Origin of the sequence: Sandarakinorhabdus sp., from assembly GCF_051860625.1 — a bacterium.
In the GTDB taxonomy this organism is placed as follows: domain Bacteria; phylum Pseudomonadota; class Alphaproteobacteria; order Sphingomonadales; family Sphingomonadaceae; genus Sandarakinorhabdus.
Window position 1 is genome coordinate 110491 of sequence record NZ_JBHYDQ010000002.1, and the last position, 56493, is coordinate 166983.

The 56493-nt window shown below is 64.5% G+C and carries 57 protein-coding genes, 1 tRNA gene and 1 pseudogene (2 of these 59 cut by a window edge); 44 read left to right on the forward strand and 15 right to left on the reverse strand.

Annotated elements, in window-relative coordinates; all coding sequences use genetic code 11:
- Positions 1-494, reverse strand: the 5' portion of a protein-coding gene (locus ACTIEZ_RS03050; protein ID WP_439545177.1) for an acyl-CoA thioesterase. 421 nt of this gene lie to the left of the window's left edge; only the first 494 of its 915 coding nucleotides appear in the window; the start codon lies at positions 492-494; the stop codon falls past the left edge of the window.
- Positions 495-599: 105 nt separating this feature from the next.
- On the opposite strand from ACTIEZ_RS03050, the gene ACTIEZ_RS03055 reads away from it, so the two are divergent.
- Positions 600-676, forward strand: a tRNA-Asp gene (locus ACTIEZ_RS03055).
- 173 nt (positions 677-849) lie between these two features.
- Here the strand turns inward: ACTIEZ_RS03055 and ACTIEZ_RS03060 are convergent.
- The 5 genes and pseudogenes from ACTIEZ_RS03060 to ACTIEZ_RS03080 all read right to left on the reverse strand — a co-directional run.
- A pseudogene (locus ACTIEZ_RS03060) lies at positions 850-1542 on the reverse strand (sterol desaturase family protein); the annotation flags it as partial.
- Positions 1512-1826, reverse strand: coding sequence for a chorismate mutase (locus ACTIEZ_RS03065; protein WP_439545178.1), 315 nt, complete (start codon positions 1824-1826; stop codon positions 1512-1514). The gene ACTIEZ_RS03065 and the pseudogene ACTIEZ_RS03060, both read right to left, overlap by 31 nt.
- Positions 1823-2062, reverse strand: a complete 240-nt coding sequence (locus ACTIEZ_RS03070) for a DUF2842 domain-containing protein (protein WP_439545179.1) — start codon at positions 2060-2062, stop codon at positions 1823-1825. The genes ACTIEZ_RS03065 and ACTIEZ_RS03070 overlap by 4 nt, the downstream gene beginning before the upstream one ends.
- Positions 2063-2072: 10 nt before the next feature.
- Positions 2073-2633 carry a 5-formyltetrahydrofolate cyclo-ligase gene (locus ACTIEZ_RS03075; RefSeq protein ID WP_439545180.1) on the reverse strand — a complete coding sequence of 187 codons (561 nt, stop codon included), beginning with the start codon at positions 2631-2633 and terminating at the stop codon, positions 2073-2075.
- Between the two features lie 257 nt (positions 2634-2890).
- Complete coding sequence (locus tag ACTIEZ_RS03080; RefSeq protein WP_439545181.1) at positions 2891-3199, reverse strand: cell division protein ZapA; 309 nt, start codon at positions 3197-3199, stop codon at positions 2891-2893.
- Here ACTIEZ_RS03080 and ACTIEZ_RS03085 point away from each other — a divergent pair.
- From ACTIEZ_RS03085 to gyrA, 20 genes are all read left to right on the forward strand, one after another.
- The gene (locus ACTIEZ_RS03085) at positions 3164-3421 is read left to right on the forward strand and encodes a hypothetical protein (protein ID WP_439545182.1); all 258 of its coding nucleotides are present in this window, start codon (positions 3164-3166) and stop codon (positions 3419-3421) included. The genes ACTIEZ_RS03080 and ACTIEZ_RS03085 overlap by 36 nt on opposite strands.
- 179 nt (positions 3422-3600) lie before the next feature.
- Entirely contained in the window at positions 3601-5565 is a 1965-nt protein-coding gene (gene tkt, locus ACTIEZ_RS03090) for a transketolase (RefSeq protein WP_439545183.1), read from the forward strand.
- 32 nt (positions 5566-5597) lie between these two features.
- Entirely contained in the window at positions 5598-6605 is a 1008-nt protein-coding gene (gene gap / locus ACTIEZ_RS03095) for a type I glyceraldehyde-3-phosphate dehydrogenase (protein WP_439545184.1), read from the forward strand.
- The gene (locus ACTIEZ_RS03100) at positions 6606-7802 is read left to right on the forward strand and encodes a phosphoglycerate kinase (protein ID WP_439545185.1); all 1197 of its coding nucleotides are present in this window, start codon (positions 6606-6608) and stop codon (positions 7800-7802) included.
- A gap of 52 nt (positions 7803-7854) precedes the next feature.
- Complete coding sequence (locus ACTIEZ_RS03105) at positions 7855-8097, forward strand: ribbon-helix-helix protein, CopG family (RefSeq protein WP_439545186.1); 243 nt, start codon at positions 7855-7857, stop codon at positions 8095-8097.
- Positions 8097-8423 (forward strand): type II toxin-antitoxin system PemK/MazF family toxin, encoded by a 327-nt coding sequence (locus tag ACTIEZ_RS03110; protein ID WP_439545187.1) that lies wholly within the window; start codon positions 8097-8099, stop codon positions 8421-8423. Before ACTIEZ_RS03105 ends, ACTIEZ_RS03110 begins: the two co-directional genes overlap by 1 nt.
- A 14-nt stretch (positions 8424-8437) precedes the next feature.
- Positions 8438-9352, forward strand: coding sequence for a class I fructose-bisphosphate aldolase (locus ACTIEZ_RS03115; protein ID WP_439545188.1), 915 nt, complete (start codon positions 8438-8440; stop codon positions 9350-9352).
- Positions 9349-10032: a thiamine phosphate synthase gene (thiE, locus tag ACTIEZ_RS03120; RefSeq protein WP_439545189.1), complete on the forward strand. Its 684-nt coding sequence runs from the start codon at positions 9349-9351 to the stop codon at positions 10030-10032. Before ACTIEZ_RS03115 ends, thiE begins: the two co-directional genes overlap by 4 nt.
- 88 nt (positions 10033-10120) lie before the next feature.
- Positions 10121-10978, forward strand: coding sequence for a DUF5694 domain-containing protein (locus ACTIEZ_RS03125; protein WP_439545190.1), 858 nt, complete (start codon positions 10121-10123; stop codon positions 10976-10978).
- 115 nt (positions 10979-11093) lie between these two features.
- Positions 11094-11891, forward strand: a complete 798-nt coding sequence (locus ACTIEZ_RS03130) for an inositol monophosphatase family protein (RefSeq protein ID WP_439545191.1) — start codon at positions 11094-11096, stop codon at positions 11889-11891.
- Between the two features lie 111 nt (positions 11892-12002).
- Complete coding sequence (ndhC, locus tag ACTIEZ_RS03135; RefSeq protein WP_439545192.1) at positions 12003-12380, forward strand: NADH-quinone oxidoreductase subunit A; 378 nt, start codon at positions 12003-12005, stop codon at positions 12378-12380.
- Between the two features lie 17 nt (positions 12381-12397).
- Positions 12398-12931: a NuoB/complex I 20 kDa subunit family protein gene (locus ACTIEZ_RS03140; protein ID WP_439545362.1), complete on the forward strand. Its 534-nt coding sequence runs from the start codon at positions 12398-12400 to the stop codon at positions 12929-12931.
- 48 nt (positions 12932-12979) lie between these two features.
- Positions 12980-13582 carry an NADH-quinone oxidoreductase subunit C gene (locus tag ACTIEZ_RS03145; RefSeq protein ID WP_439545193.1) on the forward strand — a complete coding sequence of 201 codons (603 nt, stop codon included), beginning with the start codon at positions 12980-12982 and terminating at the stop codon, positions 13580-13582.
- Positions 13579-14823 carry an NADH-quinone oxidoreductase subunit D gene (locus ACTIEZ_RS03150; protein ID WP_439545194.1) on the forward strand — a complete coding sequence of 415 codons (1245 nt, stop codon included), beginning with the start codon at positions 13579-13581 and terminating at the stop codon, positions 14821-14823. The genes ACTIEZ_RS03145 and ACTIEZ_RS03150 overlap by 4 nt, the downstream gene beginning before the upstream one ends.
- Positions 14820-15419 (forward strand): NADH-quinone oxidoreductase subunit NuoE, encoded by a 600-nt coding sequence (gene nuoE, locus ACTIEZ_RS03155; RefSeq protein WP_439545195.1) that lies wholly within the window; start codon positions 14820-14822, stop codon positions 15417-15419. Before ACTIEZ_RS03150 ends, nuoE begins: the two co-directional genes overlap by 4 nt.
- Complete coding sequence (locus ACTIEZ_RS03160) at positions 15412-15648, forward strand: hypothetical protein (protein ID WP_439545196.1); 237 nt, start codon at positions 15412-15414, stop codon at positions 15646-15648. Before nuoE ends, ACTIEZ_RS03160 begins: the two co-directional genes overlap by 8 nt.
- A 2-nt stretch (positions 15649-15650) precedes the next feature.
- Positions 15651-16958: an NADH-quinone oxidoreductase subunit NuoF gene (gene nuoF / locus ACTIEZ_RS03165; RefSeq protein WP_439545197.1), complete on the forward strand. Its 1308-nt coding sequence runs from the start codon at positions 15651-15653 to the stop codon at positions 16956-16958.
- Between the two features lie 3 nt (positions 16959-16961).
- Positions 16962-17351, forward strand: a complete 390-nt coding sequence (locus tag ACTIEZ_RS03170) for a clan AA aspartic protease (protein WP_439545198.1) — start codon at positions 16962-16964, stop codon at positions 17349-17351.
- 14 nt (positions 17352-17365) lie between these two features.
- Positions 17366-17971 (forward strand): hypothetical protein, encoded by a 606-nt coding sequence (locus tag ACTIEZ_RS03175; RefSeq protein ID WP_439545199.1) that lies wholly within the window; start codon positions 17366-17368, stop codon positions 17969-17971.
- A 112-nt stretch (positions 17972-18083) separates the two neighbouring features.
- Positions 18084-20762 (forward strand): DNA gyrase subunit A, encoded by a 2679-nt coding sequence (gyrA, locus tag ACTIEZ_RS03180; protein ID WP_439545200.1) that lies wholly within the window; start codon positions 18084-18086, stop codon positions 20760-20762.
- Here the strand turns inward: gyrA and ACTIEZ_RS03185 are convergent.
- Entirely contained in the window at positions 20759-21448 is a 690-nt protein-coding gene (locus ACTIEZ_RS03185) for a lysoplasmalogenase family protein (protein ID WP_439545201.1), read from the reverse strand. The two genes, gyrA and ACTIEZ_RS03185, sit on opposite strands and share 4 nt — an antisense overlap.
- A 166-nt stretch (positions 21449-21614) precedes the next feature.
- Here ACTIEZ_RS03185 and ACTIEZ_RS03190 point away from each other — a divergent pair, with 166 nt between their 5' ends.
- The 4 genes from ACTIEZ_RS03190 to ACTIEZ_RS03205 all read left to right on the forward strand — a co-directional run bounded on the left by ACTIEZ_RS03190 (position 21615) and on the right by ACTIEZ_RS03205 (position 26143).
- Positions 21615-22853 (forward strand): tetratricopeptide repeat protein, encoded by a 1239-nt coding sequence (locus tag ACTIEZ_RS03190; RefSeq protein WP_439545202.1) that lies wholly within the window; start codon positions 21615-21617, stop codon positions 22851-22853.
- A 117-nt stretch (positions 22854-22970) separates the two neighbouring features.
- A complete protein-coding gene (gene guaB, locus ACTIEZ_RS03195; protein ID WP_439545203.1) occupies positions 22971-24464 on the forward strand; it encodes an IMP dehydrogenase in 1494 nt (497 codons plus the stop codon).
- 7 nt (positions 24465-24471) lie between these two features.
- Positions 24472-25620 carry an RsmB/NOP family class I SAM-dependent RNA methyltransferase gene (locus ACTIEZ_RS03200; protein WP_439545204.1) on the forward strand — a complete coding sequence of 383 codons (1149 nt, stop codon included), beginning with the start codon at positions 24472-24474 and terminating at the stop codon, positions 25618-25620.
- A 25-nt stretch (positions 25621-25645) separates the two neighbouring features.
- On the forward strand, positions 25646-26143 hold the full coding sequence (locus ACTIEZ_RS03205; protein ID WP_439545205.1) for a tetratricopeptide repeat protein: 498 nt from the start codon (positions 25646-25648) through the stop codon (positions 26141-26143).
- A 71-nt stretch (positions 26144-26214) separates the two neighbouring features.
- On the opposite strand, the gene rsmA is transcribed toward ACTIEZ_RS03205, so the two are convergent.
- From rsmA to ACTIEZ_RS03225, 4 genes are all read right to left on the reverse strand, one after another.
- Positions 26215-27039, reverse strand: coding sequence for a 16S rRNA (adenine(1518)-N(6)/adenine(1519)-N(6))-dimethyltransferase RsmA (gene rsmA, locus ACTIEZ_RS03210; protein ID WP_439545206.1), 825 nt, complete (start codon positions 27037-27039; stop codon positions 26215-26217).
- The gene (gene pdxA, locus ACTIEZ_RS03215; protein WP_439545207.1) at positions 27039-28049 is read right to left on the reverse strand and encodes a 4-hydroxythreonine-4-phosphate dehydrogenase PdxA; all 1011 of its coding nucleotides are present in this window, start codon (positions 28047-28049) and stop codon (positions 27039-27041) included. The genes rsmA and pdxA overlap by 1 nt, the downstream gene beginning before the upstream one ends.
- A 5-nt stretch (positions 28050-28054) precedes the next feature.
- Positions 28055-29401 carry a peptidylprolyl isomerase gene (locus ACTIEZ_RS03220; protein ID WP_439545208.1) on the reverse strand — a complete coding sequence of 449 codons (1347 nt, stop codon included), beginning with the start codon at positions 29399-29401 and terminating at the stop codon, positions 28055-28057.
- A gap of 217 nt (positions 29402-29618) precedes the next feature.
- Positions 29619-31919, reverse strand: coding sequence for an LPS-assembly protein LptD (locus ACTIEZ_RS03225; protein WP_439545209.1), 2301 nt, complete (start codon positions 31917-31919; stop codon positions 29619-29621).
- Positions 31920-32037: 118 nt separating this feature from the next.
- Between ACTIEZ_RS03225 and ACTIEZ_RS03230 the strand changes: the two genes are divergently transcribed.
- The 4 genes from ACTIEZ_RS03230 (at position 32038) to ACTIEZ_RS03245 (ending at position 35016) form a co-directional block, all read left to right on the forward strand.
- The gene (locus ACTIEZ_RS03230) at positions 32038-33513 is read left to right on the forward strand and encodes a leucyl aminopeptidase (RefSeq protein ID WP_439545363.1); all 1476 of its coding nucleotides are present in this window, start codon (positions 32038-32040) and stop codon (positions 33511-33513) included.
- Positions 33514-33588: 75 nt separating this feature from the next.
- Positions 33589-34011, forward strand: a complete 423-nt coding sequence (ndk, locus tag ACTIEZ_RS03235; RefSeq protein WP_439545210.1) for a nucleoside-diphosphate kinase — start codon at positions 33589-33591, stop codon at positions 34009-34011.
- A gap of 429 nt (positions 34012-34440) precedes the next feature.
- On the forward strand, positions 34441-34698 hold the full coding sequence (locus tag ACTIEZ_RS03240; RefSeq protein ID WP_439545211.1) for a ribbon-helix-helix domain-containing protein: 258 nt from the start codon (positions 34441-34443) through the stop codon (positions 34696-34698).
- Between the two features lie 3 nt (positions 34699-34701).
- Positions 34702-35016 (forward strand): type II toxin-antitoxin system RelE/ParE family toxin, encoded by a 315-nt coding sequence (locus ACTIEZ_RS03245; protein ID WP_439545212.1) that lies wholly within the window; start codon positions 34702-34704, stop codon positions 35014-35016.
- 1 nt (position 35017) lies between these two features.
- On the opposite strand, the gene purN is transcribed toward ACTIEZ_RS03245, so the two are convergent.
- Entirely contained in the window at positions 35018-35956 is a 939-nt protein-coding gene (gene purN / locus ACTIEZ_RS03250) for a phosphoribosylglycinamide formyltransferase (protein WP_439545213.1), read from the reverse strand.
- Positions 35949-37037, reverse strand: coding sequence for a phosphoribosylformylglycinamidine cyclo-ligase (gene purM / locus ACTIEZ_RS03255; protein ID WP_439545214.1), 1089 nt, complete (start codon positions 37035-37037; stop codon positions 35949-35951). Before purM ends, purN begins: the two co-directional genes overlap by 8 nt.
- A gap of 93 nt (positions 37038-37130) precedes the next feature.
- On the opposite strand from purM, the gene ACTIEZ_RS03260 reads away from it, so the two are divergent.
- The 4 genes from ACTIEZ_RS03260 (at position 37131) to ACTIEZ_RS03275 (ending at position 42814) form a co-directional block, all read left to right on the forward strand.
- A complete protein-coding gene (locus ACTIEZ_RS03260) occupies positions 37131-38417 on the forward strand; it encodes a heavy-metal-associated domain-containing protein (protein WP_439545215.1) in 1287 nt (428 codons plus the stop codon).
- A complete protein-coding gene (locus ACTIEZ_RS03265; RefSeq protein WP_439545216.1) occupies positions 38414-39040 on the forward strand; it encodes an HdaA/DnaA family protein in 627 nt (208 codons plus the stop codon). The genes ACTIEZ_RS03260 and ACTIEZ_RS03265 overlap by 4 nt, the downstream gene beginning before the upstream one ends.
- Positions 39041-39105: 65 nt before the next feature.
- Positions 39106-41286, forward strand: a complete 2181-nt coding sequence (locus ACTIEZ_RS03270) for an RNA degradosome polyphosphate kinase (RefSeq protein WP_439545217.1) — start codon at positions 39106-39108, stop codon at positions 41284-41286.
- On the forward strand, positions 41243-42814 hold the full coding sequence (locus tag ACTIEZ_RS03275) for a Ppx/GppA phosphatase family protein (RefSeq protein WP_439545218.1): 1572 nt from the start codon (positions 41243-41245) through the stop codon (positions 42812-42814). Before ACTIEZ_RS03270 ends, ACTIEZ_RS03275 begins: the two co-directional genes overlap by 44 nt.
- On the opposite strand, the gene rnd is transcribed toward ACTIEZ_RS03275, so the two are convergent.
- Entirely contained in the window at positions 42811-43977 is a 1167-nt protein-coding gene (rnd, locus tag ACTIEZ_RS03280; protein WP_439545219.1) for a ribonuclease D, read from the reverse strand. The genes ACTIEZ_RS03275 and rnd overlap by 4 nt on opposite strands.
- Before the next feature lie 101 nt (positions 43978-44078).
- Here rnd and aspS point away from each other — a divergent pair, with 101 nt between their 5' ends.
- The 3 genes from aspS (at position 44079) to ACTIEZ_RS03295 (ending at position 47424) form a co-directional block, all read left to right on the forward strand.
- Positions 44079-45860 carry an aspartate--tRNA ligase gene (gene aspS / locus ACTIEZ_RS03285; protein WP_439545220.1) on the forward strand — a complete coding sequence of 594 codons (1782 nt, stop codon included), beginning with the start codon at positions 44079-44081 and terminating at the stop codon, positions 45858-45860.
- A 312-nt stretch (positions 45861-46172) separates the two neighbouring features.
- Positions 46173-46619, forward strand: coding sequence for a hypothetical protein (locus ACTIEZ_RS03290; RefSeq protein ID WP_439545221.1), 447 nt, complete (start codon positions 46173-46175; stop codon positions 46617-46619).
- 16 nt (positions 46620-46635) lie between these two features.
- On the forward strand, positions 46636-47424 hold the full coding sequence (locus ACTIEZ_RS03295) for a polyphosphate kinase 2 family protein (protein ID WP_439545222.1): 789 nt from the start codon (positions 46636-46638) through the stop codon (positions 47422-47424).
- On the opposite strand, the gene ACTIEZ_RS03300 is transcribed toward ACTIEZ_RS03295, so the two are convergent.
- Positions 47421-49517, reverse strand: a complete 2097-nt coding sequence (locus ACTIEZ_RS03300) for a transglycosylase SLT domain-containing protein (RefSeq protein WP_439545223.1) — start codon at positions 49515-49517, stop codon at positions 47421-47423. The genes ACTIEZ_RS03295 and ACTIEZ_RS03300 overlap by 4 nt on opposite strands.
- Before the next feature lie 76 nt (positions 49518-49593).
- Here ACTIEZ_RS03300 and dapA point away from each other — a divergent pair, with 76 nt between their 5' ends.
- The 8 genes from dapA to alaS form a co-directional block, all read left to right on the forward strand.
- Positions 49594-50466 (forward strand): 4-hydroxy-tetrahydrodipicolinate synthase, encoded by an 873-nt coding sequence (dapA, locus tag ACTIEZ_RS03305; protein WP_439545364.1) that lies wholly within the window; start codon positions 49594-49596, stop codon positions 50464-50466.
- Entirely contained in the window at positions 50466-50945 is a 480-nt protein-coding gene (gene smpB / locus ACTIEZ_RS03310; protein ID WP_439545224.1) for an SsrA-binding protein SmpB, read from the forward strand. Before dapA ends, smpB begins: the two co-directional genes overlap by 1 nt.
- A complete protein-coding gene (locus tag ACTIEZ_RS03315) occupies positions 50945-51598 on the forward strand; it encodes a sulfite oxidase-like oxidoreductase (RefSeq protein ID WP_439545225.1) in 654 nt (217 codons plus the stop codon). Before smpB ends, ACTIEZ_RS03315 begins: the two co-directional genes overlap by 1 nt.
- A gap of 34 nt (positions 51599-51632) precedes the next feature.
- Entirely contained in the window at positions 51633-53180 is a 1548-nt protein-coding gene (locus tag ACTIEZ_RS03320; protein WP_439545226.1) for an ATP-binding protein, read from the forward strand.
- Between the two features lie 131 nt (positions 53181-53311).
- Positions 53312-54346 carry a recombinase RecA gene (recA, locus tag ACTIEZ_RS03325; RefSeq protein ID WP_439545365.1) on the forward strand — a complete coding sequence of 345 codons (1035 nt, stop codon included), beginning with the start codon at positions 53312-53314 and terminating at the stop codon, positions 54344-54346.
- 78 nt (positions 54347-54424) lie between these two features.
- Positions 54425-55318 carry a class I SAM-dependent methyltransferase gene (locus tag ACTIEZ_RS03330; protein WP_439545227.1) on the forward strand — a complete coding sequence of 298 codons (894 nt, stop codon included), beginning with the start codon at positions 54425-54427 and terminating at the stop codon, positions 55316-55318.
- Positions 55294-55752 carry a GNAT family N-acetyltransferase gene (locus tag ACTIEZ_RS03335; protein WP_439545228.1) on the forward strand — a complete coding sequence of 153 codons (459 nt, stop codon included), beginning with the start codon at positions 55294-55296 and terminating at the stop codon, positions 55750-55752. Before ACTIEZ_RS03330 ends, ACTIEZ_RS03335 begins: the two co-directional genes overlap by 25 nt.
- A gap of 46 nt (positions 55753-55798) precedes the next feature.
- On the forward strand, positions 55799-56493 hold the start of the coding sequence (alaS, locus tag ACTIEZ_RS03340; RefSeq protein WP_439545229.1) for an alanine--tRNA ligase. The gene runs 1951 nt beyond the window's last position; only the first 695 of its 2646 coding nucleotides appear in the window; it begins with the start codon at positions 55799-55801; its stop codon lies off the right edge, out of view.

Here is a 56493-nt window from a genome sequence, read left to right on the forward strand (position 1 = left end):
CGGCGCAGCCACAGGGTTTTCCATGGCTCCGGCGCGTGCGGGGCGTTGCGGCGTGACCAGTCCGAATCGCTTTCCAGCGTGTCCGGGTGGGGCACGTCGGAGGGCGGGGCGACATCATGTTCCAGGCCTTGTTCCTGCACCTGAAAACTGGCCGCCATGTTGAAGATCGGCCGGCCTTTCTGGATGGCGATGATGCGCCGCGTGGTGAAACCGGCGCCGTCGCGGTCGCGCTCCACCTTGTAGACGATGGGCAGGGCGGGATCGCCGGGGCGGATGAAATAGCTGTGCAGGCTGTGGCACAGGCGGCCTTCGGGGACCGTCTGGCTGGCGGCCATCAGCGCCTGGGCGACGACCTGGCCGCCATAGACGCGCATCCAGCCTTCGTTGGTGGATTGGCCGCGAAACAGATCGGTTTCCACCTCCTCAAGCTGCAGTAGGGCCAGCAGGCTGGCGACGGCGCGTTCAGGGTTCGGCGAAGGGAGGGCGTCGTTCATGTCCATGCGCCCCCTTAGCCGAAACTGGCCCACGGGCAATATGGGCAGCACATGCGGCTTGACACCGGCGCCGCCCCCCCATATTGCCGCGCTTCCACAGCGCAAGCGGGTGTAGCTCAGTTGGTTAGAGCGTCGGCCTGTCACGCCGAAGGTCGCGGGTTCGAGCCCCGTCACTCGCGCCACTGGTTTCAGTGGCCTCCCCCGCCGCCGCTGTGGAAAGCGCCTCAATATCGGACTGAAGCGGTTGCAGCAGCAGCCGGTCGAGCATTTGATCGCGCTCGGTGCGCCAGCCGGGTTGACCGATCTGCATGGCGGTGTGGCCGGCCTGGGGCTGATCCTGCCAGGTGCCGAACCAGCGATCCCAAAGCGACAGGTTGAAGCCAAAATTATGCTGTTGTTCGGCTGCTTGGGTTGAATGATGCACCCGGTGCAGGTCGGGCGTGACCACCAGCCGGCGCAGCAGCGCGTCGACGCGTGTGGGCAGGGCGACATTGCCGTGGTTGAACATGGCCATGGCATTCAGGATGATTTCGAACAACAGCACGGCCAGCGGCGGCGCGCCGAGCGCCACCACCAGCGCCAGCTTGAACGCCATCGAAGCCAGGATTTCCAACGGGTGGAAGCGCAGCGCGGTCGTGACATCGAAATCGGGATCGGCGTGGTGGACGCGGTGCAGGCGCCACAGGGCCGGTACGGCGTGGAGCAGGCGGTGCTGCCAATAAATGGCCAGATCGAGCAGGATGATGCTGACAGGCACCGTCAGCAGCGCGGGCAGGGGAGTGAGGTTGAACAGGCCAAGCCCGCGTTGTTGCGCCCACAGCGCCGCGCCGACGGCCAGCACGGGCACGGCAAGGCGCAGGGCCAAGGTGCCGACGATCAGCAGTGCGCCATTGTTGAGGCGGCGGGACAGTCGGCCCGCCGCCGGGGTGCGGCGCGGGGCGATCTGTTCCCACAGCAGCATCGCCGCCAGCACGCCTGCAAAGACGCTGAGGCGGATGGCGGGTTCGCCGGTGAACATCACACGCGCTGGGCGTGCAGCGCATCCCATTGCACGAGTTCATGGGCGATGGAGGTTTCCACCAGCAGTTCCCACAGCGCTTCGGCCAGACCAGCGGGCAGGCCGGCGGCGGCGGCGGCGGCGCTGGCGTTGGCGATCACCTGGGCCTTGCGGGCTTCGTCACGCACTTCGTTGCGGCCGGCCTTGATGCGCGCGGCGGCATCCATATAGCCGAAGCGGCGCGACAGCAGCGCCACCAGTTCGAGATCGAGCGCGTCGACGCCGGCGCGCACCTCCGCCATCGTCTGACATTCGCTGGCGAGCAGCATGTTCATTTCACCCTCCAGCGGCCGGTGTTCATCCACAGGAACAGCGGCTTCAGCGGCGCCACCCAGGCGAGGCCGGCGACCAGATAGAAGGCGACCTGCACGAACTGTGACGTGCCGGCGATCTGGTCCGACAGCACCGAGATGATCAGCGCATAGACAGCGATGTAGAAGATCATGCCGATCATGCCGACAGGCTTGCGCCAGGTCGGTTCGGGCGGGATGCGGTGCGGGGCAATGTCCATGCGCGCGGCTTTAGCGGGATTTGCGGCAATCGACCAGCCGCACCGGTGTCGCGACCATGTCCAGCGGCATGTCCCAGCGATCGGCGGGCAGGGTGGGGGCGATCTGACATTCCCAGGCAAGGCCGATGGCGAGCAGCTTGGGGTTGCCGGCCCTGAGTTTGGCCAGGGCACGATCATAATAGCCGCGGCCCTGGCCGAGCCGCACGCCGGCCAGCGTGACAGCGATCAGCGGGACGAGGAGCAGATCGGGTTGGGCGCGCGGTGCGGTGGCGGCGGGTTCGGGGATGCCCTGAAAGCCGGGTTTCATCTCGGCCCAGTTGGCGATGTGGAAGCTGATATCGGGGCCGGCGACGCGCGGGAAGGCATGAACCCCAAGCCGCTTCTCGATCCACATCGGGTCGATCTCGTCACCGACAGCGGCATAGCTGCCGGCCATGCTGATGCCGGGCAGCAACGGGGCGACCTGGCTGGCCAGCGCCTGTTCCTGAGCCTCCCGCGCGGCCTTGTCGAGGCTGGCGACATAAGCGCGGCGGGCGGTGCGGTAGTGGCGGCGCAGATCGGTCTTGGTCAACGCTTCTGGCTTTCGGGGGAGGTTGGCGGGACCACCATGGGCCGTTGGACTTGAAGATCCTCTGACGCCAGTAACGTCAGGTGGGAGCCAGGTGTGACAGACCAGGGTCCATCCAGAGCCAGCCCCCGATAGGATGATTATCGCCTCAGGGATGCTTGCTTGCGCGTACCGGGCAGTGCCCGCCACCACTGGATATAGGCGCTTGGCGGCGAGTCCTCAAGGGTGGGTGTCGGCTGCGGCTTCAGGATGAATGGCGCTCAAGTGCTGCTCAATGCTTCCAACCGCTCGACGATGCGGGTGAGGCGGGCGAGATCGGGCGTTGGCATGGCGGGCGCTTCTGCCGCAGCAACCGCCGCACCGCCGCTGCGCGCCTCGGCCAGTTCGTCCGCCAGCATCAGCGCCACCATGACCAGCGTCTGCGCTTCGGACATCACGCCCAGTGCCTTGGTCAGCCGGGCGGCGCGTGCAGCGAGTTCCTCGCCCAGCCGTTCGATGCGGATTTCATCGCCGTCGCGGGCCGCGATTCGATAATGGTGGGCACCCACCGTGATGGCGACCTGGGCCATGGTTCAGCCCTCCGCCGCCAGCAGATCATCGAGCGCGGCGACCGTTTCGGCTGCAGCGGCTTCGATGCGGGCCAGGCGGGCGCGTTCGGCGGCGCGCTCTGTCGCTTCGGCGGCGCGGCGGGCCTCGATGGCGGTAAGCGCCGCCTCGGCGCGGGCGATCAGTTGGTCCAGATCGGAAATTGTCGGCGTCCTTCGGATGTTCAGCAGCTTGGGCGTTGGTGATAAGGCGCAGTGTCAAGCGCGGCAAGCGGGGTATTGGGCAAGATGTGGCACATCGTTTACGCAAAAGGTTGACGTGAGCTTGGCGCATCGGCCAAAGCCACGCCAAGCAGACATGAATCTCTACCGGCGCGCTGTCCCTTGATCGAGAGCGGTGGCGCCGGGCATCAGGAACGGCCTCAATGACCGAGCTATCGCGCGCCGCCAACGCCATCAGGGCGCTTGCCATGGATGCCGTGGAGGCGGCAAATTCAGGCCACCCCGGCATGCCGATGGGCATGGCCGATGTTGCCACCATGTTGTTTGCCAAGCATCTGAAATTTGATCCCGCCGCGCCAAAGTGGCCGGACCGCGATCGCTTCGTGCTGTCGGCCGGCCATGGTTCGATGCTGATCTATGCGCTGCTGCACCTGACCGGCTATGCCCGGCCGACCATCGAAGACATCCGCAATTTCCGCCAGTTGCACTCACCCTGCGCCGGCCACCCGGAAAACACCGAGCTGGAGGGTGTGGAGTGCACCACCGGGCCGCTGGGTCAGGGGCTGGCGATGGCGGTGGGCATGGCCATGGCCGAGCGCCATCTGAATGCGCAGTTCGGCGATGATCTGGTCGATCATCGCACCTGGGTGATCGCTGGCGATGGCTGTTTGATGGAGGGGATTTCCCAGGAAGCGATTTCGCTGGCCGGGCATCTGCAGCTTGGCCATCTCAATGTGATCTGGGACGATAACCGCATCAGCATCGATGGCCCGGTGAGCCTGGCGAGCAGCGAGGATATGGCAGCGCGCTTCACCGCGGCGGGCTGGCATGTCGTGGTGTGCGATGGCCATGATTTCACCAGTATCGATGCGGCGCTGTACAAGGCGGCGGCCGATCCGCGCCCCAGCCTGATCGCGGCGCGCACCACCATCGGCATGGGCGCGCCCACCAAGGCGGGCACCAGCGGCGTGCATGGCAGCGCGCTGGGGGCCAAAGAGATCGAAGGCGCCAAGGCAGCGCTGGGCTGGGACCATGGCCCGTTCGAGATTCCGGCCGATGTGAAAAGCTGGTGGGAAGGCCTGGGTGCATCGGGCGCGGCCGAGCGGGCGGCATGGGAAGCGCGGCTGGCGGCGGATCCGCAACGCGCGGAATTCACCCGGCGTATGGCCGGCGAACTGGATGTTGACGCGGCACTGACCGATTATCTGGCGGGTCTGGCCGCCAATCCGCCCAAGCTGGCCAGCCGCAAGGCCAGCGAGATGGCGCTGGATGCGCTGGTGCCGGCTTTGCCGGCGCTGCTCGGCGGTTCGGCGGACCTGACCGGATCGAACAATACCAAGGCCAAGGGCCAGGCGATCTTCAACGCGGCGGACTATGGCGGCCGCTACATCCACTACGGCATCCGCGAATTCGGCATGGCCGCCGCGATGAACGGCATGGCGCTGCATGGCGGCGTGGTGCCGTTCGGCGGCACGTTCCTGGTGTTCAGCGATTATATGCGCAACGCCATCCGCATGGCGGCGATCCAGCAGATCCGGGTGGTGCATGTGCTGACCCACGACAGCATCGGGCTGGGCGAAGACGGCCCGACGCACCAGCCAGTCGAGCATCTGCTCAGTTTGCGGGCGATTCCGAATCTGGCGGTGTACCGGCCGTGCGACGCCATCGAGACGGCAGAGGCCTGGGCCTGCGCATTGGCGGACACCACCCGGCCATCGGTGCTGGCGCTGTCGCGGCAGAATCTGATGCCGGTGCGCAGCGATGTGGCCGCGAACAAGGTGGCGCTGGGTGCGTACCGGTTGAAGGCAGCCGACGCGGCGCGCAGCGTGGTGATCATCGCGACGGGCAGCGAAGTGGGGGTGGCGATGGACACCGCCGCACTGCTGGAGGCGGATGGCATTGGCGCCGATGTGGTGTCGATGCCGTGCTGGGAACGCTTTGACGAGGCGGACGCCGCCTATCGCGCCGATGTGCTGCCTGCCAACGTATTGAAGGTGTCGGTGGAAGCCGGCGTGACGATGGGCTGGCATCGTCATGTCGGCGATGGCGGCATCACGGTGGGGCTGGACCGCTTCGGTGCGTCGGCGCCGGCCGAGCAGCTTTACGCCGAATTCGGTATCACCGCGCCGGCGATTGCCGCGCAGATCAAGAGCAAACTGGGTCGTTGAGACGGCCGCAAAAAACCAAGAAGGACAGGCACATGGCGCTGAAGGTAGCAATCAACGGGTTCGGGCGGATCGGGCGCAATGTGCTGCGCGCCATCGTCGAATCGGGCCGCACCGATATCGTGGTGGTGGCGATCAACGATCTGGCCAGCCCGGAGGCCAATGCCCGCCTGCTGGCGCGCGACAGCGTGCACGGCAAATTTCCGGGCACGGTGAGCGTGGATGGCGATGCGATCGTGGTGAACGGCCAGCGCATCGCAGTGACGGCCGAGCGTGATCCGGCCAAGCTGCCGCATGCCGCCATGGGCGTGGAGATCGCGCTGGAATGCACCGGTTTCTTCACCGATGCCGCCAAGGCGGGTGCGCACATCGCCGCGGGCGCGAAGAAGGTGCTGATCTCGGCGCCGGGCAAGAATGTCGATCTGACCGTGGTTTACGGAGTCAATCACGACAAGCTGACGGCCGACCACAATATCGTTTCGAATGCTTCGTGCACCACCAACTGCCTGGCGCCGGTGGCGATGGTGCTCGATCGTGAATTCGGCATCGTGAAGGGCCTGATGACGACGGTGCATGCCTATACCAACGATCAGAAGATCCTCGATCAGATCCACGACGATCCGCGCCGCGCGCGTGCTGCCGGCTTGTCGATGATCCCGACCACCACCGGCGCGGCGCGCGCGGTGGGCGAAGTGCTGCCGCAGTTGAAGGGCAAGCTGGATGGTTCGGCGATCCGGGTGCCGACGCCGAATGTGTCGGTAATCGATCTGACGTTCGAAAGCGGCCGCGCCACCACCAAGGACGAAGTGAATGCGGCGTTGCGGGCAGCGGCCGACGGCGAATTGAAGGGCGTGCTGGATTTCACGGTCGAGCCGCTGGTGTCGATCGATCTCAACCACAGCGCGGCATCGTCCACCGTGGACAGCCTGGAAACCGCGGTGATTGGCGGCAATCTGGTGCGCGTGCTGAGCTGGTATGACAATGAATGGGGCTTCTCCAACCGCATGGCCGACACGGCCGTGGCGATGGGCAAGTTCCTGTAAATGGCGCAGTTCCGTTCCATCGATGACATGCCGGCGCTGGTCGGCAAGGCCGTGCTGGTGCGCGTCGATCTGAACGTGCCGATGGCGGACGGTGTGGTAAGCGACGCCACCCGCCTGCGCGCCGCGGTGCCGACGATCGCGGCCCTGGCCGATGCGGGGGCGAAGGTGCTGGTGCTGTCCCACTTCGGGCGGCCGAAGGGGCGGGACGCGAAGAACAGCCTGAAGCCAATTGCGGCGGCGCTGGCCGATGTGCTTGGTCGGCCGGTGGCGTTCATCGATGATTGCGTGGGCGATGTCGCGGCGGCTGGCGTGGCGGCGCTGGGCAACGGCGGGATTGCCGTGTTGGAGAACACGCGCTTTCATGCCGGCGAGGAAGCCAATGACCCGGCGTTTGTCGCTGGGCTGGCGGCGCTCGGCGATTATTTCGTCAATGATGCCTTTTCGGCGGCGCACCGTGCCCATGCCAGCACCGAAGGCCTCGCCCGCGCGCTGCCGTCGTTCGCGGGGCGCACGATGGAGGCCGAATTGAAGGCGCTCACCGCAGCGCTCGGTGCCCCCAAACGCCCGGTGGCGGCGGTGGTGGGCGGCGCGAAAGTGTCGAGCAAGATCGATGTGCTCACCAATCTGGTCGGCAAGGTCGATCATCTGATGATCGGTGGCGGCATGGCCAACACCTTCCTCAGCGCACGCGGGATCGATGTCGGTAAGTCGCTGTGCGAGCATGATCTGCGCGATACGGTGCTGGATATCATGGCGCGCGCCGAAGCCACCGCCTGCACCATCCATTTGCCCTATGATGTTGTGGTGGCCCGCGAATTCAAGACGCATGCCGAAAACCGCATCGCCAATATCCACGATATCGCCGCCGACGAAATGATCCTGGATATCGGCCCGGCCGCCGTCGAGGCGCTGGGCGATGCCCTGAAGAATTGCGCAACCTGCGTGTGGAACGGGCCGATGGGTGCGTTTGAAATCGCGCCGTTCGATGCCGCCACGGTGGCGCTGGCGCGTACCGCCGCCGCGCTGACCAAGGCCGGCACGTTGCTGACCGTGGCGGGCGGCGGTGACACGGTGGCAGCGCTGGCCCATGCCGGCGTGACGCAGGATTTCAGCTTCATCTCGACGGCCGGCGGCGCGTTCCTGGAATGGATGGAAGGCAAGGACCTGCCGGGCGTTGCGGCGCTTTTGCGGTCGTGAAGCTTGTGGTGCGCCTTGCTGCCGCCTACGTTGAACATGTTCAACGGAGGCGATGATGCTGGGCGTGCGGCTGGATGCGGAGATGGAAGCACAAGTGCTGCGCGTGGCGCGTCAACGCCGCCAGAGCAAAAGCGAACTGGTGCGCGAAGCCGTGCAACGCTTTGTGCGGGAACATGATGATGCCCGCCGCCAGGAGTGCATTCGTCAATCCCTGGCGGTTGCCGACGAGCCTGTGGATCTGGCCTGGGACGCATTGGGCGAAGACGCTTGGTCGGCAGCGGATGGACCGGCCTGATGCGGCGGGGCGATATCGTGGTGGTGGCGGAGCGTGGCGCCTATTCAGGCAAGCCGCGGCCGGTCATCATTGTTCAGGATGATGATTATTGTGTCGCGCACAACAGCATCACGGTGGTTCCGCTGACATCGCAGCAGCGGACGGCGCTGGCATTTCGCGTTGCTGTGCCGGCGACATCGGCCACCGGTTTGCAGGTGGATAGTGACGCAATGATCGACAAGATCCAGGCAATCCGGCGCGAAAGCATCGGGCAGACGGTTGGCCGCGCAGACATTGCCAGCATGGGGCGCATCGACGATGCGCTCCGCCACTGGCTCGCAATTTGAGAAAGGGCAGAGACATGAGCATGACACCAACCATCAAGGCCATCCTCGCCAATTACGAGAGCGACAGCCCCGGCACCAAGGGCAATATTGCCCGCATGCTGATGCAGGGCCGGCTGGGCGGCACCGGCAAGATGGTGATTTTGCCGGTCGATCAGGGGTTCGAACATGGCCCGGCGCGCAGCTTTGCGCCCAATCCGGATGCCTATGATCCCCATTATCATTTCCAGTTGGCGATCGATGCCGGCCTGTCAGCCTATGCCGCGCCGCTCGGCATGCTGGAGGCCGGCGCCGACACGTTTGCGGGCCAGATCCCGACCATCCTGAAGGTGAACAGCAGCAACAGTTGGGCGACGGGCATCAACCAGGCCGTGACCGGCGGGGTGGATGATGCGCTGCGCCTGGGCTGCGCCGCGATCGGCTTTACCATCTATCCGGGTGCCGACGATGTGTTCGACATGATGGAGGAATTCCGCGAGCTTGCTGCCGAAGCCAAGTCGGTGGGCCTGGCGACCGTGCTGTGGAGCTACCCGCGCGGCGGCAATCTGAGCAAGGATGGCGAACTGGCGCTGGATGTGGGCGCGTACGCGGCGCACATGGCGGCGCTGCTGGGCGCGCACATCATCAAGGTGAAGCTGCCCACCGCGCATATCGAGCAGAAGGATGCCAAGAAGGCTTACGAAGGCCATGATTTCAGCACCTTGCCTTCGCGCGTTAGCCATGTGGTGAAATCCTGCCTGAACGGCCGCCGGCTGGTGGTGTTCTCGGGCGGTGCCACCAAGGGCGCGGACGCGGTGTATGAGGATGCCTATGCCATCCGCGATGGCGGCGGCAACGGCAGCATAATCGGCCGCAACACCTTCCAGCGGCCGCGTGCCGAGGCGCTGGCTATGCTGGACAAGATCGTCGATATCTATTTGGGCAAGGTGTGAGCGACGATCTCATCCCTTTGCCGGAGGAATTCGCTGACCGCTTCGAGCGTGAGCGGCGGCCGGCCTGCCAGCTTTATGTCATCTCGCCGCCGCAGATCGTGGTGCCGGCCTTTGCCGAGGCATTGAAGGCGGCGCTGGATGGTGGCCCGGTGGCAGCGTTCCAGTTGCGGCTGAAGGATGTGGCGGACGCCGACGTGCTGCGGGCCTGTGAGGCGCTGATCCCGATTTGCCAGGCGGCGGACGTGGCGTTTCTGCTGAATGATCGGGCCGATCTGGCCAAGGAGGCTGGCGCGGATGGTGTGCATCTGGGGCAGGGGGATGGCAGCATCGCCGAGGCGCGCGCGCTGCTGGGCCGCGACGCGCAGATTGGGCGGACGTGCCACGACAGCCGGCATCTGGCGATGGAGGCAGGGGAACAGGGCGCCGATTATGTGGCGTTTGGCGCCTTTTACGATACCATCACCAAGCCGAGCCATTACCGGCCGCAACCGGAAATATTGGGCTGGTGGACGACGCTGAGCCAGTTGCCCTGCGTGGCGATTGGCGGGATTTTCCCGCACAATGCCGCGCCGCTGGTAGATGCGGGCGCGGATTTCATCGCCGTTGTACGCGCCGTGTGGGACCATGAGGATGGGCCGGGCGCCGGGGTGGCGGCATTTGGGGATGTGCTGGGCTGGTAGGGCAGGCCGTCCGGCACCGGCACCGCCGGGCCTTGACCTTGGCTGCGACCCCTCTATCTGTATTGTACCTGCAATACAGGAGGGTGTGATGCGGTGGGCGATCAGGGCAGGGGTGCTGGCGTTTGGGCTGATGGCTGCAGCGGTTGCCGCCCAGTTGTCGACCGCTCCGCCGGCCGCGCTGCCGCCGGTACCAGTGCAGGTCATGGTGCTGGGCACCTATCATTTCGCCAATCCCGGCCGTGATATCAATAATATGAAAGCGGATTCGGTGCTGACTTCCCGGCGTCAGCGCGAATTGCAGCGTGTGGCCGAGGCAATGCTCGCGTTCCGGCCGACCAAGGTGATGGTCGAGCGGGAGAGTGCGTCGCCCGGCCTTGCTGACCCCGATTACCCAGGCTTTGACGAGGCGATGCTGGCCAGCAAGCCCGATGAGCGGGTGCAGATCGGCTATCGCATTGCCCGCCTTGCCGGGCTGAAGGCAGTGCAGGGTATCGATGAACAGCCCGGCCCCGGCGAGCCTGATTATTTCCCCTACGACAAGCTACAGGCCACGGCCGCGCGGCTGGGCCAGACGCCGCTGCTTGATCGGCTGAATGGCGAGATGGGTGCCTGGCTGAAGGCGTTCGAAGCCGCGCAGTCGGACAACAGCATGGGGCAATTATTGGTGCGCATGAATGATCCGGCTGGCCCGCAGGGCAAGATGGATTTCTATTACACTGCGCTCGCCATTGGGGATCGGGATGATCAGAGCGGGGCTGATCTCAACGCCATGTGGTATCTGCGCAATGCAAAGATCTTCGGCAAGCTGATGCAGGCCGCGCAGCCGGGCGATCGGGTGCTGGTGGTTTATGGCAGCGGCCATTTGTTCTGGCTGCGCCACTTTGCGCGGCACACGCCTGGCTATGTTGATGTGGATGCGATCCCCTATCTCGAACGGGCGCGCTGAACGCAGGGCAGTTGGCAAGCGCGGCAGGAGCCGCTATGGCCGCGCCTCGCTCTTTCACAGTTCCAATCGCCACCGCTCGGCCCGCGCTTCCATGCCGGCCGCAAGGATATGCCCCATGGTTGCCCATTCATCGCTGATCACCGTCATGGAAAAGGCCGCGCGCAAGGCAGCGCCGAAGTTGCGGCGGGATTTTGGTGAGGTCGATGCCTTGCAGGTGTCGCGCAAGGGGCCGGCGGATTTCGTGTCCAATGCCGATCGTGCCGCCGAAGAAACGGTGGTGGAGATCTTGCGGCACGCGCGCCCGGATTGGGGGTTGCTGCTGGAAGAGGGCGGGACGATCAAGGGCGAGGATGAGCGTTGCCGCTGGATCGTCGATCCGCTGGATGGCACCAGCAATTTCCTGCACGGCATCCCGCATTTCGCCATCAGCATTGCCGCCGAAATCGATGGCGAGGTGACGGCCGGCCTGGTGCACCAGCCGCTGACCGGCGAAAGCTTCTGGGCGGAAAAAGGCCGCGGCGCCTGGTTGTCCGACCGGCGGCTGCGCGTGTCGAGCCGGCGCGAGATGAACGACTGCCTGATTGCCACCGGCATTCCCTATCAGGGCCATGGCAATCGCGCCCAGTTCAGCAACATCCTGAACGCGGTGATCCCGGAAGTTGCCGGTGTGCGGCGGTTCGGGGCGGCGAGCCTCGATCTGGCCTGGGTGGCGGCGGCGCGGTTTGATGGTTTCTGGGAAACCGGCCTGTCGCATTGGGATATCGCGGCCGGCATGCTGCTGGTGCGTGAGGCGGGCGGCTTCGTGAGCGATTTCCGCGGTGGCCAGGACATGGTGGACCGTGAGGAGATCGTGGTGGGCAATGCGAATATCCAGTCCAAGCTGCACAAATTGGTGGCCGGCGCGCTCCGCTAGGGGGCGACGGCGACCCTCATAAAATGTCGCGCTGCGGCTTATGCACGGCTTGCCCCTGGCGGGCGGCGCGGCTAATCACACTGCACTGCAGCAGCAAGAGTCTTTGCGGCCATGTCCGCCATCGCATCCGAATATCTGCCCGTGCTTTTGTTCTTCGTGGTCGGCATCGCCTTCGCGTTGATTTTCGTGAGTGCGCCGATCGCCGTTTCGACGATGATCGGCACCGCCAAGCCCGAGGCGGTCAAGCTGTCGGAGTATGAAAGCGGCTTCCCGGCCTTTTCCGATGCGCGCACCAAATTCGATGTGCAATTCTATCTGGTCGCCATCCTGTTCATCGTCTTTGATCTGGAGGCGGCCTTCCTGTTTCCCTGGGCGGTGTCGCTGCACTGGGGCGGCGAAGCGGCCTGGTGGGCGATGATGGAGTTTCTGGGCGAACTGGCCATCGGGCTGGTGTACGCGTGGAAAGTGGGAGCGTTGGAGTGGGAGTGAGCGACAACAAGGAACTGCTGGTTCCAGGCGGCGCCATTGCTTTGCCGGAGAACAACCGCGATGCGTTTCTGGGCGATGTGTCGGCAGAAGTGGCCGACAAGGGTTTCCTGGTCACCTCCACCGAAGATTTGTTCCACTGGGCGCGCACTGGGTCGATGTGGTGGATGACGTTTGGCCTCGCCTGCTGCGCGGTCGAGATGATGCACACCAACATGCCGCGTTATGACCTGGAGCGGTTTGGCGTGGCCCCGCGCGCTTCGCCGCGGCAGAGCGACGTGATGATCGTGGCCGGCACGCTGTGCAACAAGATGGCGCCGGCATTGCGGCGGGTTTATGATCAGATGGCCGAGCCGCGCTATGTGATTTCGATGGGTAGCTGCGCCAATGGCGGCGGCTATTACCACTATAGCTATTCGGTGGTGCGCGGCTGTGATCGGATCGTGCCGGTGGACATCTATGTGCCGGGCTGCCCGCCGACCGCTGAGGCCTTGTTGTACGGTATCCTGGCGCTGCAGCGGAAGATCCGCCGCGTTGGCGTGTTTGAACGGTGATTGATGGGATTTGTTGCACCTGAATTGGGCCGGCATAGCTGGCCGGTAATGGCCACGCATGAGGGCCTGACGGCGCGGCTGGGCGAATTGCTGGGCAGTTCGCTGGTCGAGGTGATCAACCATGTTGATGAGACCACGGTGGTGGTGCAGCGTGATGCGCTGGTGGCGGTGATTACCGCGCTGCGTGATGCGCCGGACCTGATGCTGAACCAGTTGATCGACATTTGTGCCGCCGATTATCCGGACCGCGCCGAACGGTTCGAGGTGGTGGTGCATCTGTTGTCGATGGCGCTCAATCTGCGGCTGCGGGTGAAGTGCAGCACCGATGGCGCCGCGCCGGTGCCGACGCTGACCGGGGTGTATCCGAATGCCGGTTGGTATGAACGCGAAACCTGGGATTGTTATGGCGTGATGTTTGCCGGCAACCCGGACATGCGGCGGATTTTGACCGACTATGGCTTTGAAGGCCATCCGTTCCGCAAGGATTTCCCGCTGACCGGCCATGTCGAATTGCGCTGGTCGGAAGAGCATAAGCGTGTGGTGTATGAACCGGTGAAGCTGGCGCAGGAATTTCGCAGTTTCGATTTCCTGAGCCCGTGGGAGGGCACGGATTATATGCTGCCCGGTGATGAGAAGGCGGCAGGCAAATGAGCAGCTTGGGCAATGCCGGGGTCGCGTGGACTGCGGCTGACACGGCCGATGTGCTGCCGGCCAAGGACGGCAACGACATCCAGAACTACATGATCAATTTCGGCCCGCAGCACCCGGCGGCGCACGGCGTGCTGCGGCTGGTGATGGAGCTGGACGGCGAGATCATCGAACGCTGTGATCCGCACATCGGCCTGCTGCACCGCGGCACCGAAAAACTGATCGAATACAAGACCTATCTGCAGGCGCTGCCCTATATGGACCGCCTGGATTATGTGTCGCCGATGTGCATGGAGCACAGCTATGTGCTGGCCATCGAGAAATTGGCCGGCATCGAGGTGCCGCTGCGCGCCAAATATCTGCGCACGATGTTTGCCGAGATCACCCGCATTCTCAATCATATCCTGAACACCACCACCCACGCGATGGACGTGGGCGCGATGACGCCGATCCTCTGGCTGTTCGAGGAACGCGAGAAATTGATGCAGTTCTATGAACGTGTGTCGGGCGCGCGGTTCCATGCGGCGTGGTTCCGGCCGGGCGGCGTGCACCAGGATCTGCCCGACGGACTGCTGCAGGATATTTCGGACTGGTGCGACGGCTATTTCAAGGTGCTGGACGAGATGCAGGGCCTGGTGGCCGACAATCGCATCTTCAAGCAGCGCAATGTCGATATCGGGGTGATTTCCAAGGAAGACGCGGTCCGCTGGGGTTTCACCGGCCCGTGCATCCGCGCCAGCGGTGTGGCCTGGGATCTGCGCAAGAGCCAGCCCTATGACGCCTATCATCTGGTCGATTTCGATGTGCCGGTGTCCACCGACGGGGATTGTTATGCGCGCTTCATGGTGCGGATGCAGGAAATGCGCGAAAGCGTGAAGATCATCCGCCAGTGCATCCGCGATCTGCCGGCCGGACAGCACATCACCGCCAACCGCAAGGTGGCGCCGCCATCGCGCGGCGAGATGAAGCGGTCGATGGAAGCGTTGATCCACCATTTCAAGCTGTACACCGAAGGCATGCATGTGCCCGCCGGCGATGCCTATGTGGCAACCGAAAGCCCCAAGGGCGAATTCGGCATCTATCTGGTGTCCGATGGCACCAACAAGCCGTGGCGCTGCCATGTGCGCGCCACCGGCATGGCGCATCTGCAGGCGATGGATTTCCTGTGCAAGGGCCATATGCTGGCCGACGCGCCGGCGATCCTGGGGTCGCTGGATATTGTTTTCGGTGAGGTTGATCGGTGAGCGAATTCAGCGATTTTTCATGGATCACCGAAAACGCCGCTGAAGCGGAGCGGATCATCGGCCTGTATCCCGAAGGGCGGCGGGCCAGCGCGGTGATGCCCTTGCTTTGGCTGGCGCAATATCAGGTGCGGGATATGGTCGGCGTGGCCTGGTTGCCGGTGCCGGTGATCGAATTTGTCGCCCGCCAGGTGGGCCTGCCCTATATCCGGGTGTATGAAGTCGCCAGCTTCTACACGATGTATAATCTCAAACCGGTGGGGCGTTTCCATGTGCAGGTGTGCGGCACCACGCCGTGCATGCTGCGCGGCAGCGATGATCTGATCCGGGCGTGCAAGGATATGGGGCTGGCCAAATATGCCACGACGCCCGACGGCCTGTTCACGCTGACCGAAGTCGAGTGCCTGGGCGCCTGCGCCAATGCGCCGATGGTGCAGATCAACGATCACAATTATGAAGACCTGACCTACGACAGCATGCGTGGCCTGCTGGAAGCGCTGGCGCGGGGCGAGACTCCGGCTAGTGGCAGCCAAATCGGCCGCACTGCATCATGCCCCGAAGGCGGCCCGACGACGTTGAAGGAACTGGCCGATGGCTGAGATACCGACTGTGGCCGATCTGACGCTGGAAATGTTGCGCCAGATGCGTGACCGCAACCAGAAAGCCGATCTGGAACTGCTGGATCTGAAGATGCGTGCATCGGCGCAGGAAGATCATATGGCCGGCATTGTCACCACGCTGGCCGGAATTAGCCATCGGCTTGATCGCATCGATGAACGGCTGGGCCGGATCGAGCGCCGGCTTGATCTTGTCGATGCACGGAGCTGAGCATGCTGGCTGACAAGGATCGCATTTTCACCAATCTCTACGGCTTCCAGCCGTGGACCCTGGACGCGGCGAAAACGCGTGGGGATTGGGCGGACACCAAGGACCTGATGAGCGTCGGGCCGGATGCCCTGATCGATGCCATCAAGGCCAGCGGCTTGCGCGGGCGCGGCGGCGCGGGCTTCCCGACGGGCATGAAGTGGAGCTTCATGCCCAAGACGCCGAACCCGGATCGGCCATCCTATCTGGTGGTCAACGCCGATGAGTCCGAGCCCGGCAGTTGCAAGGATCGCGAGATCATCCGCCATGATCCGCACAAATTGATCGAAGGCGCGCTGATCGCCGGCTTTGCGATGCGGGCCAGCGCGGCGTTCATCTATATCCGCGGCGAATATATTGCCGAGGCCAAGGTGCTGATGGCCGCCGTGAGGCAAGCCTATGCCGCCGGCCTGATCGGCAAGAATGCCTGCGGCACCGGTTATGATTTCGACGTGATCGTGCATCGCGGCGCTGGTGCCTATATTTGCGGCGAAGAAACCGCGATGATCGAAAGCCTGGAAGGCAAGAAGGGCCAGCCGCGCCTGAAGCCGCCGTTCCCGGCCGGCGCCGGCCTGTATGGCAATCCAACGACGGTCAACAATGTCGAAAGCATCGCCGTGGTCCCGACCATATTGCGGCGCGGGCCATCATGGTTTGCCAGCATCGGGCGGCCGAAGAATGAAGGCACCAAGCTGTTCCAGATCAGCGGCCATGTGAACACGCCGTGCGTGGTCGAGGAGGCGATGAGCCTGCCGTTCCGCGAACTGATCGAAACGCATTGCGGCGGCATCCGCGGCGGGTGGGACAATCTGCTGGCGGTGATTCCGGGCGGATCGTCGGTGCCGCTGGTGCCGGCGCACGAGATCATGGACGCGCCCATGGATTTCGATGGCCTGCGCGATCTGAAATCCGGCCTTGGTACCGCCGCGGTGATCGTGATGGACAAGTCCACCGACATCGTGCGCGCCATTGCCCGGCTGAGTTATTTCTACAAGCATGAAAGCTGCGGCCAGTGCACGCCGTGTCGTGAAGGCACCGGCTGGATGTGGCGGGTGATGGAACGGCTGGTGACCGGCGATGCCGAACCACACGAGATCGACATGCTGCTGGATGTGACCACCCAGATCGAAGGCCACACCATCTGCGCACTGGGCGATGCGGCGGCGTGGCCGATCCAGGGGCTGATCCGGCATTTCCGGCCGGAAATCGAGGCGCGGATTGCGAAGCGCAAGGGCTTTGTTGCGGTGCCGGCGATGGCAGTCGCTGCAGAGTAGGCCATGGGCCTCGTCTTCCAGACTATTCGCCTGGCGAATTTCGGGCGGGATGATCTTGAAGAAATAGACGCCAACGCGCTGGTCGATTCAGGTGCAGCAGAGCTGTGCGTCCCGCAACATATCGCCAACCAACTGCGGCTGAAGCAGCTTGAAGAACGCGAAGTCCGCATCGCCAATGGCGACCGCGTGCTCGTTCCCTATGTTGGCGGGGTGCGGGTGGAAGTGTTCGGTCGCCAGACGGTGACGAGCGCAATCGTGATCGGCGATCAGGTCTTGCTTGGTACGATTCCCATGCAGGCGATGGACCTTGTGATTCATCCCCGCAGTCTGACGTTGATGCCCAATCCCGACAGCCCCAATGTCCCGGCCTCTCGAGCGATGGATGTGCGGTAAACGAGGAGCGTAAAATGCGGACTGTGAACTTGGTAATGGTGGCATTCGGCCTCGCAAGTCCGGCCGCGGCAGAGGGCGCGCCGCAGGTGTTGAAGCCGAAGCAGGTGGCGGCGCAGACGCTTTCTGCAATGGCCGATTGCACGGTTGCCAAGGAACCGGTGCTGGCAGCAGGCTGGCTGGCGGGCCGTGAAGGCGCGCCGCCCCGCAGGGTGCAACGCGCGATGACGGGCTGCCTGGGCGCTGGCCATAGTGCCGCGAAGGTCACATCCGGCACCTTCGTGATGAAGGGCGTGCTGGCGGCGGCATTCCTCCGGCACCCGGACCTGGTACCGGCATCGGTGACCGTAGCGCCGTTGCCGGAAAAGCCGACCGAGGATTTCGACGTCGTGATCGGCATGGCATCCTGCATTGCCAAGGGCGATGCCGCGGGCGCCCGGCGCTTCATCGACAGTGTGCCGTCGCAACCGGATGAACAGGCAGCCTATTCCGGCATCGCGACGCTGGCCACCAAGTGCGTGCAGCCGTGGCCGGATGTGGCAATCAATGGCCCGATGTTGCGCGCCGGGTTGGGCATTGCGTTGTTTCGGGCCATCGTGAGTGCAGCGAGCCGCGCTGGCTGAGAACTGGGCTCTGCAGCAAGGCTGTCGCACCCCCTTTGCACTGGCGTTTTGCCGCAGTTTGCCCTAATCCGGTCATGCGTTTGCAACACAGCCTGTTGGGGCAATAATTACAATGAATTCGACCGACATGCCGCCCGCCGGTACGCCTGATATTCAGCCGATTTCCATCGTCGCAGAGATGCGGACGAGCTTTCTTGATTATGCCATGTCGGTCATCGTCGCCCGTGCGCTGCCGGATGTGCGCGACGGGTTGAAGCCTGTCCACCGTCGCATATTGTGGGGCAGTTACGAGAACGGCTTCACGCCGGGCAAACCCTATCGCAAATCGGCGCGCATCGTCGGCGATGTGATGGGTAAATATCACCCGCACGGCGACAGCGCGATTTACGAGGCGTTGGTGCGCATGGCCCAGGATTGGTCGATGCGGCTGCCGCTGATCGACGGACAGGGCAATTTCGGATCGATGGACCCGGATGCCGCCGCCGCCATGCGTTATACCGAAGCGCGGTTGGCGAAATCCGCCGAGGCACTGCTGACCGATATCGAGAAGGATACGGTCGATTTCGTGCCCAATTATGATGGTTCGGAAAGCGAACCGTCGGTGTTGCCGGCGCGGTTTCCCAATCTGCTGGTCAATGGCGGCAGTGGCATTGCCGTTGGCATGGCGACCAACATCCCGCCGCACAATCTGAATGAAGTCATCGATGCGGTGCGCGCCTATCTCGATGATCCGCTGATCAGCGTGGAAGGGCTGATGGCGCATGTGCCGGCGCCGGATTTCCCCACCGGGGGCCTGATCCTGGGCACGTCGCAATTGCGCCAGGCCTATGAAACCGGGCGCGGCAGCATCCGGGTGCGGTCGCGGCATGTCGTGGAGGAAAGCCGCGGCGACAAGCGCGCCATCATCCTGACCGAAATTCCGTTCCAGCAGGGCAAGAATGCGCTGGTGGAAAAGATCGCCGAAGCGGTGAAGGACAAGCGCATCGAAGGCGTTTCGGACCTGCGCGATGAGAGCAATCGCGAAGGCGTGCGCATCGTGATGGAATTGAAGCGCGATGCGACCGTCGAGGTCGTGCTCAACCAGTTGTGGCGTTTCACGCCGGCGCAGCAGAGTTTCGCGATCAACATGCTGGCGATCCGCGGCGGGCGGCCGGAATTGCTGGGCCTGAAGGACATCATCGCGGCGTTTGTGGATTTCCGCGAAGTGGTGATCACAAGGCGGTCCAAGCATGATCTGGCCAAGGCGCGCGACCGGGCGCATCTGTTGATCGGTCTGGTGATTGCGGTTGCCAATCTGGACGAGGTGGTGCGCATCATCCGCGGCAGCGCCAGCCCGGCCGAGGCACGCGAGTCGCTGATGGCGCGGGATTGGGATGCCGCCGATATCCGGCCCTATCTGGCGCTGGTCGAGGCCGGCACCGTCGATGTCGATGCGCCAACCATCAGGCTCACCGAGCTGCAGGTGCGCGCCATTCTCGATCTGCGTTTGCAGAAGCTCACCGCACTGGGCCGCGACGAGATCGGCAGCGAATTGCAGGAATTGGCGGCGGTGATTGCCGATCTGCTCGATATCCTCACCGATCGCGCGCGCCTGCGCGCCGTGCTGCGGGCCGAGCTGGAGGAGGTTACCAACGATTTCCAATCCAAGCGCCGCACCGAAATCATGCTGGCCGGCGATGATATTGACGACGAGGATCTGATCGAGCGCGAAGAGATGGTGGTCACCGTCACCATGTCGGGCTGGATCAAGCGGGTGGCGCTGGCCGAATATCGCGCCCAGGCGCGCGGCGGCAAGGGCCGCAACGCGATGAGCACGAAGGATGAGGACGCCGTGACGAACCTGTTCGTCACCTCCACCCACAATCCGGTGCTGTTCTTCAGTTCGGCCGGCAAGGTCTATCGGATGAAGGTGTGGCGCCTGCCGCAGGGCAGCCCGCAGGCCAAGGGCCGGCCGCTGAACAATCTGCTGCCGCTGGCCGATGGCGAGAAGATCACCACCGTGCTGCCGCTGCCGGAAGATGAGACGGAGTGGGGCAAGCTGCATGTGATGTTTGCCACCGCGCAGGGCAGCGTGCGCCGCAACGCCATGGATGCCTTCACCAATGTGCCGACGGCCGGGAAACTGGCGATCCGCTTCGAGGATGGTGATGATGACCGGCTGATCGGTGTGGCACTGTGCGATGCGGCCGATGATGTGTTCCTGGCTGCCAAGAGCGGCAAGGCGATCCGGTTCCCGGTGGAGGATGTGCGCGAATTCGTGTCCCGCACCTCAACGGGTGTGCGCGGGATGACGCTTGGCGTCGGCGATGAAGTCGTGTCGATGGCGGTGCTGAAAGGCTTTGAAGCCAGCACGGAGGAGCGCGAGGATTATCTGAAGGCCGCGGCATGGAAGAATGAGCCCAGCGAACGCGTGCTGTCGGAAAATCGTATGGGCCAGTTTGCGGCGGCCGAGCAGTTCATCCTGACCGTGACCGCCAATGGTTATGGCAAGCGCAGCAGCGCCTATGAATATCGCCAATCCGGGCGCGGCGGGCAGGGCATTCGCAATATCGCCGAAAGCGACCGCAATGGCGATGTGGTGGCCAGCTTTACCGCGCATGATGATGATGATGTGCTGCTGGTGACGGATCAGGCCAAACTGATCCGCATCCGCGCGGCGGACATTCGCATCATGGGCCGCGCTGCGCAGGGCGTGACGCTGTTCAAGGTGGCGGACAACGAGCATGTCGTGTCGGCCGCGCTGATCCCGCCGGATGGTGAGGATGCCGTGGAAGCGGTGGTGGCCGATTAATCCGGGTGCGCTGCGCGGCCGACCAGGCCGCGCGCCACGCCGAGCGTGATCAGCCATTGGCCGCCGAAATAGGTGATCCAGACGATCATGCCGTCCAGCGGCTGCCCGAACGGTCCGCCGCCGCCCATGCGCATCACCAGCACCGTATCGGACACGACAAAGAGAATGGCGCCCAGCGCGGCCAAACGCGGAAAGCGGCTGAGCCACAGGCTGGCCGCCATGCCGCACAGCAGCACGGCATAGATCATGGCAAGGCCGACCGGCAGCCCGGCGGGCGTGACCAGCGGCGGCATCGTGAGGCCATAGAGGATGAAGGCCGCCGCAATGATGCGATCGGCCGCCACGGTCTGCCGGCGGTGGCGGGCGTAAAAGATCATCGCCACCAGATGGCCGGCCGCAAAACTGGCGCCGCCGGCCAGAAACAGGCCCTGCATTTCCAGCAGCATGTCGCCGGCGGCGCCCAGCGCCATCACCAGCGCCAGCCAACCGGCACCGCGGGCCGGAATCTGCAGCGCCGCCAGGGCCAGCAGCGAGACGCCGCTGCCCTTCAGCAGCAGATGGGGAAGGCCATCGAGCAGCGGCGACAGCAGCAGAAAGCCCAGCCCCGCTGCCAGCGCGGCCCCGGCAAGCAGCAGGAACCGCAGCGGCAGGCCGGCGAGCGGCAATCGGGCGACGAGCGAGGCCACGCCTACATATTCACTGTTTGTGCGCCCGTCAGCAAGCTTTGTGCGCCAGGCTCACGATATGTTCATCTTGGCGGCGGCATTTGCACATGCGACCATGTATGGGATGAGTTGACGCGGTGCGGCAGAGGATTTAGCCGGGCGCAATCTTGCTTGAGGGAGGCAGTATATGAAGAGTTTTGCAACTGCGATGGCGCTGGTGCTGATGGCAGGAACCAGCCTTGGTGTCGCCAGCCCGGTGCTGGCCCAGGCCAAGCCGAAGGCGGAAAAGGTGGCGCCGCCGAAATTGTCCAAGCCGATCATGGCGACGGTTATGGAAGTGCAGAAAATGCAGCAGGCTGGCGATCATGCCGGCGCGCTGGCCAAGCTGGAAGAAGCCAAGGATATTCCGCGCACGGACCGCGACGACGCGCTGATCATGGCCAAGCTGAAGCTGTTTTCGGCGCAGACCATCAAGGACAATATCAAGCTGGAAGAGGGCCTGACCGAAGCGGTTGCGGCACCGACCATCGAGGCCGAAGAAAAGCTGACCTTCACCAAGTTCATTGCCGGCCTGGCCAGCAACCGCAAGGATTACCAGAAGGCCTGGCAGGCCTATGAAGATTATCTGCAGGTCGTGCCGGACGATGTCGACATGCTGGTGCAGGCCGCCAGCGTCAACGCCGCGCTCAACAACAAGCCGCGCGTGGTGGAATTGCTGACCAAGGCCATCGAATTGCGCGAAGCGGCCGGCCAGAAGGGCGATCGCAGCTGGTATGAATTCCGCGCCCAGGCGGTGATCGACGGCAAGCTGGACGACAAGGTGCAGCCGGTATTGCTGAGCTGGGTGAAAGCGTTCCCGGAACCGCGCAGCTACAACACGGCCATCGAACTGACCAAGCAGCGCGCCGGCAACCTCGACAACGCCACGCTCATCGATTTTGGCCGCTTGCTGTGGGCTGCCAATGCGATGACAACGGCCAACAATTATCTGGAATATGCCGAAGCGGCGCTGGATCGCGGCATGCCCAACGAAGCCGAAACCGTGCTGAAGGACGGTATTGCCAAGAAACTGATCGATCCGACCAAGACCGGCATCGGCGAAGTCGTGCGCCAGGCATCGACCAAGAATGCCGAGAGCAAGGCCGGCCTGGCGTCGCTGGAAAAGGACGCCAAGACGAGCCCGCGCATCGCGCTGGTTGTTGCAGATACGTTCGCCAATCTGGGCCAGCACGACAAGGCTGTGCCTTATTACAAGGGCCTGATTGGCGCTGATGGCATCGATCAGGACACGGTCAATCTGCGCCTGGGCGTAGCGTTGATGAAAACCGGGGACAAGGCCGGCGCCAAGGCGGCATTTGATGCGGTGAAGGCCGGCCCACGCCACAACATCGCGAAGTTTTACGACGTGCTGCTCGCCGTTGCCTGAGCCGAACGGCAACATCGACTGACAGGCGCGCGCCGCGGCATCGCGGCGCGCGCTTTTCTTATGGGGCCATAGCCCCTATGGAGGCCAACCCCGCTGCCAGCCACAGGAGTCGTGTTCATGCCCGCCCGTATCAAGGAACCACGGCTAGGGCTGACCTTTGACGATGTGCTGCTGGTGCCGGCGGCATCGGCGATCATGCCGAGCATGGCCGACACCGCCACGCGGATCACCAGCGGCATCAGCCTGAACATCCCGGTGATGAGCAGCGCGATGGACACTGTGACAGAGGCGAACATGGCGATTGCCATGGCCCAGATGGGCGGCATCGGTGTGCTGCACCGCAATCTGACCGTGGCCGAACAGGCGCTGGCGGTGAAGCAGGTCAAGCGGTTCGAGAGCGGCATGGTGGTCAATCCGGTCACGCTGACGCCCGACCAGACACTGGGCGATGCGCGCGCATTGATGGCCAGCCATGGCATTTCCGGCTTTCCGGTGGTGGAACGGGTTGGCCCGGATGGTGCGCCGGGGCGGCTGGTGGGCATTGTCACCAACCGCGATCTGCGCTTTGCCGAGAATGACGCGCAGCCGATTGCCGAGCTGATGACGCGGGACAATCTGGTGACGGTGCGCCAGGGCGTGACCGAGGATGATGCCCGCCGGCTGCTGCACAATCACCGCATCGAAAAATTGATCGTGGTCGATGACGACAATCATTGCATCGGCCTGATCACCATGAAGGATATCGTGCGTGCGGTGAACCATCCCCATGCCACCAAGGATGGCGCTGGTCGGCTGCGCGTGGCGGCGGCGACCACGGTGGGCGATGCCGGCTTTGAACGCACCGAAGCGTTGCTCGATGCCGAATGCGATCTGATCGTGGTGGATACTGCGCACGGCCACAGCGAACAGGTGGCGGCTGCCGTGGCGCGCATCAAGCGGTTGAGCAACAATGCGCAGGTGATCGCCGGCAATGTCGCAACGGCGGCCGCGGCCATGTCGCTGATTGATGCCGGCGCCGATGGCATCAAGGTTGGCATCGGGCCGGGCAGCATCTGCACGACGCGGGTGGTCGCCGGTGTGGGCGTGCCGCAATTGACGGCGGTGATCGATGCCGCTGAAGCCGGTTGGGCTGCCGGCATTCCGGTGATTGCCGATGGCGGCCTGCGCACCAGCGGTGATGTCGCGAAGGCACTGGCCGCCGGGGCCAGCGCGGTGATGGTGGGCAGTCTGCTGGCCGGTACCGAGGAATCGCCGGGCGATACCTTCCTGTGGCAGGGGCGCACCTATAAATCCTATCGCGGCATGGGCAGTGTCGGGGCGATGGCGCGTGGCAGCGCCGATCGTTATTTCCAGCAGGATATCAAGGATCAACTGAAACTGGTGCCGGAAGGCATCGAGGGCCAGGTGGCGTTCAAGGGCCCGGTCGCCAATGTGCTGCACCAGTTGGTGGGCGGGGTGAAGGCGGCGATGGGCTATACTGGCGCCGCGAATCTGGCCGAATTCCGCGAGCGGGCCGAGTTCATCCGCATCACCAACGCCGGTTTGCGGGAAAGCCATGTCCATGATGTGATGATCACCCGCGAAGCCCCCAATTATCCGACCAGTGGGTGATTGGCGGATGACACCTGCTGCGCGACTGGCCGCTGCCATCGAAATTCTCGACGAAGTGATCATTGCGGCCCGCGACGGCGGCGCGGCGGCGGACACATTGATTCAGCGTTATTTTTCGACTCGGCGCTATGCCGGATCGAAGGACAGGCGCGCGGTGCGCGATCTGGTGTTCGGTGTGGTGCGGTCCCTGGGCGAACGCCCGCATTCGGGGCGGGCGGCGGTGATCGGTTTCGCCCGTGCCAATGATCCCACGCTGCTGGCGCATTTCGGCGCCGCTGGTCATGCGCCGCCGCCACTGGTGCAGGGCGAACCGGCGGCCACCATGGGCCTGGCGCCGGCCTGGCTGCGCGACATGCTGGGCTTGCGCTTTGGCGGCGATACCGGCCGGCAATTGGTGGCGCTGCTCGATCGCGCGCCGCTGGATGTGCGGGTCAACAGTTTGAAAACGACCCGCGCCGAAGTGGCCGCAGCGCATGCGGATTGGGAGATACTGCCGCGCACCGCACATGGTTTGCGGCTGCCGGCCGGCACGGTGCTGGAGCAGCTTGAGGATTGGCAGGCCGGGCATATCGAGGTGCAGGACGCCGGCAGCCAGATGGCGGCGGCCACATTGGCCGCGAAGCCGGGCGAGACCGTGGTCGATCTGTGTGCGGGCGCGGGCGGCAAGACACTGGCCTTGGCCGCCGACATGGCGGGCGAGGGCCGCTTGGTGGCGTGCGATACCGACCGTGGCCGCCTGAGCCAGATGCCGCCGCGTGCTGCGCGGGCCGGGGCAGATGGTATCGACATGCGGCTGCTCGATCCTGGGCAGGAGGCGGCGGCGCTGGCCGATCTGATGGGCCAGTGTGATGCCGTGCTGATCGATGCGCCCTGTTCGGGCAGCGGCACCTGGCGGCGCAACCCGGAAAGCCGCTGGCGGCTGAACCGGGAGCGATTGGCGCGGCTGGTGCACACCCAGGCGCAGCTTGTCCAGCTTGGCACGCGGCTGCTGCGGCCTGGTGGCCGCATCGTCTATGTCGTCTGTTCGCTGCTGCCGGCCGAGGGTGAAGCGCAGCTGGAAAACACGCCGGCGCTGGGCCCATGGACGAGCCGGGTGCTGACTCCAGCCGATGACGGGTGCGACGGCTTTTTCATCGCGCAGTCATCCAGGCTTTGATAGATTTGCAGCAGGGAGAGTTTTGATGCGTCTGTTGTTCCTGCTGTCTGCCGTGTTGCTTGCCCCATTGGCAATGCAGTCTGCCACTGCCGCGACGGCGCGTGACGACCAGTTGAAACCGGTGTCGGTGCAGATGGCCAGCGCTGGCCAGGCCGCGCTGACCGCCGGCAAGCCGCAGGAGGCCATCGACAGTTTCGAGGCGGCACTGGCGGTGGATCCGCGCAATGTCGCGGCGTACAGCGGTATCGCGCGGGCTTATGAAGCGCTTGGCCTGCCCGGCAAGGCGGTGAAATATTATCGCGAGGCGCTGGCGCTGAACCCATCCGACATTGCCGCGCTGGAAGGCCAGGGCCGGGCGCTGGTGGCGCGCGGTGCCACGGCGCGCGCGCAGATCAACCTCGCGCGCATCAAGGCGCTGTGCAAAACGGACTGCTCTGCGGCGGCGCGGCTGGAAGGCAATATCGCCAAGGGCACCCAGACGGCGAGCGCGACGCCGGTAAAGCCGACCACAACGCAGAATTGAGGTTTTGAGCTTCGCTTTGTGGCGAGAAACAAGTTCAGGATGATTTGTGCTTTTCGGGCAGGCGGCCACGTTTACCCCAGCCGTGCCGCCGCCTTCGCAAACGCTTCCACCGGCACGGTTTCGGCGCGGGCTTCGGGCCTGATGCCTTCGGCTTCGAGCGCTTCCAGCGCGCCCGGCAGGCCCCGGACGCTGGCGCGCAGCATCTTGCGGCGTTGGCCGAAGGCGGCGGCGGTGAGCGCCGCGAGCCGGGCCGGGGTGGCGGGCGACACCGGTTCGCAGGGCACCAGATGCACCACGGCGGATTCAACCTTTGGCGCCGGCACGAAGGCGCGGGCCGGCACGGTCATGGCGATGCCGGGTGTGCTGCGCCACTGGGCGAGCACCGACAGTCGGCCATAGGCGTCGCTGCCCGGCGCGGCAATGATACGCTGCGCGACTTCGCGCTGGAACATCAGGGTCAGGCTGGCCCACCACGGCGGCCAGGCGGGGCTGTCCAGCCAGCCGGTGAACAGCGCGGTGCCGATATTATAGGGCAGGTTGGCAACAATGTGGGCGCCGTCGCCCACCAGCGCGCGCGGGTCCACCGCCATCGCGTCGTCGCCCACCACCGTCAACCGGCCATCGGCGGCGGCAGCAAGGTCAGCCAGCGCGGGCAGGGCGCGGTCGTCGCGTTCGACGGCGACCACGCTGGCCCCGGTGCGCAGCAGCGCCCGCGTCAGGCCGCCGGGGCCGGGGCCGACTTCGTACACGCAACTGTCGGCGGTCAGGCCCGGAATGCGGGCGATGCGATCGAGCAGATTGGTGTCGGTGAGGAAATTCTGGCCCAGCGTCTTCTTGGCGTTCAGGCCGTGTGCGGCAATCACCTCACGCAAGGGGGGCAGATCGGCCAGCCCCATCAGGCAGCCTTGCGCCGTGCCGCACACGCGCCGGCCATGCAGATGGCGGCCATCATTGCGGTGGGGGTGGCCTGGCCCTTACCGGCGATATCGAACGCCGTGCCATGATCGGGTGAGGTGCGCACGATCGGCAGGCCGAGCGTGACATTGACCCCATCATCGAAATGCAGCGCCTTGAGGGGAATCAGCGCCTGATCATGATAAAGACACAGCGCGACATCGAAACGCGCGCGGGCGGCCGGGTGGAACATCGTATCGGCCGACATCGGTCCGACAATGTCGAAGCCGTCGGCGCGCAAGATGTCGAGCGCCGGGCGGATGATCTCCACTTCCTCGCGGCCGAGCGTGCCATTCTCACCGGCGTGTGGATTGAGGCCGGCGATGGCCAAACGCGGCGTGGCGATGCCGAAATCGCGGATCAGCGCCTTGGCAGCGATGCGGGCACGGGTGACGATCAGATCGACGCTGATCAACCGCGGCACGTCAATGAGCGGCACATGCACGGTGAGCGGGACGGTGCGCAGCGTTGGCCCGGCCAGCATCATCACGGCGTTCGACGCCGACACGCCGCAGCGTTCGGCGACGAATTCGGTCTGCCCCGGGTAGGAAAATCCGATGGCGAAAAGCTGCGACTTGGACACCGGCCCGGTGACCAGCGCCGAAGCCATGCCCTGGCGGGTAAGGCCGACCGCGAATTCCAGACTGTCGAGCGCACAGCGCGCACCGGCGAGATTGGGTTCACCTGGCACGATCTCGCCGGGATCATCGACCTGGATCAACGGCAGGGCGGTGTCGAATGCGCCGGCGGCTTCGGCGGGATCGGAGAGCACCGCGATCGGTCCGTCCCACACGGCACGGATCGACCGGGCATCGCCGATGGCCAGAAACGGCGGAAACCCCCAAGGGCTGCAGGCTTCGTGGCGGCGTTCCCAGGCGCCTGCGATGATTTCCGGGCCGATGCCGGCGGGATCGCCGATGGAAACCGCCAGCGGTGCGGCCAGTGTCGTCACCAGCGTCAACGATAATCGACGACGGCATCCCGGCGCAGATCGCGCAGGTACCGGCGGGCACGCATGTTCACCCGTTCATCGTTCATCTGCGCGTAGATCTGGTCGAAATTCGGCGCCGTGGCTTCGACCTGGCTGTCGTCGCGGCCACACAGCACCAGCACCCGCAGGCCTTCCTCGGCCGACCCGAAGGCCGGGGTGGCTTCGCCGATCGACAATTGGCCCATGATGGTTTGCAGCGGTGCCGGCAGATCCTTCATGCGGATGGCATCATTGGTGGCGACATCGCCGCCCACCTGCCTGGCCACCGTTTCCACGCCGCCGCAGCCGCCCATGGTGCGGGTGAGCGTCTGGATTTCCGCCACCTTCTGCCGGGCTTCGGCTTCGGTGGTGTCGGGCTTCAGCGGGATGGTCAACTGCTTCAGGCTGAGCAACGCCAGCGTCGGATCGGCGGCCAGCACCTGGCGGCGTTCCAGCATCGACATGATGGCGACCCCGCCGCTGACCGGGATCGGATCGGTAATCTCGCCCGGTTGCAGCGCAGCGACGGCGGGCGCCACGGCTTCGTTCAATTGTTCACTGCGTACCCAGCCAAGATCACCGCCAAGGCCGGCGGTGGAGGCTTCGGAAAACTGGCGCGCATAGGCGATGAAGCTGGCACCGCCGCGGATCTGGCCCGTGATGCGCGCGGCATCCTCCATCACGGCGTCAATGGTTTCCGGGGTCGCCGACAGGAAAATCTCGCCGACATGATATTCGTCCTTGCCCTTGGCGGCGTTCAACTTGTCGATCACCTGCTGCACTTCGTCATCGCCGACATTGACCATCGGTTCGACCTTGCGGCGCAGCACGCGGCTCCAGGCCAGTTCGGCGCGGATCTGGGCTTTCAGGCTGCTGCCCGAGGAGCCGCTGGTTTTCAGATATTCCTCGAACCCGTCCGGCGTGCGCTTGAAATTCTGGGCGATACGCTCGAACGAGCGGGCGACTTCGGCTTCGGGGATGCGGATGTCGTTTTCAGTCGCTTCCTGAAGCTGCAATTTTTCGTCGATCAGGTTGCGGATGATCTGCAGGCGCAGGCGCTGGCGTTCGGTTTCGTCGATCCGGCCAGCATTGGCGGCGATCACCAGACCCAGGCGTTGATCGATGTCGGTATCGGTGATGATGTCGCCGTTGACGATGGCCTGCGCCTTGTGCAGCGACGGATCGGGTTCACCCATCAGCAGCAGTTCGGGCAGATCGATGGCGGAAAAGCTGCGCTGGGCTTGGGCCAAGGCGGGCGCTGCCCATGCGGCCAGCACCGCCACGCCAGCCAGCAGACAGGCGGTGAGCGACCGGTTCAGCTTTGCAGATCTCATTCAATCACTCCGTTGCGCATCGGTGCGCACCCCCCGACCCCTTGGGCCTTTAGCGCATCGCCACCCGCAGGGGAAAGCACCATGTTGCTGCCATGGCGTGCGCCGGCTGAACCGCGGGTGAAACGGGGGGTAAACGGGCCATCGTCTTGCCCGGCCGATTTATCGGCCAATAGTCTTGCCCGGCCGATTTATCGGCTAATGGTCTTGCCCGGCCGATTTATCGGCCAATAGTCTTGAACGCGACGCTGATCTGGAAATTGTTGCCGGCGCGAAAATCGCGGTCACCCACATAATCGCGGCGCCAGCCGAAACCGACGCGGAAACATTCATCTTCATATTCCACCCCGATGCGGTGGCGGATCGGTTGGAAGCCGTTGGTGGTGCTGAGCGGATTGTCGGCCTGCGTCGTCAGGTTGATGATGGCATTGCCGAACATCGTCCAGTAGCGCGCAAACGCCAGGCGGCCGGCGACGCGCAATTCCTGCCGGTCTTCCAGATCCTCCAGCGTGACATTGCGGTTCAGGCGGATATAGGCCGCCGAGACATAGGTGCGACGGCCGCCGATGGTCAGGTCAATCTCGTTGCGGCGCACCGCGAAATTGGCCTTGTCGAGCCGGAAACGCTGGGTGAGCTCCACCAGCCGGCCGATCTTCAGCGTCGCGCGGCCCACCACATCCGACACGCGGCCCTGATAACCGGTGCCGGCGGCAAATTCGCTGCCATCGCCGTCCAGCCGCACCGATTGGCCGATTTCGGCGCGGATCTGCCAGCCGGGCCGATCGAGCATATACTCGCCGCCCCAGGTGATGCGGCTGCCGCTTTCGATGCGATCGAGGCCGGGGGTGCGATTGAGATCGAACAGGCTGTTGTCGTCCAGTTCGAAGGCGCGCGCATCTTCGTTGGGAAAGCCAAGGTTGGGCACCCGCGGTGCCACGACCAGTTGCACGCGTGGGCTGATCGTGTGTTCTCCGCCCAGCGCCGGGCCCGCGAACGGCCAGGCGACATCGAGGGCAGCAAGGCCGAAGCCGCGCCCGCGCCAGCCGTCCCGCCCGGCATATTCAGGCAAGGTGGCCAGCGCGCTGTCCCGCACATTATAGAGATCACCGCGCGCCAGGCCGGTGAAGGTGACGCGCTGGCCCAGCGGCGTGTACAGGCTGCGATCCCAGCGCGCCCAGCTCAGCGCGCGAAACATGTCCTGGCCGTTGCTGCGGTTGATCGTCGTGCTGTTGGCGGCAAAGCGCAATTTGCCGCCCACGACATCCCAGTCCGGCCGCCAGTCATAATCGATCAGCGGCAGCACCAGCGGGCTTTCCCCGGGCAGATCGGTGGCGCGCAAGCCCTGGAAATACCAGGCTGAAATCGACAGCCAGCTTTCATCGGTAATGCGTTCCAGCGCATAGGACGACCGCATCGTGTCGTCGAAACCCAGGCCATAGCGGCGGTTGAACGTATCGTCGGTGGTCAGCCGCACCGAATAGACGCTGCGCCAATAGGCCGAATGCTGCATCCGGCCCTTGACACCGAGATAGCCGCGAAACCGCTCACCACGGTCGCGTTCGGTGATGCCATCGGGCGCCAGATCGAACAATCGCGATGCGGTGAACATGCCATCGATCTGGATGGGGCCATCGCGCAGCAGCTTGCGCGCCTGAAAGGCCAGGGCCGGGTTGGCCGCACTGTAGAGCCAGGGCGTGAGCGTGACATCGAAATCGGGCGCCAACGCGAAATGATAGGGCATGGACGCACCCAGCCCGAGCTGACGCTGCAACTCGATTGCCGGCACCAGCACACCCGAAGCACGCGGCGCGTCGCCATCCGGGTGGGACAGGCTGGGCAGATACAGCACCGGCACGCCGAACATTTCCACGCTGGCGTTGCGATAGGAAATGCGGTGGCGCTGTTGATCATAACGGATTTTCACCGCCTTGATTTTCCACACCGGCGTTTGCGGGCACCCCGTGGCATCGATCACCGCACAGGGCGAATAGGCGGCCCGATCGAGCGTGTAGATATTGCCGCTGCGGGTGGCGCTGCGCGCACCCAGCCGGCCGCCATCGTTCAGCACCAGCAGCATGTTTGCCACCGCGCCATCGCGCAAGCTGTCGGTTAGGGTGATGCGGTCGCCCAGCGCTTGGTTCCCGGCCGGATCGGTGATGGAGACATTGCCGATGGCCACCACTTCGCCGGGCTCACCATCGGCGGCGCCGCGCTGATATTCGACGCGGTCGGCCTGCAGGCGATAGCCGTCGCGCGACACCTCCACGCGGCCGCTGGCGACGACAAGACGTTTATCCTCGTCGTAGCTCATGAGTTCGGCACTGAAATCGATGGCGTCGCCGGGCCCCGGCAGCGCGGCGCTGCGCATCTGGGTGTCGGGATCGCGATTGGCTGGTTCGCGATTGCCCCACAGCGCCGGGCTCAACCGCTGCGCCAGCGCCGCGGTTGGCAGTAGTGCCAGTGATGTGGCCGCCAGCAGCAAGGACGCGCGGACGCGCGGCAGGGGAGCGGGGAAGGCCACAGCCGGTCGATAGCGGGGCAGGACCCCACCCGCAACCATCTGCTTGGCGCTGGGGCGTTGCCGGCTTAATCGGGAGGCCATACGAATCGTGCTCCAGATTCTTGCCAAGGACCCGTTCATGCTTGCGATCAATTTCCTGCCTGCCGTTGCTGCCGATGCCGCCGATGCCCTGGTGGTGCTGGCCGGGCCTGATGCAGCCTTGTCCGGTGCGGCCAAGGCGGCCGATGCCGCGAGCAACGGCGCGCTGGCGGCTGCGGCAGCAGCAGCGCGGTTCGATGGCGACGCAGGGGCGATTGTCGAGATCCTCGCGCCGGCGGGGATGTCGTGCCGGCGCTTGCTGTTGGTCGGCACCGGGCCGGCGGCGAAGCTGGATGCACTGGCGGCCGAGCGCATCGGCGGGGCGATCACCGCGCGGCTACTGACCAGCGGCGAAACCAGCGTGAATGTCGATGTGGCCGGATTGGATGGCGTGCTGGCCGCGCATCTGGCGCATGGCGCGAGCCTGCGCGCGTGGCGGTTCGATCAATATCGCACGAAGATGACCGACAAGCAGAAGCCGACATTGGCCACGCTCAACCTGATCGGCGGCGGAGACGCCGCGCATTACGCCCGGCTGGCAGCGATCGCCGGCGGCGTGGCGCGCACGCGCAGCCTGGTCAGCGAACCGCCGAATGTCCTGTATCCGGAAAGCTTCGTCGACAGCGCCCGCGATCTGGCGGACCTGGGCGTTGAACTGACCATTCTCGATGATGCGCAGATGCGCGAGCTTGGCATGGGTGCGCTGCTGGGTGTGGCGCAGGGTTCGGTGCGCCCGGCGCGGATATTGGCGATGCGCTGGAACGGCACGGGCCGCGATGATGTGAAGCCGGTGTGCCTGGTCGGCAAGGGCGTGACCTTCGACACCGGCGGCATCAGCCTGAAGCCGCCCGGCGGCATGGAAGACATGAAGTGGGACATGGGCGGCGCCGGCGCCGTGACGGGCGCGATGCATGCCATCGCGGCACGCAAGGCCAAGGCGCATGTGGTCGGCGTGATCGGCCTGGTGGAGAATATGCCCGACGGCAACGCGCAGCGCCCCGGCGACGTGGTGAAAACGATGAACGGCCAGACGGTGGAAGTGATCAACACCGACGCTGAAGGCCGGCTGGTGCTGTGCGATGCGATGTGGTGGGCGCAGGAGACGTTCGAACCCGAAGTGATGGTCGATCTCGCCACGCTGACCGGCGCGATCATCGTGTCCCTGGGCCATGAATATGCCGGCATGTTCTGCAATGACGATGGCCTGGCCGAACAGTTGCGCATTGCGGGTGCTGCGGTGGGCGACAAATTGTGGCGGATGCCGATCGGCGATGCCTATGACAAACTGATCGACAGCGATATCGCCGACATCAAGAATGTCGGCCCGCGCGAAGGCGGATCGATCACGGCGGCGCAGTTCATCGGCCGGTTCATCAAGCCCGGCGTGAAATGGGCGCACCTGGATGTGGCCGGCACGGTATGGGCCAACAAGCCCGGCCCACTGTGGGACAAGGGCGCCACCGGCTATGGCGTGCGGCTGCTCGATCGGTTCGTGGCCGACAATTTCGAATTGTGAAGCTTGCCTATCGGGTGTGCGGCCTGTAGGGGGCCGCGCATCCTGTTTCCCCATCAGACAAGTGGACTTTTGACCATGGCGATTACCCGCACCTTCTCGATCATCAAGCCCGACGCCACGAGCCGGAACATCACCGGCAAGGTGAACGCGATGATCGAAGCCGCCGGCCTGCGCATCGTGGCGCAAAAGCGCCTGCACCTCACGCAAGCCCAGGCCGAAGGTTTTTACGCCGTCCACCGCGAGCGCGGCTTCTTCGGTGAACTGGTGCAGTTCATGATCTCCGGCCCGGTTGTGGTGCAGGTGCTGGAAGGCGAAGACGCCGTGCCGGCCTATCGCGCCATCATGGGCGCCACCAATCCGGCGAATGCCGAACCCGGCACCATCCGAAAGGAACTGGCCGAATCGATCGAAGCCAACACCGTGCACGGCTCGGACAGCGATGAGAATGCGGCGATCGAAATCGCCTATTTCTTTGCGCAGACCGAGATTGTTGGCTGAACCGGTCAGCCCTGAATTTCAGGAGGGCCGCAGCGGCTGCTGCGGCCCTTTTTTATTGAGAAGGGCAGCTACCCACCCCTTTCCAGACGCCGTCATCTTGCGCGCGGTTGTTGATGGGAGGTTGATGCGCGGCCTGTCCTACACAGGTAAAGCCTGCCATCATGTCCCATCCGATGGTCTGCCGGGGCGCTCACCCGAGTGGTAGCGACGGGCTGAATCACGCCGGATTCGTCAAGTCTGTCAAAACTGCTGCAGATGGAGCCTGCATCTTATGGCCAAGGCTGATGCTGTGAATTGAATTTTGGTTCTTTGAAATGTCAGACCTCTCTCCGGCCGATTACAAAAAACACTGTAGAAACGGCTTGCTGTGTCCGCAATATTCCTGAAAATGAGGACATTATCGTCGATCTCCGCAAGGGATATCCAGCCATGAGCAAATCCATGACCCTGAACGTCCGCGTCGGCGGGGCACTGGGCGAATTTGTCGCCGCCAACGTGGGCGATGACGGCGCCTATGAGAATGTCAGCGAATATGTCCGCGACCTGATCAGGCGCGACAAGGAGCGGGCGGAGGCCGAAGGCTTTGCACGGTTGAAAGCTGAACTGGCAGCGGCCTTTGCGGCACCGGAGTTCAGCTATGCAGCGATGGATGCCGACACGATCATCAATCGCAATGCCCGCCGCTGAAGCGTGGATGGGTTTCGCATCTCGGAGCGGGCGGGGCATCGCCTTGACGAGATCTATGTCTACACGCGCGATTTGTGGGGAGAGGCGCAGGCGGAGCGTTACATCAGGGGCCTGTTCGCGCGGTTTGATGCCATCGCTGCGCGATCGATCCCGTGGCGCGCCATCCCGGCCGAGTTCGGGGTGGACGGCTTCTACTGCCGTCATGATCACCACTATATCTACTGGCGGGTGCTGGCCTACGGCGCGGTTGGCATCGTGACGATCCTGCACGAACGCATGCATCAGTTCGATCGGTTCCGTGAGGACAAACCTGACTGACTTAGATTGGCAGCATTGCCAACCGCTTGGGCGCGCACAGCCGCCACGCCGCAGCCATCATCGCCTCGATTGCCGCCCAATCCGGCCCGTCGGTCAGCTTGATGCCGACCCAGCCGGCGGGGCCGAAATATTTGGGGCGGAAATAGCGGGAATCGTCCTGTTCGATCAGCATGGCGGCCTCATCCAGGCCGGAGACTTTGAGGAGCAGGGCGGTGATGCCGTCGCCGTGGTGGTTGTCGGTGAAATAGGCGAAGAATTTGCCGCCCTCCACGTAGAAGCCGGGCGAGCCGTGGGAGCGTTTTTCGGCGGCGGCCGGCAGGGCGAGGGCCAGTTCACGGACGCGGGCGAGCAGTGCTTCGGGGCGGGTGTTCGCGGTGACGAAATCGGCCAGCACACGCGGGTAGAGCTGGTGTTCGGCATATTGCACGCGGGTCGCCAGCGTTTCGGGCGTGTCGCGGGGCAGCACGGCGATGCGGGCCTGGCCCAGGATCGGGCCGTCGTCGAGTTCCGGGGTGACGATGTGGATGGTGCACCCGGTCTCGGTCTCACCGGCGTCGAGCACGGCCTGGTGGGTGTGCAGGCCCTTGTGTTTGGGCAGTAGGGAGGGGTGGATGTTGAGGCAGCGGCCCTGCCAATGGGCGACGAATTCCGGCGACAGCAGCCGCATATAGCCAGCCAGCGCCACATGGGTGACGCCGGCACGTTCAAGCTCGGCGGTGATGATCGCATCGAAGGCGGCGCGTTTCATCCCCAAGTGGCTGAGGCCGAAGGTGGCAATGCCTTCGCCCGCCGCCAATTTCAGGCCAGGCGCTTGCGGATCATTGGCGGCCACCAGCACGATCTCATACGGACAATCGCCCAGCCGGCTGGCGTAGAGCAGGGCGGCCATGTTGCTGCCGCGGCCGGAGATGAGGACGCCGACTCTGGCTTTTTCAGGCATCGTGGCTGGCCGTCCATGCCGCCACTTCGCCCCATTGGCCGGGGGCGCCGTGCACGTCGCAGCCACGTTGCCCGGCGATGATTTCACCAATCACGCTGGCTTGCTCGCCGGCAGCCACCAGTGCGGCAATCACCGCGTCGGCTTCGCTGCGCTTCACCGCCACCACCATGCCGGTGCCGCAATTGAAGGTGCGGGCCATTTCAGCCGCCGCCACGCCCCCGGATGCGCGCAACCAGTCGAACAGCGGCGGCAACTGCGGCGCGGCCACCAGCGCGCGGCAGCCATCGGGCAGCACACGCGGGATATTTTCGAGGAAACCGCCGCCGGTGATGTGGGCCAGCGCCGTGATCTGGCCGGCGCGGATCAGCGGGAGCAGGGCCTTCACATAGATGCGGGTTGGTTCCAGCAGCGCATCGCCCAGGCTGCGGGCGGGATCGAACGGGGCAGGGGCCGCGAGATCGGCACCGCCATCGGCCAGGATGCGGCGGATCAGCGAATAGCCGTTGCTGTGCGCACCCGACGAAGCCACGCCGATCAGCAACTGGCCCGGCGCGACGCCGTCGCCGGTCAATTGCTCGCCGCGTTCGACAGCGCCGACGGCGAAGCCGGCCAGATCATAATCGCCGGCCGCGTACATGCCGGGCATTTCTGCCGTCTCCCCGCCTATCAGGGCGCAGCCGGCCTGTTTGCAGCCGTCGGCGATGCCGGCCACGACGCGCGCCGCCACGCCGTTCTCCAGTTTGCCGGTGGCGAAATAATCCAGGAAAAACAGGGGTTCTGCGCCCTGCACGATCAGATCATTGACGCACATCGCGACCAGATCGATGCCCACCGTGTCGTGCCGGCCGGTATCGATGGCCAGTTTCAGCTTGGTGCCGACGCCATCATTGGCAGCAACCAGCAACGGGTCATTGTAGCCAGCGGCCCTCGGATCGAAAAAGCCGCCGAAGCCGCCCAGTTCTGCGGTGGCGCCGGGCCGGGCGGTGGCGCGGGCCAGGGGCGCGATCGCTTTCACCAGCGCATTGCCGGCCGCGATATCCACGCCGGCATCAGCGTAAGTGAGGGGGCGTTTTTCGGTCATGCGCGCCGCCATAGCGCCAGATTTGCGGCGGCACCAGTAAGGTTGCAGTCTCCGGGCTTGGCAAGCGCGGCCCGGCGGCCCTAAACAGCCGTTGTGAAGCCTGTTTTGCCCTTTCTGGCCGCGGCCGGGTTGCTGACGGCCATTGCCGTTGCCCAGCAATCAACGCCAAAGGCGCAGGTGCCGGCAATCGACCGCTCCGGCGGTGGCAGCAGCAGCGCCTATGCGGTGGGCGGCATCGCGGTGGACGTGACCGCCAAGACTGTGGACGATGCGCGCCGGGCGGCATGGACATCGGCGCAGCGCCAGGCCTGGCCTTTGTTATGGGCGCGGTTGACGGGGCGCGACGAGGCCGAGGCGCCGCGGCTGGCCGATGGGCAGATCGATGCGATGGTGGCCGGCATCGAAAGCCAGGGCGAGCAATTTTCGGAGACACGCTATATCGCGAAACTGGGTGTGGTGTTCGATCGCAGCCGGGTGGCGGAGCGGCTGGGCGGTGACATCAGCCTGCTGCAATCGCCGCCGATGCTGCTGTTGCCGCCGCTGATCGATGGCGGTGCCGGCAATCTGTTCCAGACGCGCAATGTCTGGGCCGATGCCTGGGCGCGTTTTCGCGGGAACGTTACCCCCATCGATTATGTGCTGCCAACTGGCGGCGCGGCCGACAATCTGTGGCTGACGATGTGGCAGACCAATCGCCGTGAACGCAGCGGCTGGCGGCAGATCATCACGCGGTTCGATACGGTGGATGTGCTGGTCGCCGAAGCGCGGTTGACGCGCAGCTTTCCGGGCGGACCGATCAGCGCGTTGTTCATCGCCCGCCATGGCCCGGATGGGGTGGAATTGGCGCGTATCACGCTGAGGACGCCTAACGAGGCCGGGCTGCCGGCGCTGCTGGAGGATGGCGTGCGTCGCGTCGATACGGCGTATGCGAATGCGCTGCGCGCCGGCCAGTTGCGCGCCGAGCCTGATCTGGCCATCGATATCGCACCAATCATCGATGCTGAGCCATTGATTGGCCTGGCGATGCCGGATGATGACCTGGTGATCGTGGCGGTGGTCACGCCCGATTCCGCCAGCCTGGCCGCGGCCGAGCGGCTGCTCGGCGGTATTTCCGGTGATATCGTGGTGCGGCAGCTCGCGTTGGGCGGCACCAGCCGTATCGAAGTGGCGATGCCCGGCGGCGAGGCGGCGCTGATCGAGGCGCTGAGCAAGGCCGGTTGGGGTCTGGAGCGGGTGGATGAGGATCTGGCGCTGCGGCGGCTGCCGCCTGGGTCTGCGGTGCCGGCACCGATCACTGCGCCTGCCGTCGCTCCCCGACCGGCACCACCGCCGCGGCCGGCGACTCCGCCGGCTGCGCCAACGCCGCCCACAATCGATTGAGCCTGTTGCGGACACCGGAACCACCCCCCCAGCAGCCACTGCCGCTGGTGTGGGCCGCCGATCACAGCCCGGCGCGGCTGGCTGTTACCGACGCCAATCGTGCGGTTGCGGCCTGGCTGGCGGCGCCGGCATTGTGGCCGGTGCCGGTATCGTTGCTGGTCGGGCCGCAGGGATCCGGCAAATCGCATCTGGCCGGCTGGTTTGCGGCGCAGCATGCGTGCCGCGTGATCGAGGCGGCGGATCGCGAAGATGCCGAAATGCTGTTCCACGCCTGGAATGCAGCAACGCCAGCGCAGCCTTTGCTGCTGACGAGCCGACTCAATCCACGCGATTGGGGCCATGGCTTGCCGGATCTGGCCAGCCGGTTGGCAGCGACGCCGTTGATAAGGTTGGGGGAGCCGGATGATGAATTGTTGGCCGCAGTGCTGGCGAAATTGTTTGCCGATCGCGGCATCAAGGTGGGCGATGATCTGATCCGTTGGCTGGTGCTGCGCATCGAGCGCAGCCTGGGTGCGGCGCAGGCGGTGGTGGACCGTCTGGATGCCGAAGCGCTGTCCCGCCGGCGGGCGGTAACCATCCCGCTCGCCCGCGAAGTGGTGGACGGGCAATTCAGCCTGTTCTGAGGATTTTTTCGAGCGTCCCCGGCTTTGGGCTTAAGCGTGTCACGCCGATGGGCTACATACACGCCATGCCGATCACGATCCTGCCCGAACTGCCGCCGGCCGAACGCTATTTCAACCGGGAGCTGTCGTGGCTGTCGTTCAACGATCGCGTGCTGGCCGAAGCGATGAACCGCTCGCACCCGCTGCTGGAGCGGCTGCGGTTCCTGTCGATTTCGGGCAATAATCTCGATGAATTCTTCATGGTGCGCGTGGCCGGTCTGCGCGGCCAGGTGCGGGCCAATATCGATACGTTGAGCGCGGAAGGCATGACACCGGCCCAGCAGTTGCTGGCCATCGCCGACAAGGCCGACGAATTGATGGAAGAACAGCAGCGGGTGTGGGGCCTGCTGACCAAGGAACTGGCCCGCGCCGATTTTCATGTCATCAATGCGGCCAAGCTGACGAAGGCCGAACTGGCCTGGCTGGAAACGCATTTCCTTGATCAGATTTTCCCGGTGCTCACCCCGCAGGCCATTGATCCGGCGCACCCGTTTCCGTTCATCCCCAACAAGGGATTTTCGCTGATCCTGGAGCTGCGGCGGCAATCGGATGATGAATTGCTGCGCGCGCTGCTGATGCTGCCGGCCATGCTGCCGCGCTTCATCCGGCTGCCGGGCGAACCCGGTCGCTCGGTGCGCTGGATCAGCCTTGAAAACACCATCCGGGCGTTTTTCGGGCAGTTGTTCCCTGGCTATGATCTGATCGGCGATGCTGCGTTCCGGGTGATCCGCGACAGCGATATCGAGGTGGAGGAAGAGGCCGAGGATCTGGTGCGCTTCTATCAGACCGCGCTGAAGCGTCGGCGCCGCGGCGAGGTGATTCACCTTGCCATGGAAGAGGTGGCGCTGCCCAGCCTGCACACGCTGGTGAAGAACCAGCTTGGTGTCGATGATCGCAGCACCATCCTGGTCGCTGGCGTACTCGGCATCAATGATCTGGCGCTGCTGGTGGACGAAGACCGGCCCGACCTGAAGTTCGAGCCGCACAGCCCACGCTTTCCGGAGCGGATTCGGGAACATGGCGGCGATTGTTTTGCTGCCATCCGTGCCAAGGATCTGGTGGTTCATCACCCCTACGAAAGTTTTGAGGTGGTGCTGGCCTTCCTGCGCCAGGCCGCTGCAGACCCGGATGTGATCGCCATCAAGCAGACGCTCTATCGCGCCGGCAAGAACTCACCCATCGTGCGCACGCTGATCGATGCGGCCGAGGCCGGCAAATCGGTGACGGCGGTGGTCGAGCTGAAGGCGCGGTTCGATGAGGAACAGAATATCCGCTGGGCCAGCGAATTGGAACGCGCCGGCGTTCAGGTGGTTTATGGTTTCGTGGAATGGAAAACGCACGCCAAGTTGAGCATGGTGGTGCGGCGCGAAGGCGCTGCCATCCGCACCTATGTGCATTTCGGCACTGGCAATTATCATCCGATCACGGCGCGTATCTACACCGATCTGTCGTTCTTCACCGCCGATCCGGTGCTGGCCCGCGATGCGGCGCAGGTGATGAATTATATCACCGGCTATGTGCAGCCGACGCGGCTGGAAAAGCTCGGCATGGCGCCGCTCTACATGCGGGATCGGCTCTATGGCCTGATCGAGGACGAGATCGCGCATTGCCGGGCCGGGCGGCCGGGCGCGATCTGGGTGAAGCTGAACAGTCTTGTCGATGCCGGCCTGATCGAGAAATTGTATGAAGCCAGCGCGGCCGGGGTGGAGATTGATCTGATCATCCGCGGCATCTGCTGTCTGAAGCCAGGCGTGCCGGGGCTTTCGGAGAATATCCGGGTAAAATCCGTCATCGGGCGGTTCCTGGAACATAGTCGTATCATGGTGTTCGGCGGCGGGCATGAATTGCCGAGCGGGGAGGCCAAGGTGTTCATCAGCTCGGCGGACTGGATGCCGCGCAATCTCGATCGCCGGGTGGAGATATTGGTGCCGATCGAGAACCCCACGGTGCATGCCCAGGTGCTGGATCAGGTGATGCTGGCCAATCTGAAGGACAATCAGCAGAGTTGGGACATGGATTCGCAGGGCCGCTATACGCGGGTGAAGGCGGCACGGGACGAGGCCTTCAACCTGCACCGTTATTTCATGACCAACCCGTCGCTTTCGGGGCGTGGCCAGATGAAGAATGCGGCGGCGGTGCCGCGGTTGATGCTGCCGGATGAGGATGACGATCTATCGGCTGCCGGCAATGCCGCCGGGATGGCCTGAGCCGGTGTTGAACTTCGCCCGCCGCGTGGGATTGGTGCAGCCACCGGCATTGGCGGCGGTGGCAGATGATCGCTGCGCCATCATCGATATCGGCAGCAACTCGATCCGCCTGGTGGTCTATCAGGGGCGCACCCGCATCCCCACCACCATGTTCAACGAGAAAGTGATGGCCGGGCTGGGGCGCGGGTTGGCGGCCAATGGCCAGATGGGCAAGGGCGCCATGGCGGTGGCGGTGGCGGGGCTCCGGCGTTTTGCCGCGCTGACGCGGGCCATGGGCATCGCCGAGGTCCGCACCGTGGCGACGGCGGCCGTGCGCGAGGCTGCCAACGGACCGGCGTTCATCGATCGGGTGGCGCGCGAATGTGGCCTGACCATCACGGTGATCGATGGCGAAGCCGAAGCCTATGGCGCAGCGATGGGCCTGGCGTCGGGCATTCCGGGTGCTGATGGTGTGGTCGGTGATCTGGGCGGTGGCAGCCTGGAGCTGATCCGGGTGTCGGGCGGCGAAATGGGGCGCCGCATTTCGCTGCCGATCGGTGCGCTGCGCCTGGATGCCGTGCGCAAGCGCGACCGGCGCGCACTGGGGCCGTTCATCGCCAAGGCACTGGACAAGATCGATTGGGCCGAAGAAGGCCGCGGCAAGCCATTTTACATGGTCGGTGGGTCGTGGCGCGCGCTGGCGCAGATCCACATCTGGATGACCGGCCATCCGCTGCCCATTGTCCACCAATATGAAATGCCTGCAACTGCGCCGGCCCAATTGTTCCGCAGCCTGTCCCACACCGATGCCGCGACCCTGAAGGCGGTGCCGCATCTGTCCACATCCCGGCTGCCATCCCTGCCGGGCGCAGCGATGCTGCTGGCGGCTGTGGTCAAGCGGCTGGGGTCATCCAGCGTCATTGCATCGGGTTTCGGTCTGCGCGAAGGGCTGCTTTATGCTGATCTGGAACCGGAGGTGCGGGCGCTTGATCCGCTGATCGAGGCAGCGCGCAGCGAAGGCACGCGGCAGGGGCGGTTTGCCGAACATGGCGACATGCTGTTCGACTGGATGGACCCGCTGTTCGCTGATGAGCCTGCCGGTGATCGTCGGCTGCGGCTGGCGGCGTGCCTGCTCAGCGATATCGCCTGGCGCGCGCATCCGGATTTCCGGGCCGAACGCGGCGTCGATGTGGCGCTTCACGGCAATTGGGTGGCGGTGACGGCCACTGAGCGCGCCGCCCTGGCCTGCGCCTTGCACGCCTGTTTCGGCGGCAGCCCTGATGCGCCGGTGATGGCAACCCTGCTGCTGCTGGCGCCGGCGTCGTTGCTGGCGCGGGCGCGCAGTTGGGGCCTGGCGCTGCGGCTGGGCCAGCGGTTGACCGGCGGCACGGCGGTGGGTCTGGCGGCCAGCCGGCTGGAGCGGGACGGCGATGCGCTGATCTTGCGGCTGGGCGCCGGCCATGGTGATCTTGCCGGCGAAGCGGTGGCGCGGCGGTTGAAGTATCTCGGCGCCGCGCTGGGCCTGGAGCCGAAGCTCGTCGTCGATTAATCGGCGACCCGCGTCAGTCTCAGTTTTCCATCGGCGACCGTGAAGCCCAGCCTGCCTTCGACCAGCGCCAGCGCATCGGCGCCGAAGATGTCGCGGCGCCAGCCATCCAGCATGCACAGGCCATTGCGCTGACCGGCCGCGAGCAATTCCAGATCATCGGCCCGCACGATCAGACGCGGAGCGACGCCGGCTTCCTTGGCGCGGATTTTCAGCAGCAGTTTCAGCAGGTCGGCGATCAGCGCGCCTTCGCTGGACAGACCCGGCCGCTGTGGTTCGCGCGCCGGCATTTCGTCGGCCGACAACGGCTCCGCAGCATCGAGGGCCGCCATCAGCCGGGCGCCGATGCCATTCGATGCCCAGGCCGCCGACAGCCCGCGCACCTTGGCGAGATCGGGCTGGCTGCGCGGTGGTGAGGAGGCGAGATCGGCCAGCGTCTCATCCTTGACGATGCGGCCGCGCGGCACATCCTTGTCTTGCGCTTCCAGTTCGCGCCAGCGGGCCAGCGCCTTCAGCCGGCCCAGCACATCGGCCTTCCGGCTGGGCAGGCGCAGGCGCAGCCAGGCCTTTTCCGGATCATTGGCGTAAGTGGCCGGATCCGATGCCCGCGCCATTTCATCATCCAGCCATTCGCCGCGCCCGGTGCGGCGCAATTTGTCCACCATCTTGGGGAACAGGCGGGCGAGGTGGGTGACGTCGCCGATGGCATATTCAATCTGGCGATCATTCAGCGGCCGCCGGCCCCAATCGGTAAAGCGTGCGCCTTTATCCACCTGCACATTGGCATAGGCGGCAACCAGATTGGTGTAGCCGATCTGTTCGCCAAGCCCCAGCGCCATCGCAGCGATCTGCGTGTCGAACAATGGCTGCGGAGTCTTGCCGGTGAGGTTGTAGATGATCTCCAGATCCTGGCCGCCGGCGTGAAACACCTTGAGCACCGGTTCATCGACCAGCAGCTTGAGCAGCGGCGCCAGATCGAGGTCCGGGCTTTTCGGATCGATGGCGGCAGCTTCGTTGGAGCAGGCGACCTGCACGAGGCAAAGATCGGGGTAATAGGTGGATTCGCGCATGAATTCCGTGTCCACCGTGATGAAATCAGCGGCGGACCAGCGGGCGCAAAGTGTTTCCAAAGTCGCGGTGTCGGTCACCAGCGGATGAATCAGCATGTTGTCCGATACCGCAATCTGGTCGCTTGACAAAGCGGTGATTGACGTGTGCTACCCGCCAACCTCACAGCCCCTGCCACATCACCGTTGGAAGCCGTTTCATGCACGCCTATCGCACCCACACCTGCGCACAACTTCGCGCCGCCGATGCCGGCCAGACCGTGAAGCTTTCGGGCTGGGTGCATCGCAAGCGCGACCATGGCGGGGTGCTGTTCATCGATTTGCGCGACCACCATGGCATCACCCAGATCGTGGCCGGGCCGTCATCCGCTGCGTTCCCGGTGCTCGATCGCATCCGGGTGGAATCGGTGGTGACCATCGTGGGCGACGTCGTGTCGCGGGAAGGCGGCGCGGTGAACACCCGGCTGCCGACCGGTGATATCGAGGTGCGAGCGGCCGAAATCGTCGTGCAATCGGCGGCCGATGAACTGCCGATGCCGGTGGCGGGTGAGGCCGAATATCCGGAAGACATCCGCCTGAAATATCGTTTCCTCGATCTGCGCCGCGATCGGCTGCACGCCAACATCATGCTGCGTTCGCAGGTGATTGCTTCGCTGCGCCAGCGGATGATCGCGCAAGGCTTCACCGAGTTCCAGACGCCAATCCTGACCGCCAGCAGCCCGGAAGGCGCGCGCGATTATCTGGTGCCCAGCCGCGTGCACCCCGGCAAATTCTATGCGCTCCCCCAGGCGCCGCAGATGTTCAAGCAGCTGTTGATGGTCGCGGGCTTTGATCGCTATTTCCAGATCGCGCCCTGTTTTCGCGACGAGGATGCCCGCGCCGACCGCAGCCCGGGCGAATTCTACCAGCTCGATTTCGAAATGAGCTTCGTTACGCAAGATGATGTTTTTGCTGCCATCGAGCCTGTGCTGGCCGGCGTGTTCGAAGAGTTTTCCGGCTTTGGCGGGCGTGATCCCTGGACGGTGACCAAGGGTGCGTTCCCGCGCATCCCCTATGCGGAATCGATGCTGAAATACGGCAACGACAAGCCGGACCTGCGCAACCCGCTGGTGATCAGCGATGTCGGCAGCTATTTTGTCGGCTCGGGCTTTGGTCTGTTCGCCAAGCTGGTTGAGGCCGGCAATGTCGTGCGCGCGATCCCGGCGCCGGGCACCGCCGACAAGAGCCGCAAATTCTTCGATGACATGAACGAATGGGCGCGCAGCGAAGGCTATGCCGGGCTGGGCTATGTCACTCGCAAGGGTGGCGAGTTCGGCGGACCCATCGCCAAGAACCATGGCGAAGCCGGCATGCTGGCACTGTATGAGGCGCTTGGCCTTGGCCCGGATGATGGCTGTTTCTTCGCCGCCGGCAAGGAGGCCCAGGCCGCCAAGCTGGCCGGCCTCGCCCGTACCCGCATCGGCACGGAGCTGAACCTGATCGAACAGAACGCCTATAAATTCTGCTGGATCGTCGATTTCCCGATGTACGAATATGACGAGGACGCGAAGAAGATCGATTTCAGCCACAACCCGTTTTCGATGCCGCAGGGCGAACTGCACGCGCTGGAAACGCAGGACCCGCTGACCATCAAGGCGTTTCAGTACGATATCGTCTGCAACGGCGTGGAATTGTCGTCGGGCGCGATCCGCAACCATCGGCCGGATATCATGTACAAGGCGTTCGAAATCGCGGGCTACACGCAGGAACAGGTTGATGCCAATTTCTCCGGCATGATCAATGCCTTCAAGTTCGGCGCGCCGCCGCACGGCGGCTCGGCGCCGGGCGTGGATCGCATGGTGATGCTGATCGCGGACCAGCCGAACATCCGCGAGGTGATCCTGTTCCCGATGACTCAGAAGGCCGAGGATCTGATGATGAACGCGCCGGCGCCGGCGACGCTGCGGCAGTTGCGGGAATTGCATATCCGGGTGGTTGATTGAGGCCTGAACCAGCGGTGTTTGGTCCGTTTCACCGCCTCGAAAGCCCGACACAAACCGTCGTGGATGCCAGTATCATTGCCGGCTCAGGTGAACTGTGGGGCGCTGCGCCATTTGGCAGCGACCTTCCGCAAGTCCAAGCTTATGTCGGTCCACTGCCGACCGGTCGTCGCGGCATCGAGTTTCTGACGCCTGTTGAACCCGCTAGTGGTTCGCCGCCCGGCCACGCCAAATGGCTGCTTGGCGCGCCTGGTGTGATGGCGCGGGAGCGTGCGGGTCGTGACTTTGCTTCGATATCTGTTAGAGTAACGCGTAATGATCAAAGCTGAGAAGCCTTTTCAATTGCCACTTCAAGAATGGCCGCGAGGCCTCACCCATCAGGCGGCCTTTCTCAGCCTGTTGCCTGCCGACATTGCACGGCGTCGCAAAACAGAATTTGCTCGCAGTTTTGATGATCTCGATTACTTTGAAGTGGCGATTCTGCGCTTCTCGGCTGGTGATGTGGTGCTGCAACACTATCTGCGTGCTCCAGTTGCTGGCACTGTTGTCATTGTTCGGCCGCAGGAATTGGACGCTCTGGCCGCTCTAGTGCAGTGGCTCGACCTGCGGCGGCGCGACGTGCTGTGGATGGAGGACAGTTTTCGGACGTCACTCGATTCCATGCTGCGCCGCCATTTTGTTCGATCAAGGAGCAAGCTTGGCCGTGGTCAGCCGGATCGTACCAATCAATGCATATTACCCGCTCGTTCGTTGGCCGCTTGATGCCAGTGCAGCCTGAATGACTCCCCACAACCTCGCCGATTTCGAAGTCGATCATGATCTGTGCCGCAGGGCCTATGGTGTGGAGCTTGAAGCGCTGCAGCATCGGCTGGAGTTGATCCAGGCGGCCTATATCGGCCAGGGCCTGAAGGCGATTGTCGCGCTGGAGGGTTGGGACGCGGCCGGCAAGGGCGGGCTGATCAAGCGCATGACCGCAACGCTCGATCCGCGCTATTGCAAGGTCTGGCCGATTTCGGCCCCCAGCCGCGAAGAGGCGGCGCGGCATTATCTGTGGCGATTCTGGCAGCGGCTGCCTGGTAATCGTGAAATCGCGGTATTCGACCGCACCTGGTATGGCCGGGTGCTGGTGGAGCGGGTGGATGGCTTCACGCCCGAGCCGCGGTGGCGGGCGGCCTATGACGAAATCAATGCATTCGAAGCGCAATTGATCGCCGATGGCACACGGCTGGTGAAGATTTTCCTGCACACGACGCAGGATGAACAGGACAAGCGGCTGGCCGAGCGCATCGTGACACCGTGGAAACGCTGGAAGACCGGCAAGGATGATTATCACAACCGGTCGCAGCGGGATGCCTATCTGGAGGCCTATGCCGACATGTTCCGCCTGTGCTCTCCGCCGATGGCGCCATGGCACGTGGTTGCCGCCAACGACAAGAAGCACGCCCGCGTGCGCAGTCTGGAGTTGATCTGCGATGTGTTGAGCGAAGGGGTCGATCTGACCTGGCCGGAACCGGATGCGGAATTGGTGACGATTGCCGAGGCGGCGTTGGGCAAGACGCTGGTTTAGCCCGGCGTTGATTTCCCCAGCCATTCACTCAGCCGGTTCGGCCCGCGCGTTGTCGCCTGCTGCGGATGGAGCGTTTCATACACCACGGCATTTTCCAGCACGCGCTGCACATAGTTGCGCGTTTCGGAAAACGGGATGCCTTCGATCCAGTCGATCACATCACCATCCTCTGGCCGGCCGAGCAACGTGATGAAACGGCGGGCATTGCCCGGACCGGCATTGTATGACGCCACCGCCAGCGGCATCGATCCGCCGAAGGCATCGCGCATGCGGCTGATATAGGCGTTGCCCAGCGTGACATTATACACCGGATCCTCGGTCAGCCGCGTTACCGGGCTGCCGGGCAGGCCAAGCTTGTTCGCCTGTTCGGCCGCGGTCGCCGGCAACAACTGCATCATGCCGAGCGCGTTGGCGCTGGAGCGCGCGGTGCGGTCGAACTGGCTTTCCTGGCGGGTGATGGCGTGGATGATGGCAAAGTTCGGTGCCAGATTGGCCGGCAACGGCAACACCGGGAAGGATGCCGAAAGCAACGACAGGCCCGCACGGTCGCGCGTGGCCTTGGCGGCGTGCACGCCGATATCGGGGCGGCCCAGCGGCCCCGCCAGCCCGGCGACCAAGGCGGCTTGCGCCGGTGTGTCGGCCGTGTTGGCGAGTTGCCGCAGGAAAATCGTCTGGCGGTTGCGGTCGATATCGGACAGCGCAAACACCGCCCGCACGCGCGGATCGGCGCGGAAATTGCCGGCTGCGGTGGCATCGGGCGGCGGCAGTTGTGCCGCCACCAATTGCAGCGGGCGCCCGAGCCGTTCGGTCGCCAACTGGCCATAGAAATAATCGGGGTGGCTGGCGGCAGCGGCATAAAACTGCCGGGCAGCCTCCCGTTGTCCGGCGGCTTCGGCGGCGCGGCCGGACCAGTAATCGCCGCGCGCCTGGCTGATCGGCGATTGCGATACCGCCCGCGCATTGCGAAAATGCACCAACGCCAGGGTCGGCTGGTTCAACTTGCGCAACGCCAGCCAACCGGCCAGCCATTCGGCATCCACATAGGCGGCACGTTCGGCGACCGGCTGATCGGCCACGATGGCGGCATCAAGGCCATGGCCAGCCAGAACGGCACGGGCCTGGGCATGATTGCCGGCGCGCCACAGGCTACGGCCGACTTCCAGCCGGGTTTTCAGCCAGGTGTCGATGCCGGTGGTGATGCGGGCGCCCGGGACCAGCCGCGTCGCGCCGCCGCCAGCGAGCAGTGCGTGAGCCTCGTTGGCGCGGTTGGCGCGCAGCAACCAGCGGGCTTCATCGTGCAGCAGCCCGGCCTCGCGGCGCAGACGGTCCGGCACCACGCCAAGCCGCGCCTGCAGATCGGGCGCACCGCGGCGCAGCGCGATGCGGGCCAGCGCCCACAGCCGTGTGTCGGTATCGACGCGGGCCAGCATGCGCCCGGCTTGGGTGGTGCGATCGGCCCACAACAGCCGATCCATGCGGCCGACATGATCCTGCGGCCGCAATTGATCGCCGAAGCGCGCCAGCAGCCGGGCTTCGGCGGCATCATCGAGGCCGGCCGAATCCCAGGCATCGCGCGCCCAATTCACCGCGGCGGCCATCTGGCCGCTGTTGGCCCCAGAACTGGCCAGCGCCTCGGCATAGCGCCATTTCCCGTCGGTCGTGAACGGTGCAATCACGCGGAAATGCCGGATGATGGCATCAGCAGGCGTGGTGTCGGTGATGCGGCGTTCGGCCAGCCGGCGGATGGTGGCGGCTTGCGGCCAATCGGCGTGATCCACCAGGAAGGCTGCATATTCGGCGAAATCGCCCTGGTAGCTATCGCGGCGCAACCGGTCCCATTGCACGACATCTTCCAGCACCTGCACCGCCGCTACACCGGTAAGTGGTGAGGCCGGTAGCTGGCCAGCACGGCCGCGTTCATTGTCGGCGAGAAGGGCGCGATAACGGGCGATGGTGGCGCCATCCAGGCTGCTGCCGGCGGTCTGCGCCAGCGCTGGCGCGGTCGCCGGCGCCCCGCAGCCGATCATCACCAGCAACATCGAAACACCGGCAATGCTGGACAGGCCCCGTCGGCCCTTACTATCACGCGCCATATACATGCGCCTGTGATAGGGAGGCGCCAAGGAACAGGCAATGAATGAGACGATGACCGCAACGGCTTTGACGACAATGTTCCGGGGATCGATGCCGGCGTTGGTGACACCGTTCAAGGGCGACGCGGTCGATCTTGATGGGTTTGCCGCCCATGTCGAATGGCAGATCAGCGAAGGCAGCCATGGTCTGGTGCCAGTGGGCACCACCGGGGAATCACCGACGCTGAGCCATGACGAGCATTATGCGGTGATCAGCAAATGTGTCGAGGTGGCCGCCAAGCGCGTGCCGGTGATCGCCGGCTGCGGCAGCAACGATACCCGCACCGCGCTGTCGCACCTGGCGCATGCCGAAAAAATTGGCGCCGATGCCGCGCTGATCGTGGTGCCTTATTACAACAAGCCTTCGCAAGCCGGGCTGATTGCGCATTTCACTGCGCTGCATGAGGCAACGTCGCTGCCGATCATCATCTACAATATTCCTGGCCGCAGCGTGGCCGACATGAGCGTGGAGACGATGGCCCAACTGGCCCAACTGCCGCGCATCATCGGCGTGAAGGATGCCACCGGCAACATCGCCCGCGTGGCCCAGCAGCGGCTGGCGTGCGGGGCGGATTTCATCCAGTTGTCGGGCAATGATGACATGGCGCTGGGTTTCAATGCGCAGGGCGGGGTGGGTGCCATTTCAGTGACGGCAAATGTCGCGCCGGCGCTATGCGCGCAGATGCAGGAAGCTTCGCTGCAGGGCGATTATGCGGCTGCGCTGGCCATCAATGACCGGCTGCAGCCGCTGCATGCTGCGCTGTTTGCCGATGCCTCGCCGGGGCCGACCAAATATGCCCTGCAGCGCCTGGGCCGGATGACGCCGGATGTGCGTCTGCCGATCGCGCCGCCGTCGGCCGCAGCGCGTGCGGGCGTGGATGCGGCGCTGGCCCATGCTGGCCTGATCTGATGGCACGGCCAAGACCTGCCGGCACCAAGGTGAAGACGGTCGCCGAAAACCGGCGGGCGCGCTTTGATTATTTCATCGAGGATGTCTTCGAAGCCGGCATCGCGCTGACCGGCACCGAAGTGAAGAGCTTGCGCACCGGCCAGGGCAGCATTGTCGAAAGCTTTGCCGAGGTGAAGGACGGGCAGGTGTGGCTGGTCAACGCCAATATCCCGGTGTTCAGCCATGGCAACATCTTCAACCACGAACCCAAGCGCCCGCGCAAATTGCTGCTGCACAGCCGCGAGATCGACCGGATGCACAGTGCGGTAACGCGCCAGGGGCTGACGCTGGTGCCGTTGAACGTGTTCTTCAACGACCGTGGCCGCGCCAAGATCGAACTGGCCATCGGGCGCGGCAAGAAACTGCATGACAAGCGCGAGACGAGCAAGGAACGCGACTGGCAGCGCGACAAGGCACGCCTGATGCGGGAGGGCGGGTGATGGCCGAGGGTGGCGGTATTCGCGAAAAATTGGTTGCCATCAAGCAGGCCTGGGCGGAAAGCCGCCGGCTGATCACCGGCGCGCCAGATCCGGAACGCGCGGCCCGCTTGCCGCCCGGTCAGCGGCTGCTCACCAACTGGCCGGTGCTCGATCTGGGGCTGAAGCCGGCGATTTCGAAGGCGGAATGGCGATTGGCTGTCGATGGCCTGGTGGCAAACCCGGTCACCTGGGATTGGGAAACTTATGCTGCGCAGCCGCAGATCGAGGATGTGTCCGATATCCATTGCGTCACCCAATGGTCGCGGTTCGACAATCGCTGGTCCGGCGTGGCTACCAGCCATCTGCTGAGCGTGGTGCAGCCGTTGCCGCACGCCAATGCCGTCGTGCTGCACGGCGCCGATGGCTATACCACCAACATCACCCTCGAACGCTTTGCCGGCGATGATTGCCTGATCGCCCATGCCCATGATGGCACGCCGCTGACCCGCGATCATGGCGGGCCGGTGCGGGCGATCATCCCGCGCTGGTATTTCTGGAAATCGGCGAAATGGCTGACCCGCATTGAGGTGGTCGCGGTGGACAAGCCCGGCTTCTGGGAAGTACGCGGCTATCACAACGAAGGCGATCCCTGGACGGAGCAGCGCTATAACTGAATCTCCAACCCCGGTGGCCGTAACCGGTTGGGACATGTTCCAGCCCGTCGACACTGCTTGGCCCGCGCCCTATGCCGAAGGCATGGCCAGCCCCGGCTTTGCGCCGTTGCTGATGAATATTCCGATGGCACTGGCGCTGCTCGATTCGTCGGGGCGGATGTTTGCCGGCAACGAGGCGATGGCTGCAACCGCTGGGGAGGCCTGGCGGCCGGGCCTGAAACCGCAGGAAATGGCCGTGGCGGACGATTCGCGGCTGCTCGCCCGGGCGGTGGCCGACGTGGTGGCTGGCGGGCCGGCGCGCACCTTGCGGGTGGCGCTGGTCAATCGGCCGGACGAAGCCCAGGACATGCGCCTGCTGCCGTTCCCGCCCGGGCTGGGGGCGGCCGCGATGATCGCGCTGCGTGATATTCGCGAGCAATTGCGTCTGGAGGCGCAGGTCGCCGCCGCCACCCGCATGCAGGCGGTTGGGCAGTTGGCCGGCGGCGTGGCGCATGATTTCAATAATTTGCTGACCGCCGTGCTGGCGCTGACCGATCAACTGCTGGAAAGCGTGCAGCCGGAGGACAATCGCGAGGCGTTGCAGGAAATCCGCCGCAACGGGGAGCGTGGCGCCAAATTGGTCGGGCAATTGCTGGCCTTTGCCCGCCAGCAACCGCAACGGCGCAACCTGCTGTGCGTGCGCGATCTGGTGCACGGGCTGAAGCCGTTGATCGTGCAACTGCTCGGTCCGGCCGTGGAACTGGTGATCTCTCCGGGCGACGGGCGCCTCGCGGTGGAGGCCGACCCTGGCCAACTTGAACAGGTGATCCTCAATCTGGCGGTCAATGCCCGCGACGCGATGAACGGCAACGGCCGGCTGGTGATCACCATCGCCGATGTGCGCGGCCGCGATATTCCGGCGCTGGGCCATGCCATCATTCCCGGCATCGATCATGTCGCCATCGATGTGACCGATACGGGATCGGGCATTCCGCCCATGATCATCGGCAAGATTTTTGAGCCGTTTTTCACCACCAAGCCGCAAGGGCAGGGCACCGGGCTGGGCCTGTCGACGGTCTATGGCATCGTCAAGCAATCGGATGGCTTCATCTTTGCCAAACCCGGCCCGGGCGGGCGAGGCACGACCTTTTCGGTTTATCTGCCCGGCCGGGCGATGCCGCGGGACAGTGCCGCCGAAACGCCGCCGGCTGAACAGCCCAAACCATCTTTGCCGGCCGGGCGCCGTGTCTTGCTGGTGGAGGATGAACCGGCTGTACGCACGGTGTTTGCCCGCGGGCTGGAACGGCAGGGCTGCGCAGTGACAACCGCCGAAGATGCGATGACGGCGCTGGCCATTTTGCGGCAGGGCCGGGTTTTCGACGTGCTGGTATCGGATGTGATGATGCCCGGTATCGATGGTGTCGAATTGGCGATCGAGGCAGCACGGATGCGGCCGGGCCTTGGTATCGTGCTGATGTCGGGTTATGCCGAGTTGCCGCGTCATCGGGCGGCGGACGCGCTGGGATTTCGCTTTCTGGCCAAGCCCTTCGCGCTGGTGGAACTGATCACGGCAATTGCGGCGACGCAGACGGTGTCCGATTGATTTTTTGCGACCGTTCCCCTCTTGTTCACACGGAACAAGTCGTGTACATGAAATTCCATTGACGGCCATTGGCCGCCGCTTATGGAAGGAACCGGGTCGTGGCAGCAGCGCTCAAGGTAGTGGATACGGCGATGGATCGGCAAAAAGCTCTCGAAGCGGCCCTAGCACAGATTGATCGTGCGTTCGGCAAGGGCTCGGTGATGAAGCTCGGCCAGCGCGATGCGATGGAAGTGGAATCGGTGTCCACCGGCTCGCTCGGCCTTGATATTGCGCTGGGCATCGGCGGTTTGCCGCGCGGGCGTGTCGTTGAAATCTATGGTCCGGAAAGCTCGGGCAAGACGACGCTGGCGCTGCATGCCATCGCCGAAGCGCAGCGCAATGGCGGCACCGCAGCGTTCGTCGACGCCGAACATGCGCTCGATCCGGTCTATGCCAAGAAACTGGGTGTCAATATTGACGAACTGATCGTGTCGCAGCCGGACACCGGTGAGCAGGCGCTGGAGATTGTCGACACGCTGGTGCGTTCCAATGCGATCGATGTTCTGGTGGTCGATTCGGTGGCGGCATTGGTGCCACGCGCCGAAATCGAAGGCGAGATGGGCGACAGCCATGTCGGCCTGCAGGCGCGCCTGATGAGCCAGAGCTTGCGCAAGCTGACTGGTTCGATCAGCCGTTCGCGCTGCCTGGTGATCTTCATCAACCAGCTGCGGATGAAGATCGGTGTCATGTACGGCAATCCGGAAACCACCACTGGCGGCAATGCGTTGAAATTCTATGCTTCGGTACGCCTCGACATCCGCCGCACCGGCCAGATCAAGGACCGTGACGATATTGTCGGCAACACCACGCGCGTGAAGGTGGTGAAGAACAAGGTGGCGCCGCCGTTCAAGCAGGTTGAATTCGACATCATGTATGGCGAGGGCATTTCCAAGCTCGGCGAGATTCTTGATCTGGGGGTGAAGGCCGGCGTGGTGGAGAAATCCGGTTCGTGGTTCAGCCACGACAGCATCCGCATCGGCCAGGGCCGTGAGAACGCAAAGAAATATCTGAAGGAGAATCCCGAGATGGCGGCGAAGATCGAAAAGATCATCCGCGCCAATGCGGCAGGGATTTCCGATGCACTGCTAGTTGGCCCGTCGGCCGAGGATGACGCCGACGACGCCTGAGTTCATTCTGTTACCAGTTCCCACGACGAAGGGGCGGTCCACCACTGGCCGCCCCTTTTTCGTGCGGCACTCAGAACGGTGACGATTGACCTTGCCGATGCCACCGCGCAGAACCTGTCCGCAAATTGGAGCGCCGCCATGAACAACGCCGATCAGATCGATTACTGGAACAGCAAGGTCGGCGACATCTGGGTGCAGATGCAGGAGCGCATGGATCGCGCGCTTACCCCGGTAACCGCCGCGCTGTTGGCGGCAGCGGCGCCGCAAGCGGGTGAGGCCGTGCTCGATATCGGCTGCGGTGCGGGTGAAACAACGCTGGCTGCGGCGCTGGCGGTGGGCGATGAAGGCGATGCCGTTGGGTTGGATATCTCGGAACAATTGCTGACCCGCGCCCGCGAACGCGCCGAGGCTTTGGTGTCAGAGGCTGACTTCATTGCAGCCGATGCGTCGGTATGGGACGAAGGAAGCCAATTTGATCTGATCATGTCACGTTTTGGCGTGATGTTTTTTGCTGATCCGGGCGCTGCCTTTGCGCATTTCCACCATCTTGCGGCGCCGGGCGGCCGTTTGGCGTTCGCCTGCTGGCAGCCTGCGGCGCGCAACTTGTGGGCGACTCTGCCGCTGACCGTTCTTGCCGATTTGCTGCCGGAGCAGTCCGCTGCCGAACCACACGCTCCCGGCCCGTTCGCGTTCGCCGACGCCGCCCGCGTTGCCACACTGCTGGAAGCGGCCGGGTGGCGCGATGTGGGGTTCCACAGCCTGCCGTTCGCCATGATGATCGGCAGCGGCGATGATCCGATCGCCGATGCGGTCAGCTTCAACCTGAAAATCGGCCCGGCGGCGCGGGCGGTGCGCGACGCCGGCATCGGCACAGAAGCGCGTCCGATGTTGGCAGCGGCTCTGCAACCCTATCTCGCTGACGGCGAAGTGCAACTTCCCGGTGCGGTATGGCTGGTGACAGCGCGGGCCTGAGCGTTCGCCGGCTTGGGCCGGACGATCTTGCGCTGTTGCTCGGCGCCGGAACGCTGTTTGATGATCCACTGCGGCCCGACATGGCAGCGCGATTTCTCGCCCATCCTGATCATCATCTTTTCGCGGCGGTCCATGCCGGCAAGATGATCGGCTTTGTCAGTGCCATGTCCTATCTGCACCCCGACAAGCCGCTGGAATATTGGCTCAACGAAGTGGGGGTCAATGAGGCCTGGCATCGCTGCGGTGTTGGGCGGCGCCTGATGATGGCGGCGCTCGATCATAGTTGGCGCCTGGGCTGCACAGCCGCCTGGGTGCTGACCAACAGCAGCAACCGCGCCGCGCGCGGGCTTTATGCGGCGTGTGGCGGCACCGCCACACCCGCTGCCCGGCATGGCGATAGCGTCATCATGTTCAGCTTTGCGCCACCGCCCTGAACCGGCCCACTTTACGCTGCGTGCCGGCTGACGTAAGCGCGTGACCATGACGTCTTCCAACGATATTCGGAAAAGCTTCCTCGATCATTTCGCGAAGGCCGGCCACAGCCCCGTGGCTTCGGCGCCGCTGGTGCCGCAGAACGATCCGACGTTGATGTTCGTCAACGCCGGCATGGTGCCGTTCAAGAATGTCTTCACCGGCCTTGAAACCCGCCCTTACACGACGGCTGCCAGCAGCCAGAAATGCGTGCGGGCCGGCGGCAAGCATAATGATCTGGACAATGTCGGCTATACCGCGCGCCATCATACCTTCTTCGAAATGCTGGGCAATTTCTCGTTTGGCGATTATTTCAAGGAACAGGCGATCACGCTGGCCTGGGATCTGCTGACCCGGCAGTGGGGGCTGGACAAGGACCGGCTGACTGTCACCGTCTATCACACCGATGATGAAGCCGCCGGTCTGTGGAAGAAGATCGCCGGCCTGCCCGAGCATCGCATCATCCGCATCGCCACCAACGACAATTTCTGGTCGATGGGCGACACCGGGCCTTGTGGGCCGTGCAGCGAGATTTTCTGGGATCATGGCGATCATATTCCCGGTGGCCCGCCCGGCAGCCCGGACGAGGATGGCGACCGCTTCGTCGAGATCTGGAACCTGGTGTTCATGCAGTATGAACAGGTCGATTCCGAAACGCGCCTCGATCTGCCGCGGCCCAGCATCGATACCGGCATGGGCCTGGA

Coding starts and splice junctions, on each gene's coding strand:
- ACTIEZ_RS03200 (WP_439545204.1), top strand. CDS start 24,472: ATGACACCTGCTGCGCGACTGGCCGCTGCCATCGAAATTCTCGACGAA.
- ACTIEZ_RS03080 (WP_439545181.1), bottom strand. CDS start 3,199: ATGGCCCAGGTCGCCATCACGGTGGGTGCCCACCATTATCGAATCGCG.
- gyrA (WP_439545200.1), top strand. CDS start 18,084: ATGAATTCGACCGACATGCCGCCCGCCGGTACGCCTGATATTCAGCCG.
- ACTIEZ_RS03130 (WP_439545191.1), top strand. CDS start 11,094: ATGGTTGCCCATTCATCGCTGATCACCGTCATGGAAAAGGCCGCGCGC.
- ACTIEZ_RS03230 (WP_439545363.1), top strand. CDS start 32,038: ATGCTTGCGATCAATTTCCTGCCTGCCGTTGCTGCCGATGCCGCCGAT.
- ACTIEZ_RS03115 (WP_439545188.1), top strand. CDS start 8,438: ATGAGCATGACACCAACCATCAAGGCCATCCTCGCCAATTACGAGAGC.
- ndk (WP_439545210.1), top strand. CDS start 33,589: ATGGCGATTACCCGCACCTTCTCGATCATCAAGCCCGACGCCACGAGC.
- ACTIEZ_RS03270 (WP_439545217.1), top strand. CDS start 39,106: ATGCCGATCACGATCCTGCCCGAACTGCCGCCGGCCGAACGCTATTTC.
- ACTIEZ_RS03295 (WP_439545222.1), top strand. CDS start 46,636: ATGACTCCCCACAACCTCGCCGATTTCGAAGTCGATCATGATCTGTGC.
- ndhC (WP_439545192.1), top strand. CDS start 12,003: ATGTCCGCCATCGCATCCGAATATCTGCCCGTGCTTTTGTTCTTCGTG.
- dapA (WP_439545364.1), top strand. CDS start 49,594: ATGTTCCGGGGATCGATGCCGGCGTTGGTGACACCGTTCAAGGGCGAC.
- ACTIEZ_RS03110 (WP_439545187.1), top strand. CDS start 8,097: ATGCGGCGGGGCGATATCGTGGTGGTGGCGGAGCGTGGCGCCTATTCA.
- ACTIEZ_RS03335 (WP_439545228.1), top strand. CDS start 55,294: ATGGCTGGTGACAGCGCGGGCCTGAGCGTTCGCCGGCTTGGGCCGGAC.
- ACTIEZ_RS03320 (WP_439545226.1), top strand. CDS start 51,633: ATGTTCCAGCCCGTCGACACTGCTTGGCCCGCGCCCTATGCCGAAGGC.
- ACTIEZ_RS03275 (WP_439545218.1), top strand. CDS start 41,243: ATGACGATCTATCGGCTGCCGGCAATGCCGCCGGGATGGCCTGAGCCG.
- ACTIEZ_RS03105 (WP_439545186.1), top strand. CDS start 7,855: ATGATGCTGGGCGTGCGGCTGGATGCGGAGATGGAAGCACAAGTGCTG.
- guaB (WP_439545203.1), top strand. CDS start 22,971: ATGCCCGCCCGTATCAAGGAACCACGGCTAGGGCTGACCTTTGACGAT.
- ACTIEZ_RS03070 (WP_439545179.1), bottom strand. CDS start 2,062: ATGGACATTGCCCCGCACCGCATCCCGCCCGAACCGACCTGGCGCAAG.
- rnd (WP_439545219.1), bottom strand. CDS start 43,977: ATGCTGATTCATCCGCTGGTGACCGACACCGCGACTTTGGAAACACTT.
- ACTIEZ_RS03100 (WP_439545185.1), top strand. CDS start 6,606: ATGGCGCAGTTCCGTTCCATCGATGACATGCCGGCGCTGGTCGGCAAG.
- smpB (WP_439545224.1), top strand. CDS start 50,466: ATGGCACGGCCAAGACCTGCCGGCACCAAGGTGAAGACGGTCGCCGAA.
- rsmA (WP_439545206.1), bottom strand. CDS start 27,039: ATGGGGCTGGCCGATCTGCCCCCCTTGCGTGAGGTGATTGCCGCACAC.
- ACTIEZ_RS03220 (WP_439545208.1), bottom strand. CDS start 29,401: ATGAGATCTGCAAAGCTGAACCGGTCGCTCACCGCCTGTCTGCTGGCT.
- purN (WP_439545213.1), bottom strand. CDS start 35,956: ATGCCTGAAAAAGCCAGAGTCGGCGTCCTCATCTCCGGCCGCGGCAGC.
- purM (WP_439545214.1), bottom strand. CDS start 37,037: ATGACCGAAAAACGCCCCCTCACTTACGCTGATGCCGGCGTGGATATC.
- ACTIEZ_RS03175 (WP_439545199.1), top strand. CDS start 17,366: ATGCGGACTGTGAACTTGGTAATGGTGGCATTCGGCCTCGCAAGTCCG.
- gap (WP_439545184.1), top strand. CDS start 5,598: ATGGCGCTGAAGGTAGCAATCAACGGGTTCGGGCGGATCGGGCGCAAT.
- ACTIEZ_RS03205 (WP_439545205.1), top strand. CDS start 25,646: ATGCGTCTGTTGTTCCTGCTGTCTGCCGTGTTGCTTGCCCCATTGGCA.
- tkt (WP_439545183.1), top strand. CDS start 3,601: ATGACCGAGCTATCGCGCGCCGCCAACGCCATCAGGGCGCTTGCCATG.
- ACTIEZ_RS03290 (WP_439545221.1), top strand. CDS start 46,173: ATGATCAAAGCTGAGAAGCCTTTTCAATTGCCACTTCAAGAATGGCCG.
- ACTIEZ_RS03125 (WP_439545190.1), top strand. CDS start 10,121: ATGCGGTGGGCGATCAGGGCAGGGGTGCTGGCGTTTGGGCTGATGGCT.
- ACTIEZ_RS03085 (WP_439545182.1), top strand. CDS start 3,164: ATGGTGGGCACCCACCGTGATGGCGACCTGGGCCATGGTTCAGCCCTC.
- ACTIEZ_RS03150 (WP_439545194.1), top strand. CDS start 13,579: ATGAGCAGCTTGGGCAATGCCGGGGTCGCGTGGACTGCGGCTGACACG.
- ACTIEZ_RS03145 (WP_439545193.1), top strand. CDS start 12,980: ATGGCCACGCATGAGGGCCTGACGGCGCGGCTGGGCGAATTGCTGGGC.
- ACTIEZ_RS03190 (WP_439545202.1), top strand. CDS start 21,615: ATGAAGAGTTTTGCAACTGCGATGGCGCTGGTGCTGATGGCAGGAACC.
- aspS (WP_439545220.1), top strand. CDS start 44,079: ATGCACGCCTATCGCACCCACACCTGCGCACAACTTCGCGCCGCCGAT.
- ACTIEZ_RS03240 (WP_439545211.1), top strand. CDS start 34,441: ATGAGCAAATCCATGACCCTGAACGTCCGCGTCGGCGGGGCACTGGGC.
- ACTIEZ_RS03315 (WP_439545225.1), top strand. CDS start 50,945: ATGGCCGAGGGTGGCGGTATTCGCGAAAAATTGGTTGCCATCAAGCAG.
- ACTIEZ_RS03065 (WP_439545178.1), bottom strand. CDS start 1,826: ATGAACATGCTGCTCGCCAGCGAATGTCAGACGATGGCGGAGGTGCGC.
- recA (WP_439545365.1), top strand. CDS start 53,312: ATGGATCGGCAAAAAGCTCTCGAAGCGGCCCTAGCACAGATTGATCGT.
- ACTIEZ_RS03300 (WP_439545223.1), bottom strand. CDS start 49,517: ATGGCGCGTGATAGTAAGGGCCGACGGGGCCTGTCCAGCATTGCCGGT.
- ACTIEZ_RS03160 (WP_439545196.1), top strand. CDS start 15,412: ATGGCTGAGATACCGACTGTGGCCGATCTGACGCTGGAAATGTTGCGC.
- ACTIEZ_RS03170 (WP_439545198.1), top strand. CDS start 16,962: ATGGGCCTCGTCTTCCAGACTATTCGCCTGGCGAATTTCGGGCGGGAT.
- nuoF (WP_439545197.1), top strand. CDS start 15,651: ATGCTGGCTGACAAGGATCGCATTTTCACCAATCTCTACGGCTTCCAG.